The 48,630-nt window shown below is 72.3% G+C and carries 46 protein-coding genes and 3 pseudogenes; 26 read left to right on the top strand and 23 right to left on the bottom strand.

Annotation, left to right across the window (positions count from 1 at the left end; translation table 11 throughout):
- Positions 1-188 precede the first annotated feature (188 nt).
- From IG90_RS46770 to IG90_RS0135870, 3 genes are all read left to right on the top strand, one after another.
- The gene (locus tag IG90_RS46770) at positions 189-323 is read left to right on the top strand and encodes a hypothetical protein (protein ID WP_033894982.1); all 135 of its coding nucleotides are present in this window, start codon (positions 189-191) and stop codon (positions 321-323) included.
- Between the two features lie 13 nt (positions 324-336).
- Positions 337-1,101, top strand: coding sequence for a bestrophin-like domain (locus IG90_RS0135875; RefSeq protein WP_030594354.1), 765 nt, complete (start codon positions 337-339; stop codon positions 1,099-1,101).
- A gap of 174 nt (positions 1,102-1,275) precedes the next feature.
- Positions 1,276-1,839: a hypothetical protein gene (locus IG90_RS0135870; RefSeq protein ID WP_030594351.1), complete on the top strand. Its 564-nt coding sequence runs from the start codon at positions 1,276-1,278 to the stop codon at positions 1,837-1,839.
- 91 nt (positions 1,840-1,930) lie between these two features.
- Here the strand turns inward: IG90_RS0135870 and IG90_RS0135865 are convergent, their stop codons facing one another.
- Positions 1,931-2,413 (bottom strand): hypothetical protein, encoded by a 483-nt coding sequence (locus IG90_RS0135865; protein ID WP_030594349.1) that lies wholly within the window; start codon positions 2,411-2,413, stop codon positions 1,931-1,933.
- Positions 2,414-2,740: 327 nt separating this feature from the next.
- Here IG90_RS0135865 and IG90_RS0135860 point away from each other — a divergent pair, with 327 nt between their 5' ends.
- Positions 2,741-3,403: a class F sortase gene (locus IG90_RS0135860; protein WP_030594347.1), complete on the top strand. Its 663-nt coding sequence runs from the start codon at positions 2,741-2,743 to the stop codon at positions 3,401-3,403.
- A gap of 248 nt (positions 3,404-3,651) precedes the next feature.
- Here IG90_RS0135860 and IG90_RS0135855 read toward each other — a convergent pair whose 3' ends face one another.
- A complete protein-coding gene (locus IG90_RS0135855; RefSeq protein WP_030594344.1) occupies positions 3,652-4,500 on the bottom strand; it encodes a polysaccharide deacetylase family protein in 849 nt (282 codons plus the stop codon).
- Between the two features lie 152 nt (positions 4,501-4,652).
- On the opposite strand from IG90_RS0135855, the gene IG90_RS0135850 reads away from it, so the two are divergent.
- Positions 4,653-5,114 carry a universal stress protein gene (locus IG90_RS0135850; protein WP_030594342.1) on the top strand — a complete coding sequence of 154 codons (462 nt, stop codon included), beginning with the start codon at positions 4,653-4,655 and terminating at the stop codon, positions 5,112-5,114.
- Between the two features lie 7 nt (positions 5,115-5,121).
- Here the strand turns inward: IG90_RS0135850 and IG90_RS0135845 are convergent, their stop codons facing one another.
- Positions 5,122-6,318 carry a CapA family protein gene (locus IG90_RS0135845; RefSeq protein WP_030594339.1) on the bottom strand — a complete coding sequence of 399 codons (1,197 nt, stop codon included), beginning with the start codon at positions 6,316-6,318 and terminating at the stop codon, positions 5,122-5,124.
- A 267-nt stretch (positions 6,319-6,585) separates the two neighbouring features.
- Between IG90_RS0135845 and IG90_RS0135840 the strand changes: the two genes are divergently transcribed.
- Positions 6,586-7,158, top strand: coding sequence for a sigma-70 family RNA polymerase sigma factor (locus IG90_RS0135840; protein WP_030594336.1), 573 nt, complete (start codon positions 6,586-6,588; stop codon positions 7,156-7,158).
- Here the strand turns inward: IG90_RS0135840 and IG90_RS0135835 are convergent.
- Positions 7,092-7,289, bottom strand: a complete 198-nt coding sequence (locus tag IG90_RS0135835) for a zf-HC2 domain-containing protein (protein WP_030594333.1) — start codon at positions 7,287-7,289, stop codon at positions 7,092-7,094. The two genes, IG90_RS0135840 and IG90_RS0135835, sit on opposite strands and share 67 nt — an antisense overlap.
- A gap of 112 nt (positions 7,290-7,401) precedes the next feature.
- Between IG90_RS0135835 and IG90_RS0135830 the strand changes: the two genes are divergently transcribed.
- Positions 7,402-7,908 (top strand): hypothetical protein, encoded by a 507-nt coding sequence (locus IG90_RS0135830; protein WP_030594330.1) that lies wholly within the window; start codon positions 7,402-7,404, stop codon positions 7,906-7,908.
- 10 nt (positions 7,909-7,918) lie between these two features.
- Here the strand turns inward: IG90_RS0135830 and IG90_RS0135825 are convergent, their stop codons facing one another.
- The 4 genes from IG90_RS0135825 to IG90_RS0135810 all read right to left on the bottom strand — a co-directional run bounded on the left by IG90_RS0135825 (position 7,919) and on the right by IG90_RS0135810 (position 11,806).
- A complete protein-coding gene (locus IG90_RS0135825; protein WP_030594328.1) occupies positions 7,919-9,109 on the bottom strand; it encodes a sensor histidine kinase in 1,191 nt (396 codons plus the stop codon).
- Positions 9,106-10,608 carry a sodium/solute symporter gene (locus IG90_RS0135820; protein WP_030594327.1) on the bottom strand — a complete coding sequence of 501 codons (1,503 nt, stop codon included), beginning with the start codon at positions 10,606-10,608 and terminating at the stop codon, positions 9,106-9,108. Before IG90_RS0135820 ends, IG90_RS0135825 begins: the two co-directional genes overlap by 4 nt.
- Positions 10,605-10,967 (bottom strand): hypothetical protein, encoded by a 363-nt coding sequence (locus IG90_RS0135815; protein WP_051860396.1) that lies wholly within the window; start codon positions 10,965-10,967, stop codon positions 10,605-10,607. Before IG90_RS0135815 ends, IG90_RS0135820 begins: the two co-directional genes overlap by 4 nt.
- A gap of 86 nt (positions 10,968-11,053) precedes the next feature.
- Positions 11,054-11,806, bottom strand: coding sequence for a LytR/AlgR family response regulator transcription factor (locus tag IG90_RS0135810; protein WP_030594325.1), 753 nt, complete (start codon positions 11,804-11,806; stop codon positions 11,054-11,056).
- 71 nt (positions 11,807-11,877) lie between these two features.
- Here IG90_RS0135810 and IG90_RS0135805 point away from each other — a divergent pair, with 71 nt between their 5' ends.
- A complete protein-coding gene (locus IG90_RS0135805) occupies positions 11,878-12,513 on the top strand; it encodes a zf-HC2 domain-containing protein (protein WP_030594324.1) in 636 nt (211 codons plus the stop codon).
- 13 nt (positions 12,514-12,526) lie between these two features.
- On the opposite strand, the gene IG90_RS0135800 is transcribed toward IG90_RS0135805, so the two are convergent.
- The 4 genes from IG90_RS0135800 to IG90_RS0135785 form a co-directional block, all read right to left on the bottom strand.
- Entirely contained in the window at positions 12,527-13,387 is an 861-nt protein-coding gene (locus IG90_RS0135800; protein WP_030594323.1) for an Fpg/Nei family DNA glycosylase, read from the bottom strand.
- Between the two features lie 36 nt (positions 13,388-13,423).
- Positions 13,424-14,791, bottom strand: a complete 1,368-nt coding sequence (locus IG90_RS0135795) for a wax ester/triacylglycerol synthase family O-acyltransferase (protein ID WP_030594322.1) — start codon at positions 14,789-14,791, stop codon at positions 13,424-13,426.
- A gap of 151 nt (positions 14,792-14,942) precedes the next feature.
- Positions 14,943-17,006 (bottom strand): SpoIIE family protein phosphatase, encoded by a 2,064-nt coding sequence (locus IG90_RS0135790; RefSeq protein ID WP_030594320.1) that lies wholly within the window; start codon positions 17,004-17,006, stop codon positions 14,943-14,945.
- A 69-nt stretch (positions 17,007-17,075) separates the two neighbouring features.
- Positions 17,076-18,203 (bottom strand): DUF6777 domain-containing protein, encoded by a 1,128-nt coding sequence (locus tag IG90_RS0135785; RefSeq protein WP_030594316.1) that lies wholly within the window; start codon positions 18,201-18,203, stop codon positions 17,076-17,078.
- 169 nt (positions 18,204-18,372) lie between these two features.
- Here IG90_RS0135785 and IG90_RS0135780 point away from each other — a divergent pair, with 169 nt between their 5' ends.
- The 3 genes from IG90_RS0135780 to IG90_RS0135770 are packed head-to-tail and all read left to right on the top strand — an operon-like array spanning position 18,373 to position 21,237.
- Positions 18,373-19,251: a YndJ family protein gene (locus IG90_RS0135780; protein WP_030594311.1), complete on the top strand. Its 879-nt coding sequence runs from the start codon at positions 18,373-18,375 to the stop codon at positions 19,249-19,251.
- Positions 19,248-19,760, top strand: a complete 513-nt coding sequence (locus IG90_RS0135775; protein WP_030594308.1) for a DUF1990 domain-containing protein — start codon at positions 19,248-19,250, stop codon at positions 19,758-19,760. The genes IG90_RS0135780 and IG90_RS0135775 overlap by 4 nt, the downstream gene beginning before the upstream one ends.
- A gap of 22 nt (positions 19,761-19,782) precedes the next feature.
- Entirely contained in the window at positions 19,783-21,237 is a 1,455-nt protein-coding gene (locus IG90_RS0135770; protein ID WP_030594306.1) for a lipase maturation factor family protein, read from the top strand.
- A gap of 180 nt (positions 21,238-21,417) precedes the next feature.
- Here the strand turns inward: IG90_RS0135770 and IG90_RS44535 are convergent, their stop codons facing one another.
- Positions 21,418-21,594: a hypothetical protein gene (locus IG90_RS44535; RefSeq protein ID WP_157846382.1), complete on the bottom strand. Its 177-nt coding sequence runs from the start codon at positions 21,592-21,594 to the stop codon at positions 21,418-21,420.
- Positions 21,595-21,952: 358 nt separating this feature from the next.
- Positions 21,953-23,437 carry an SDR family NAD(P)-dependent oxidoreductase gene (locus tag IG90_RS0135760; protein ID WP_030594303.1) on the bottom strand — a complete coding sequence of 495 codons (1,485 nt, stop codon included), beginning with the start codon at positions 23,435-23,437 and terminating at the stop codon, positions 21,953-21,955.
- Positions 23,438-23,669: 232 nt separating this feature from the next.
- Here IG90_RS0135760 and IG90_RS0135755 point away from each other — a divergent pair, with 232 nt between their 5' ends.
- From IG90_RS0135755 to IG90_RS0135735, 5 genes are all read left to right on the top strand, one after another.
- Entirely contained in the window at positions 23,670-24,566 is an 897-nt protein-coding gene (locus IG90_RS0135755; RefSeq protein WP_030594300.1) for an RNA polymerase sigma factor SigF, read from the top strand.
- A 116-nt stretch (positions 24,567-24,682) separates the two neighbouring features.
- The gene (locus tag IG90_RS0135750) at positions 24,683-25,918 is read left to right on the top strand and encodes a PP2C family protein-serine/threonine phosphatase (protein ID WP_030594297.1); all 1,236 of its coding nucleotides are present in this window, start codon (positions 24,683-24,685) and stop codon (positions 25,916-25,918) included.
- Positions 25,908-27,554: a sensor histidine kinase gene (locus IG90_RS0135745; protein ID WP_030594294.1), complete on the top strand. Its 1,647-nt coding sequence runs from the start codon at positions 25,908-25,910 to the stop codon at positions 27,552-27,554. The genes IG90_RS0135750 and IG90_RS0135745 overlap by 11 nt, the downstream gene beginning before the upstream one ends.
- Positions 27,551-27,994 (top strand): response regulator, encoded by a 444-nt coding sequence (locus IG90_RS0135740; protein ID WP_030594291.1) that lies wholly within the window; start codon positions 27,551-27,553, stop codon positions 27,992-27,994. The genes IG90_RS0135745 and IG90_RS0135740 overlap by 4 nt, the downstream gene beginning before the upstream one ends.
- A gap of 96 nt (positions 27,995-28,090) precedes the next feature.
- On the top strand, positions 28,091-28,546 hold the full coding sequence (locus IG90_RS0135735; protein ID WP_030594287.1) for an ATP-binding protein: 456 nt from the start codon (positions 28,091-28,093) through the stop codon (positions 28,544-28,546).
- A gap of 30 nt (positions 28,547-28,576) precedes the next feature.
- Here IG90_RS0135735 and IG90_RS0135730 read toward each other — a convergent pair whose 3' ends face one another.
- On the bottom strand, positions 28,577-28,987 hold the full coding sequence (locus tag IG90_RS0135730; RefSeq protein ID WP_030594285.1) for a RidA family protein: 411 nt from the start codon (positions 28,985-28,987) through the stop codon (positions 28,577-28,579).
- Between the two features lie 143 nt (positions 28,988-29,130).
- Here IG90_RS0135730 and IG90_RS0135725 point away from each other — a divergent pair, with 143 nt between their 5' ends.
- On the top strand, positions 29,131-29,589 hold the full coding sequence (locus IG90_RS0135725; RefSeq protein ID WP_324604328.1) for a winged helix-turn-helix transcriptional regulator: 459 nt from the start codon (positions 29,131-29,133) through the stop codon (positions 29,587-29,589).
- Here IG90_RS0135725 and IG90_RS0135720 read toward each other — a convergent pair.
- Positions 29,511-30,686: a PP2C family protein-serine/threonine phosphatase gene (locus tag IG90_RS0135720; RefSeq protein ID WP_030594282.1), complete on the bottom strand. Its 1,176-nt coding sequence runs from the start codon at positions 30,684-30,686 to the stop codon at positions 29,511-29,513. The two genes, IG90_RS0135725 and IG90_RS0135720, sit on opposite strands and share 79 nt — an antisense overlap.
- Before the next feature lie 86 nt (positions 30,687-30,772).
- On the opposite strand from IG90_RS0135720, the gene IG90_RS0135715 reads away from it, so the two are divergent.
- Positions 30,773-31,288: a MarR family winged helix-turn-helix transcriptional regulator gene (locus IG90_RS0135715; RefSeq protein WP_030594280.1), complete on the top strand. Its 516-nt coding sequence runs from the start codon at positions 30,773-30,775 to the stop codon at positions 31,286-31,288.
- 221 nt (positions 31,289-31,509) lie between these two features.
- On the top strand, positions 31,510-31,872 hold the full coding sequence (locus IG90_RS0135710; protein WP_030594278.1) for an STAS domain-containing protein: 363 nt from the start codon (positions 31,510-31,512) through the stop codon (positions 31,870-31,872).
- Between the two features lie 33 nt (positions 31,873-31,905).
- Here the strand turns inward: IG90_RS0135710 and IG90_RS0135705 are convergent, their stop codons facing one another.
- The gene (locus tag IG90_RS0135705; protein ID WP_030594276.1) at positions 31,906-32,607 is read right to left on the bottom strand and encodes a (2Fe-2S)-binding protein; all 702 of its coding nucleotides are present in this window, start codon (positions 32,605-32,607) and stop codon (positions 31,906-31,908) included.
- Between the two features lie 245 nt (positions 32,608-32,852).
- On the opposite strand from IG90_RS0135705, the gene IG90_RS0135700 reads away from it, so the two are divergent.
- Complete coding sequence (locus tag IG90_RS0135700) at positions 32,853-34,010, top strand: DMT family transporter (protein WP_030594274.1); 1,158 nt, start codon at positions 32,853-32,855, stop codon at positions 34,008-34,010.
- Here the strand turns inward: IG90_RS0135700 and IG90_RS0135695 are convergent.
- The 3 genes from IG90_RS0135695 to IG90_RS0135685 all read right to left on the bottom strand — a co-directional run bounded on the left by IG90_RS0135695 (position 33,980) and on the right by IG90_RS0135685 (position 37,982).
- Positions 33,980-35,311 carry a transglycosylase family protein gene (locus tag IG90_RS0135695; RefSeq protein WP_030594272.1) on the bottom strand — a complete coding sequence of 444 codons (1,332 nt, stop codon included), beginning with the start codon at positions 35,309-35,311 and terminating at the stop codon, positions 33,980-33,982. The genes IG90_RS0135700 and IG90_RS0135695 overlap by 31 nt on opposite strands.
- A gap of 516 nt (positions 35,312-35,827) precedes the next feature.
- On the bottom strand, positions 35,828-36,598 hold the full coding sequence (locus IG90_RS0135690; RefSeq protein WP_030594270.1) for an isocitrate lyase/PEP mutase family protein: 771 nt from the start codon (positions 36,596-36,598) through the stop codon (positions 35,828-35,830).
- Between the two features lie 238 nt (positions 36,599-36,836).
- Entirely contained in the window at positions 36,837-37,982 is a 1,146-nt protein-coding gene (locus tag IG90_RS0135685; protein WP_030594268.1) for a S1 family peptidase, read from the bottom strand.
- Positions 37,983-38,257: 275 nt separating this feature from the next.
- Here IG90_RS0135685 and IG90_RS0135680 point away from each other — a divergent pair, with 275 nt between their 5' ends.
- A complete protein-coding gene (locus tag IG90_RS0135680; RefSeq protein ID WP_030594266.1) occupies positions 38,258-39,298 on the top strand; it encodes an SCO7460 family lipoprotein in 1,041 nt (346 codons plus the stop codon).
- 94 nt (positions 39,299-39,392) lie between these two features.
- Complete coding sequence (locus IG90_RS0135675; protein ID WP_030594264.1) at positions 39,393-39,965, top strand: GNAT family N-acetyltransferase; 573 nt, start codon at positions 39,393-39,395, stop codon at positions 39,963-39,965.
- 152 nt (positions 39,966-40,117) lie between these two features.
- Here IG90_RS0135675 and IG90_RS46425 read toward each other — a convergent pair.
- From IG90_RS46425 to IG90_RS46420, 3 genes and pseudogenes are all read right to left on the bottom strand, one after another.
- Positions 40,118-40,428 (bottom strand): annotated as a pseudogene (locus tag IG90_RS46425) (RNA polymerase subunit sigma-24); the annotation flags it as partial.
- A 64-nt stretch (positions 40,429-40,492) separates the two neighbouring features.
- Positions 40,493-42,070 (bottom strand): carboxylesterase/lipase family protein, encoded by a 1,578-nt coding sequence (locus IG90_RS0135670; protein WP_030594262.1) that lies wholly within the window; start codon positions 42,068-42,070, stop codon positions 40,493-40,495.
- A 98-nt stretch (positions 42,071-42,168) separates the two neighbouring features.
- Positions 42,169-43,959 (bottom strand): Mur ligase family protein, encoded by a 1,791-nt coding sequence (locus IG90_RS46420; RefSeq protein WP_051860395.1) that lies wholly within the window; start codon positions 43,957-43,959, stop codon positions 42,169-42,171.
- 171 nt (positions 43,960-44,130) lie between these two features.
- Between IG90_RS46420 and IG90_RS0135655 the strand changes: the two genes are divergently transcribed.
- The 4 genes and pseudogenes from IG90_RS0135655 (at position 44,131) to gndA (ending at position 48,535) form a co-directional block, all read left to right on the top strand.
- Positions 44,131-44,673, top strand: a complete 543-nt coding sequence (locus IG90_RS0135655; protein WP_030594259.1) for a DUF5709 domain-containing protein — start codon at positions 44,131-44,133, stop codon at positions 44,671-44,673.
- A 201-nt stretch (positions 44,674-44,874) separates the two neighbouring features.
- Positions 44,875-45,441: pseudogene (locus IG90_RS40130) on the top strand (NAD(P)-binding domain-containing protein); the annotation flags it as partial.
- 68 nt (positions 45,442-45,509) lie between these two features.
- Positions 45,510-46,655, top strand: coding sequence for a tyrosine-type recombinase/integrase (locus tag IG90_RS0135645; RefSeq protein WP_233436179.1), 1,146 nt, complete (start codon positions 45,510-45,512; stop codon positions 46,653-46,655).
- Positions 46,656-47,095: 440 nt separating this feature from the next.
- A pseudogene (gndA, locus tag IG90_RS40125) lies at positions 47,096-48,535 on the top strand (NADP-dependent phosphogluconate dehydrogenase).
- Positions 48,536-48,630: the final 95 nt, after the last annotated feature.

Raw genomic sequence — 48,630 nt, 5'->3', positions numbered from 1 at the left:
GCTCCGTTCCACCGACCCGGCACGGATCGCCGGGTACCGCGTCCTCGGCCGGCTCCGCGCCGGGGGCATGGGGGGGCCGGCCGCCGCCTCCCCCACCACCTCCGGCGCCGGCGCCGGCACCTCCACCGCCGAAGCCCCCGCCCTCACCGAAGCCCCCGGTGCGGACCGAGCCGCCGGAGCCCCGGGCCGTGGCCCTGCCGACGTACCGCAAACCGACCCGCAGACAGCCGCGGAGCGGGCCGTCGCTGGTGTCCCTGACACTGCTCATCACCGCCCCGGCGGTCTTCGCCATCGCCGTGCTGCGGCCGCGATCATCCCGCTGACCAGGAGAGACGCATGTCCGAGTGGCTCGTTCTGAGCATTGCCATGGCGTCCGCCTGCGCGGTCGTCCTCACCATCGCGGTCCTGAACAACCGGCGGATCGGGGATGACGACGACCCGTCCGAGACGCCCGACGTCATCGAGTACATGACGATGATGATCGGCGTGGTCTACGCGATCGTCCTGGGGCTCGCCATCGCCGGGGTCTGGGAGGGCCGCAGCGCCGCCCAGGAGTCCGTACGCATCGAGGCGCAGGCGCTGCACGAGGTGCAGGCCCGGGCCTCCGTCTACCCGGCCGAGGTCCGCGACCGCATCCGGGCGGGCGTCGACGCCTATGTCAGCCATGTCGTCCACGACGAGTGGAAGGTGATGTCCGAACGGAACACGCTCACCGAGCGCGGCACCCAGCTGCTGGACAAGGTACGGGCGGACGTCACCGGCTACGAGCCGAAGACCGACCACGAGGGGCAGGCCTACCAGCCGCTGGTCGACCAGGTGGCGGCGGCGGACGACGCCCGCAGCTCACGCGGGCAGAACGCCGGGGCGACGATGCCCGGGGTGGTCTGGTTCGGGCTGATCACCGGGGCGCTGGTGACCGTGGGGCTGATCTTCACCCTCCAGATCCGCAGAACGTTCCGCGAACTGCTCCTGGCGGGCCTGTTCAGCGCGTTGATCGCCTTCCTGCTCTTCCTGATCTGGGACTTCGACGCGCCCTTCGGCCGGGGCATCTCGGCCACCGCCGAACCGTTCCTCGACATGTTCCCGGGAGCCGCCCGCTGAGGCCCCGCTCCCCCGGCCGGTGGGCCGGTCGGGGGACCCGCGCTGACCCATTCGCCCGACCCCGATCGCGGGCTGGGGTGACCGCTCCTAGCGTGTCGGGCATCGAGGTGCATTTTTCCTGCTATGTGGAAATCGGTTCCGCAGCTGCCCCTCGGGGAACCCGGAGGATCCACCATGCGCGCGATACGTGTCGCACCGCTCGCCCTGCTCGGCGCCAGTGCCCTGACGCTGCTGGCCCCGTCCGCCGCCCACGCCGCGCCGGACGGGGCCAGCAGCACGTTCAATCCGACGATCAGCCCGTCGGTCATCGCACCGGGCGGCCGGGTCACCCTCGGCGCCGGCGGCTGCACGGGCGAGACGATCGTCACGTCGGGCATCTTCGACACCACCACCATCCCGAGCGGCAGCACCACGGCCACCGCCACCGTCGACACGGACGCCCGCCGGGGCGCCGTCTACGCGGTGACGTTCACCTGCGGCTCGACCGGCACCTCCCGGAACGTCAACCTCACCATCACCGGCGGCGCCACGAGCACCCCCACCCCGGCCCCGACACCCACCACGGTCCCGACCGCCAGCTCGACGGCCCTCGTGCCGGGCGGCGTGCGCGGCGGCCTCGGCGGAAGCTCCGGCACCACCGACCCGGTGGAGGTCGCCGCCGGAGCGGCCCTGGTGGTGGCAGCGGCCTCGGGCGCCCTCTACTTCGCGCGCCGTCGCTCCACCGACCGCCGCCACTGACCGCGAGCATGCGGCGCACGACAGTCGCCCCGGGTCCTGGTCCAGGACTCGGGGCGACGGGCGTATCGGGCCGGGCGGGAGGTTCGACGCCTTAGAACGCCGCATGGCTCGTCCGCCGACGCCGGACGAGGAAGACCGCGCCACCGACGGCCGCAGCGGCCACCAGACCGCCGCCGACCTGCATCTCCACGGAGCTCGGCCCCATCGAGCCGCCGAGCCCGCCCTGCGCGCCGTTGCCGGCGAGCACGGTGAACTTGTGCGTCGCGATCCGTTCGTTGTCATTGCACTTCACGGAGAGGTGGTACTGACCCGGCGTGGTGTTGTTCCGCACCCGGGCGTGGGCGTAGTTGGTGCCGTCGCCCGGCGAGAGGGTGGTCGTCGGGAACGCGTTCGACCAGACCTTGCCGCCGTGACCGCAGCCCTGCGCGGTGACCTTCAGCATGCCGCCCTGGTGGACGGACTGAGGGTTGACGGCGACGTTGACCGGACCGTTGGTGGCGACGGCCATGGGGGCCGCGAGCCCGACGGCCGCGAAAGCGGTCGCGGTGACCGCGAGAGCGCGTGAAGCACGCATCGTGTGAACCTCCAGCGGGAAGCGCCCCCGGGGGCTTCTCCCCCGGGCTGGATCGACGAGAACGCCTCCCATGACGAACACTCACCAGCGGAACGAAGGATCGCACTTCGGCGTTACTCCACCCCGGTGACGCGACACGCCGTACGAGAACCCTCGAACCTGACGGAGCCGCAGGTCACAGACCGTCAGAACTTTTATCTGCTCATTACTCCGATGGGCAGTCACCCAGCAGGGCTCCCCACCCCGCGGCCACCCGTTCGCCCCTCTCTGATCGCCGCCCGGCCGCAGCGCCCTTAGCGTTCACAGCGTCGCGACGAAGGGAGAATGATGGGCCGGGACTACGCTGGCGCCGAGCGGACCAGACGGGTGCCTTGGGGGGCGATCGCCCTGGTACTGCTCAGCGGCCTCGCCCTCATGCGCAACGGCACGGAGTTCGGGGAGGCGGGCCCGCCGCAGCCCGCCGCGGCCGCCTCACTGGACCTGGGCAAGGACACCGCGGGACCGCCGGTGGAGGGCGAGCCGGTGCAGCCGCTGCCGTACGCCCCGGCCTCGCGCGTGAAGATCTCGTCCATCGACGTGGACGCCCCCGTCATCGACGTCAACCTGGACGCCAACGGGTGGATCGACGCCCCGCCCGCCGAGGACAACAACCTCGCCGGCTGGTACCAGAACGGCATCGCCCCCGGCCAGCGGGGCACCGCCGTGGTCGTCGGCCATGTCGACAACACGTCCGGGCCCGCGGTCTTCTACGGCCTCGGCTCGCTCCAGAAGGGGCACCGCGTGGAGGTCGCCCGCTACGACGGCCGGGTCGGGATCTTCGAGGTGTACGGGGTGGAGGTCTTCTCCAAGAACGACTTCCCCGGTCCCCGGGTCTACGGCGACACCGGCCACGCGGAGCTGCGGGTCATCACCTGCGGCGGGGGCTACTCGAAGGCGGGCGGCTACGACGGCAACGTGGTGGTCTTCGCCCGGCTGGTCGACACCCGCTGACCGGACGCCCCCGCGCGGCTGTGCCCCCGGCGGTCCTTCGCGCCTCCATGGCCGCCGCGGGCACAGGTGTGCGCACGCGCTCTCAGAGCCTGTCGGGAGACCTCTGACCGGGCGGCCACGCCCTGGCACGCACGCTTCCGGCGTCGCCGAAACGCCCTGGCAGCTCCGCTACGAGGACCTCTCGGCGCCTGGGAACCGCACGCACCGGACCGCGTCCGCTCTCCGGTCGAAGACCACCCGACAGGCTCTCAGACGCGGTGCGGCACCGTGATGCGGTAGTCGGCCAGCAGGCGGGGCAGATACCGGCGCAGGGCCGCGACGCTCTGCGAGCGGTCGCCGCCCGCGTCGTGCGAGAGGACGACGACGCCGGGCGCCGCTCCGTCCAGCACCCGGCGAACGATCGTGCCGGTCCCCGGCGTCTTCCAGTCGAGCGTGTCCACGGTCCAGGCCATCGGCTCCATGCCCAACTCGGCTCCGATCTCGAAGGAGTTGCGGTTCCACGCGCCGTACGGGGCGCGGTACCACAGCGGCGGGACCCCGAGTGCGCGCTCCACCACCTCGCTGGTACGCCCGAGCTCGTCGCGGATCGCGGGGCGGGAGAGCTTCGGGATCAGCGGGTGGGACCAGGAGTGGTTGCCCACCACATGTCCGTCGTCGGCCATCTCGCGCAGCAGGTCCTGGTTGCCGTCGGCCATCTCGCCGCAGACGAAGAACATCGCCCGGACCCGGTGCTCGCGCAGGGTGGCCAGGATGTCCGGGGTGTAGAGCGGGTCGGGGCCGTCGTCGAAGCTGAGGACCATCGAGTGCCCGAGCTCGGGAAGGTGCTCGAAGGGCCGGGTCCGCACCGGCGGCCTGGCCGGTCCGAACCGGGGCGGGGTGGCCCCGGTCATCGGGTCGAGCCGGTACGGGGAGGGCCGGCCCCGGACGCTCGCCGGGGGCCCGGCGGCCGCGGCGGGCGGGGTGCCCGCGGCGCGAGCGGGGCGGCTGGGCGTCGATGCCGGATCGGCGGCGACCAGGTGCACGGCGGTGGCGGCTCCGAGGCCGAGGGCGCCCTTCAGCAGGGTGCGGCGCTCGGGTCCGGTGTGATCACTTCTCATGGCCAACTGCTCGCACGGCCGGACGTCCACTCCGGCCGCCGACACCGAGCGCTGACCGTTTTGCACCCGATCGACGCAGTATGTTCATCTTCCTCGGAGCTCGCCGACGGCCCCGGGCCTCCCCCGCGGCGCGGGCCGATAGCCTCGGAGCCGTGACAGAGCAGCAGCCTCATCGGTTCGAACGCGGTACGGACGGCCCCAAGGTGATCGTCGCGGGGCTCGACGGCACCGATTCGTCGATGCGCGCGGCGGCCTACGCCGCCGGACTCGCCCGTCGGCAGAACGCCATGCTGGCCCTGGTGTACGTCCAGCCGGTCATGACGGCGGGCGCCGCGCTGGGTGTGCCGGTGAGCGACGCCACGGGCGAGGTGGCGGAGGACCTGGCCGCCGAGATCCGCGCGGCGACCGAGCGCTTCAGTGACACGTGGGACATGCGGTGGGAGTTCCACACCTTCCGGGGCGACCCCTACAACGGCCTCGTGACGGCGGCCGACGAGCTGAAGGCGGACGCGGTGGTGGTCGGGGCCTCGGAGTCGGCCGGGCACCGCTTCATCGGTTCGGTGGCGGTACGCCTGGTGAAGGCGGGACGCTGGCCGGTCACCGTGGTGCCGTGAAGAGCGTTCACTTTCCCATGAGGAGCCCGTCGCCCTCCGCACCCCGGCCGAGGACGACGGTACGGATACGGTCGCGGACCTCGCGGAGGTGCTCGGCACCGTCGTCGATGGTGGTGTTGAGGTTGACGGCGCGTCCGGTGACGGTGTCGTACCACTGCGGGACGAACTCCGCCTTCTTCACGGTCCAGCGCTCACCGGGCTTCGCGGGCGGCGCGAAGGTGAAGCGGCCCATCGAGCTCTGGTTGCCGCGCGGGTCCTGGACCCCCTCATAGTTGATCATCGCTCCGGCGATCTGGTCGCCCATGCCGTAGACGACCCAGGTGCCGTTGACCTTCTCGTACGCCTGCGGCACATGCGCGTGGGTGCCGATGATCAGGTCGATGTCGGGGCGGCCCCCGTCGGCGGACGCGGTGAGGCGCCGGGCCAGCTCCAGCTGCTGCCCGTCCGGCTCGTCCTGCCATTCGGTGCCCCAGTGGGCGGACAGGACGACGACGTCGGCCCCGGCGCGCCGGGCCGCCCTGGCCTCCTCGATGATCTTCCGCTCGTCGGTCACGTCGACCGTCCAGGGCCGGTCGGCGGGCAGCGGGATGTCGTTGGTGCCGTAGGTGTACGCGAGGTGGGCGACCTTGGCCGCACCCTTCCCCGGCCCGGCGGGCAGGATCGTGGGCCGGGCGGCCTCGGCGGCGGTACGGGCGGAGCCGGCGTGCCGGATGCCCGCCCTGTCCAGTGCTCCCAGTGTCCGCCGGACGCCTTCGGCCCCGTCGTCGAGGGTGTGGTTGGAGGCGGTGGAGCAGGAGTCGAACCCGGTGGTGCGCAGAGCGGTGGCGACCTCGGGCGGCGACTTGAAGCTCGGGTAGCCGGTGTAGGGACCGCCCTCCTTCCCGTACACCGTCTCCATATGGCAGAACGCCAGGTCGGCGCCGGAGACGACCGGTGCGACACCGGCCAGCATCGGGGCGAAGTCGTAGCCCTGGCCGCCCGCGTCGGCGGCGGCCCGGTCGATCACGGAGGAGTGCGGCAGGACGTCGCCCGCGGCGAGAAGCGTGAACGGGCGGGGCCCGTCGGCGTCCTGGCCGCCCGCACCGCGGGCGGCGGGCGGTCCGCTCGGCACGGAGGCCGTGTACTGCTGCCCGGTGCAGCCGGTGGCCGCGGCGAGCAGGAGGGCGAGGGCGGCCACCGTGCCCGGTCGGATGCGCTGCGTCATCTGCTCGACTCCATGTTCGGATGATTGCGACCATCCGACTACACATACCTTCATATCGCATACGCAAGGAGCACTGCCGCATACCTAGCTGAACTGGTCGTACCGGCCGACCCCGACGGCCCTTCGACCGTTCACCGCACCATTCGCCGCACTGAGCGACCGCTCGTCGCACGCCTCGGCGAACCGCCTGTTCCCGCGCCGCCGAATGCGTTCGGATACGCCAGTCGGCAACGAGGCCGTCAGGGGCCTCGGCGGGAGAGGACGTTCATGAACACCACGACGACGACCGACGAGCGGACCCTCGCGGAGTTGCAGCGGGAACACGGCCCCGCCCTGTTCCACTTCCTCCTCGGCCTGACCTTCGGGGACCGGCAGCGGGCCGAGGACCTGGTGCAGGAGACCCTCGTACGCGCCTGGCAGCATCCCGAGGCCTTCGACGCCCCCTACGAATCGATGCGGCCCTGGCTGTTCACTGTCGGCCGCCGCCTCGCCATCGACGCGCGGCGCTCCCGTCAGGCCCGCCCCGTCGAGGTCAGCGACACGGTGCTGGAGAGCACCCCGGCCGCCCTGGACGCCGCGGACCGCGCCGTCCGCGCCCTGGACGTCCGCGAGGCGGTCCGCACCCTCAGCCCCGAGCACCGTGCGGTGCTGGTGCAGATCTACTTCCGCGGGCTGAGCGTCGGCGAGACGGCCGCGGTGCTCGGCATCCCCGCCGGGACCGTCAAGTCCCGGTCGTACTACGCCCTGCGGGTTCTTGCGCGGACCCTGCCCGGCTACTCCCGCAGGTCATCGGACCGGAGCAGCGCCAGCAGGGCGGAGGCCTCGGCCACCTCCACGTAGACCCGGGCGCAGTCGTCGCAGCCCCGGAGGTGGCGGGCGACCCGGCAGGTCTCCCCGTCGTCCAGGGCGTCCAGGACGTACGCGCCCAGCAGCAGGCGCACGTGCGGGTCGTCGCCGGGGTCGGCACTCATTCACAGCCTCGCATCTCCTGGGCGGTCCTCCCCTTCTGCCCACGCGGGGCGCCCGCCCCCGGTTCAATGCTGCGTGAAGCCCGGTACCGAGCAAGGAAAGAGGCGAGACGGGATGCGTCCCGAGGATACGGATGGGACCGGGCTCCAGGTACCGATGACCTGGCTGTCCACCGAGTACGTCGCCGACGAACTGCTACGGACCGGTGATCTGATGGAGCCGGAGACCCTGGAGTTCCGGGCGGGGCGCGACGCGCTCGCGCTGACGATGTTCCTGTGCGAACTCCCCGGGGACGCCCCCGCCCTCCGGCCCCTGCCCGGACCGCGGGTCGACGAGTTGCGGATACTCACGGCGTACGGCCGCACCTGGCGCACCTGGATCTGCGAGCGGCTGGCGCAGGCCGGGCGGTGCGCCGCGCCCGGCGACCCCGATCTGGCGTTGGCGCGGGCGGCCTGGCGCTGGCTGGAGGAGACCGAACTGCTCGCGGCGGACCTGGACGCGATCGGCCCCGCCCCCTGGGAGCCCGCGGCCGGCCCGGCGGAGGAGGGCGAGGTCCGGATCTGGACGCCGGCCTGGCAGTTGGGGCTGCCGCTGGGCCATCTGGCCGTCCACCTGTGCTGAACCCTCCCGTTCAGGAACCGTGGACCCCGGCACGGTACTTGGGCAGCCGCACCGTGATCTTCATGCCCGCCCCGACCCCGGTCTCGATGACGAGGCCGTAGTCGTCGCCGTAGACCTGGCGCAGCCGCTCGTCCACGTTGAGCAGACCGATGCCGGTGGAGGCGCCGCCCTCGCCGCGCAGGATCTGCCGCAGCCGTTCGGGGTCCATCCCCGTTCCGTCGTCCTCGATGACCACCTCGGCCTCCGAGCCGGCGTCCAGGGCGCTGATGGTGATCCGGCTGCGGGTGACCGCCCCTTCGAGCCCGTGCTTGACGGCGTTCTCCACCAGCGGCTGGAGGCACAGGAACGGCAGCGCGACCGGCAGCACCTCGGGGGCGACCTGGAGGGTCACGGCGAGGCGTTCGCCGAAGCGGGCGCGGACGAGGGCCAAGTACTGGTCGATGGAGTGCAGTTCGTCGGCCAGGGTGGTGAACTCCCCGTGCCGGCGGAACGAGTAGCGGGTGAAGTCGGCGAATTCCAGAAGCAGTTCGCGGGCCTGCTCGGGGTCGGTCCGGACGAACGAGGCGATGGCGGCGAGCGAGTTGAAGATGAAGTGCGGGGAGATCTGCGCCCGCAGGGCCTTGATCTCGGCCTCGATGAGCTGGGTGCGGGAGCGGTCCAGCTCGGCCAGTTCCAGCTGGACGCAGACCCAGCGCGCCACCTCCCCCGCGGCTCGGGCCAGCACCGCCGATTCGCGCGGGGCGTAGGCGACGAGTGCGCCCAGGACCCGGTTCTCGACGGTGAGCGGGACGGCGACGGCCCAGCGCAGCGGGCAGTCGAGGTCGGCGCAGCCGCTGTCGAAGGCGGTGCCGCGGCCGTTGTCCAGCAGCACCTTCAGGTGCTCCATCACGTCCTTGTCGTGGTGCTGCCCAGCGCCGTCCCAGACCAGCACCCGGTCCCGGTCGGTGAGGCAGAGGGCGTCGGTGCCGAGCAGGGAGCGCAGCCGGCGGGCGGCCCGCCGGGCGCTCTCCTCGGTGAGCCCGGCCCGCAGCGGCGGGGCGGCCAGCGACGCGGTGTGCAGGGTCTCGAACGTGGCGTGCTCGACGGGCGTGCCGACGTCGCTGGGGCGCAGCGGGCGGGCGGTGCGGCGGCCCAGCCAGAACCCGGTGCCGAACAGCAGCGCGACCAGCACGACGAGGACGGCGATCGCGGCCCCGGTCATCGTTCCCTCCCGGCGGCCCGGGCGGAGGTGAGGGCTTCGGGGAGGTGGAAGCGGGTCATGGCGGCGTTGGTGCCCGGGGGTATCCGCCCCGGCGTGGCGAGCGAGACGAGGATCATCGCCAGGAACCCCACGGGGACGGACCAGACGGCGGGCCAGGCGAGCAGGGCGTGCGGCCAGCCCGGCGGGCGTACGGCTCCGCTGACGGTGATGGCCACCGCGAGCAGGGCGGAGCCGCCGCCCAGCAGGAGCCCCGCGACGGCCCCGGGCGGGGTGAGCCGGCGCCACCAGATGCCGAGGACGAGCAGCGGGCAGAAGGAGGAGGCCGAGACGGCGAAGGCCATGCCCACCGCGTCGGCCACGGGCACCCGGCTCACCAGCAGGGAACCGGCGAGCGGCACGGCGATGGCGAGGACGGTGGCGAGCCGGAAGTGGCGTACCCCGCGCGAGGGCAGGACGTCCTGGGTGATGACGCCGGCGACGGCCATGGTGAGCCCGGAGGCGGTGGAGAGGAACGCGGCGAAGGCCCCGCCGGCGATCAGCGCCCCGAGGAGGTCCCCGCCGAGTCCGCCGATGACGCGGGCGGGCAGCAACAGGACGGCGGCGTCCGCGTCTCCCCCGTACCGCAGTTCGGGGGTGTAGAGCCGGCCCAGCGCGCCGTAGACCGGCGGCAGCAGGTAGAAGAGGCCGACGAGTGCGAGGACGGCGACGGTGGTGCGGCGGGCGTCGCGGCCGTTGGGGCTGGTGTAGAAGCGGACGACGACGTGGGGCAGGCCCATGGTGCCGAGGAAGGTCGCCACGATCAGCCCGTACGTCGCGTACAGCGGGTGGTCGGCGCGGAAGACGGCGAGCTGGTCGTCGAAGCTGACGCGCGGGCGGCCGTCGCCCTGCCACGCCAGGACCAGGAAGAGGGCGGGGACGAGGAGGGCGGTGAGCTTCAGCCAGTACTGGAAGACCTGGACGAAGGTGATGGAGCGCATGCCGCCTGCGGCGACGGCGGCGGTCACGACGGTGGCGACGAGGACGTCGCCGAGCCAGCCGGGGGCGCCGGTGAGGATCTTGAGGGTGAGTCCGGCGCCCTGGAGCTGCGGTACGAGGTAGAGCCAGCCCGCGCCGACGACGAGGGCGCTGACCAGGCGGCGGACCCGCCGCGATTCGAGCCGTCCTTCGGCGAAGTCCGGCAGGGTGTACGCCCCCGAGCGGCGCAGCGGCGCGGCGACGAAGATCAGGAGCACCAGATAGCCGGCGGTGTAGCCGACCGGATACCAGAGCATGTCGGGGCCGTGGACGAGGACGAGCCCGGCGACGCCGAGGAAGGAGGCGGCGGAGAGGTACTCGCCGCTGATCGCGGCGGCGTTGAGGCGGGGCCGTACGGTGCGGGAGGCGACGTAGAAGTCGGAGGTCGTCCGGGAGATGCGCAGGCCGAAGCCGCCGACGAGGACGGTGGCGAGGACGACGAGGGCGACGGCCACCCAGGACGCCATGTGGTCGGGGGTGCTCACGGGGCGGGGCGGCCCTCCACCAGCCGGGCGAAGTCGCGTTCGTTGCGCTCGGCCCGGCGGACGTACCACCAGCCGGCCAGGGTGAGTGGCGGGTAGGTGGCGAAGCCGAGCAGCGCCCAGACGAGGGCGGAGCTGTTCAGCGCGGCGAAGAGGAGCGGCAGGGTGCCCGCGACGAGGGCGAGCACGCCGAAGACGGTGAGCCCGGCGCGCAGCTGTCCGCGCATCAGCGAGCGCACATAGGCGCCGCCGAGGGCGGTCTGCTCGTCGATCTCCGACTGGGTGCGGTAGCGGGGCAGCGGGCGCACCCGCCGCGGCTCCCCCGTGACCACTTCGCGCCGGGGGGTTGGCTCTGCGGACATGGGCTCGGAGTGTAGGCGTCGGCGGGTGATGCTGGGAAGGGACAACCGAAGGACGCAGCAGGTCAGCGGCGGCCCGGCGCCTTCTCTCAGCGGCCTCCCTGGCGCATCAGGAGGTCGCGCAGGGCGCGGGTGTGGCGGCGGCTGACGGCGAGTTCGGCCTCCCCGATGCGCACGCTCATGCTGCCCGCGTCCAGTCGCAGTTCGTCGATGCGGCCCAGTGCCACGAGGTGGCGGCGGTGGATCCGGACGAAACCGCGGGAGCGCCAGCGCTCCTCCAGGGTGGTGAGCGGAATGCGGACGAGATGGCTGCCGGTGGCGGTGTGCAGGCGCGCGTAGTCACCCTGCGCCTCGGCGTAGGCGATCTCGTCGATGGGGATGAAGCGGATGACGCCGCCGAGCTCGACCGGGATCTGGTCCCCCGCGCTGTCGTGGACGGGTGAGGTCCGGTCCCCCACCTGTTCGGCGACCCGGCGGACGGCTTCGGCGAGGCGTTCGCGGCGGACCGGTTTGAGCACGTAGTCGACGGCCTTGAGGTCGAAGGCGTGGACGGCGAAGCCCTCGTGCGCGGTGACGAAGACGATGAGCGGGGGCGCGGCGAACCCGGCGAGGAGCTGGGCGACGTCGAGGCCGGTGAGTCCGGCCATGTGGATGTCGAGGAAGACCACGTCGATCGCGGACGGGTCGTCGGGCCCGGCGTCCACCGCGCCCCCGATGCGGCGCAGTGCCTCGGTCGCGCCGGTGGCGCCCTCGGCGCTGCGGACACGGGGGTCGGCGCGCAGGAGGTAGAGGAGTTCCTCCAGGGCGGGTTGTTCGTCGTCGACGGCGAGTACGCGCAGCATGAGGCCGGAGTTTAGGGGGTGTGGGAGCCGATGGCTTGAGTGATGTGCGGCTTGTTCCCGTACCGCAGTACATGCAGACGACCGAACCCCACATCCGTGTGGGGGCCTATGCCCTGGGTGTGCTCGGGAACACCGACGCCTTCCGGTTCGAGGAGCATCTGGCGGACTGTCCCGGCTGCCGTGGGCGGGCTCGGGAGTTCGCCGGGGTGAGGGCGGGGCTGGCGGTGGCGGGGCCTCCGGTGGCGCCGGGGCCCGGTCTCGCGGAACGGCTGACGGCCGTGGTGGTGGCAGGGCGGCGCAGGGCGGGGCGGCGGCGGCTCGCGCTGGTGGCGGCCGCGGTCGTGCTGGCGGCGGGCGGCACCGCGCTGGTGGCAGGGTCCTCGGGCGGTCCGGCGGACGGGGCGGGTGTGCGGAGGTGGTCCGGGAGCGACGGGGCGTCGGGAGTGGCCGCGGTGGTGACGGCGGCGGGGCACGAATGGGGGTCGGCGGTGGCGCTGGAGGTGGCGCGGGTTCCGGTGGAGGGGGTGTGCGCGCTGGTCGCGGTGGGCCGGGACGGCAGTGAGGAGACGGTGGGCAGCTGGTCGGCCGGGGGCGCTGGGGGTGGTCCGGTGGAGGTGTCGGGCGGGGCGGCGCTGCGGCCGGAGGGCATCGACCACTTCGAGGTGCGGACGGCGGACGGGCGGCGGCTGGTGACGGTGACGCGGTGAACCTGGGGTGCGGTCACTTCAGGAACTTCGAGAGCCTCCGGTCGGCCAGCGGTTTGCCGCCGGTCTGGCAGGTGGGGCAGTACTGCAGCGAGGAGTCGCTGAAGGAGACCTCCAGGACGGTGTCCCCGCAGACCGGGCAGGCCTCTCCGGTACGCCCGTGGACCCGCATCCCGCTCTTCTTCTCGGCTTTGAGCTGCCCCGCCTCCATCCCGCCGGCGCGGGCCACGGCGTCCTTCAGCGTGGTGCGCAGCGCGTCGTACAGACGGGTCACGTCGTCCTCACCGAGGTCGGCGGTCCGTTTGAACGGGGACATCTTCGCGACGTGCAGGATCTCGTCGCTGTAGGCGTTGCCGATGCCCGCGATGAGCGACTGGTCGCGCAGCGCGCCCTTGATCTGACGGCGCTCCCCGGCGAGCAGAGCGGCGAACGCGTCCCGGTCGAAGCCGTCGGCGAGGGGGTCCGGGCCGAGGCGGGCGATCCCGGGGACGTCCATGGGGTCGTGGACGAGGTGGACGGAGAGGCGCTTCTTGGTGCCCATCTCGGTCAGGTCGAAGCCGTCGCGGTCCGCGGTCACCAGGCGCAGGGCGAGGGGCCCCTTGCCGGGGCGGGGCGGGGCGGCCGGGAAGGAGTCCTTCCAGCGGAGCCAGCCGGCCCGTGCCAGGTGGGTGCAGAGATGGAGCCCGCCCGCCTCGATGTCGAGGAACTTCCCGTACCGGGCGATCGAGGTGACCGTGGCGCCTTCGAGGGCGGTCAGCGGCGGGTCGTACGTCTTCAGGACGCTGATCGCCAGCGGGAGGACGCGGGCGATCTCCTTGCCGACCAGGTGGTCGCCGAGGAAGGCCCGCAGGGCTTCGACTTCGGGCAGTTCGGGCATGGTGCCAGCCTGCCGCAGCCGGTGGGCGGCCGCCTGTCAGGGCACCGGTGTGCGGTCCGTGCCGGTGATGACGGCGTACAGCTCGGTGAACTCCTCCTCGACGGACGCGGCGAGCCGGTCGAGGTCGGGCAGCGCCTTGCCGTCGGCCACCAGACCCACGTGCACCCGCCCTCCGTAGGTGGAGAGGGCGACCGCCAGGGACTGGCCCCTGGCCAGCGGTGCCATGGGGTAGAGGGCGGTCAGCGGGCAGCCCCCCAGCGACAGCGCGGAGCGCGGCAGCGGCACGCTGGTGACCAGCACGTCGAACAGCATGCGGGCGGCGCCGGCCGCCAACGGCGCGCCGAACCGATGCGCCAGCGGCGGTAGTTGGTCGGCGAGGACGGCGACGGCTCCGGCGCCCTTAAGGGGGCCGGCCGCTTTGTTGCGGTCCATCGCGCTCCGGACCGCCCGGAGCCGCTCGCGCGGGTCGGCCACGGTGACCGGCAGGCCGAGCAGATAGGCGGAGAGCCGGTTGCCGGTGGCGGTGGCGCCGCCGGGCCGGCGCCGGGAGACGGGGACCAGGGCGCGCGGGTCGGCGACGGGCAGCGGCTCGCCGCGCTCGGCCATCCAGCGGCGCAGGGCCCCGGCGACGACGGCGAGGAGGATGTCGTTGGCGGTGCCGCCCTCGGCCCGCCGGATCCGCTGGAGGTCCCCGGCGTCGAGGTCGGCGGTGGCCAGGCGCCGGGTGCCGCTGGAGGGTGCGGTGAAGGCGGTCGCGCCGCGCAGGTCGAGGCGGCCGGCGCGGACGACGGAGGCCCCCACGCCGAGCGCCCGGCCGACCTCGCCGATCCGCCCCAGCGCCATGCCCGCCATCTCGCGGGGGTCGGGCAGCCAGGAGCGTGGCGGGACGGCGGGGCGGCCCCGGGCGGCGGTGCGGGCGCTGGTGACGGCGGCGATCTCGTCGAAGATCCCGGCGCCGATGGCGACCGCCCGCATCCCGTCGGCCAGCGCGTGGTGCAGCTTGACCAGGACGGCGAAGGGCCCGCCGCCCGTACCGCCGACGAGGTACATCCGCCAGGGCGGCAGCCCCCGCCCGAGCGGTCGCTCCATCAGTTCGCCGGCCAGCCGGGTGGCCTCCGCCGTGAAGTCGCCGCCGTCCACGACGACGTAGCTGACGTGCCGGTGCACGTCGAAGTCCTTGTCCACCGTCCAGGCCTTGCCGCCGACCGGCAGCAGGACGTCCCGTACGCGCATGCGCAGCCGGGGGATGGCGGCGGCGCGGGTCCCGAGCAGGTCGAGGATCCGCTCCGGACCGGTGCCCGGCGCCGGGGCGAAGACGGCGAGCGCGCCCAGGTGCATCGGATGGGCGTCCGATTCGAGGTGCCAGAAAGCAAGATCGAGCGGGGCGAGAAGCTCGGTACCCAACGGGGACCTCATGTCGTCGAGGGCGGCAGGGCCGGGGTGCGGCCGGTGCCCGCAGTCAATCCCTGCGGACGGTCACGGTCAAGCACATACGTGTTACGTACTGTTACGCCACCCGGGCCGGGTCCGCGGAGCCCGGACCGGCGGGCCGGGGTCATAGCGCCGGGATGAGGAACTCGCACCACACGCATTTGCCGCTGCCCCGGGACTCCACGCCCCAGACGTCGGACAGCCGGTCGACCAGCATGAGGCCGCGCCCGGACACTCCGGACACCCCCGCGTCGCGGCGCCGGGGCAGGGCGCTGGAGCGGTCCTCGACATCGACGCGGAGGCGTCGCTCGGTTCCGGCGAGCACCCGGATCGTCACGACGGCGCCGCCGTCGGTGTGCATGAGCGCGTTGGTGATCAGTTCGTCGGCCGCGAGCTCGATCTCGTCGGCCCGGTCCTTCGCCCCCCAGGTCCGGACCGCGGCCCGGATCATGTGCCGGGACGAACTCAGCGCCTCGGGGTCGTTCTGGGCGACGTGCTGCTGGAGCCGGCCGCCCGGCTGCGGGGCGTGCGCGGCCCGGCGGCGCAGCAGCAGGACCGCGACATCGTCCTGGCCGCCGCGCACGTCGACGGCGTCGCAGAGCTGGTCGGCCAGTGTCTGCAGGTCGTGGGGGCCGTTGGTGACGAGTGTGGTGAGCAGCTGCATGCCTTCGTCGAGGTCGGAGCCCGGCAGCTCGACGAGGCCGTCGGTGAACAGGATCATCGTCTGGCCGGGGTCCAGCTCGACCGTGCCGACCGGGTACTCCAGCTGGCCGAACTCCGCAGAGAGGCCCAGCGGCAGGCCGCCCTCGGACGGCATCCTGCGGCAGCTCCCGTCCACGTCCCGGACCAGCGGGTCGACGTGTCCGGCGCGGACCACCTGGACGACGCCGGTGGTGAGGTCGACCTCGGCGTAGGTGCAGGTGGCGAAGCGGTCGGTGTCCAGTTCGTGGAGGAAGACGGAGGCGCGCGCCATGACCGTGGCGGGGCTGTGCCCCTCGGCGGCGTACGCGCGCAGGACGATCCTGAGCTGTCCCATGACGGCGGCGGCGTGGGTGTCATGCCCCTGGACGTCCCCGATGACGGCGCCGACCCGGCCGCCGGGCAGGGGGATCAGGTCGTACCAGTCGCCGCCGATGTCGCGGCCGAGGCGGGCCGAGCGGTAGCGGACGGCGACCTGCGCCCCGGGCACGGCCGGGATCCTGCGCGGCAGCATCGCCTGCTGGAGCCCCTCGGCGAGGTCGTGGTCCTGCTCGTAGAGCATCGCGCGCTGGAGGCTCTGGGCGATCGAGGTGCCGAGCGCCATCAGCAGATTGCGTTCGTCGGCGGTGAAGCCCGCCTTGTCCCGGTAGAGGAGGCCGAGTGCGCCGATCGGGCGGGCCTGGGCGATCAGCGGCATGTAGGCGGCGGAGGTGATCCCGAGGTGGCTGATGCCGGGCCACAGGATCGGGTACGAGGCGGCGAAGTCGTCGGCGGACTCGATGAAGCGCGGGGCCAGCGTGCGGACCACTTCGCTCATCGGGTACTGCTCGTCCACCCGGGTGTACTGGGTGCCGGGGACGTACGAGCCTTCGGGGCCGTCGGCCACGAGGTGGATGCGGCCGGACTCCAGCAGGCCCATGACGAGGCTGGTGGCTCCGAGGTGGGCGAGGCCCTGGGAGTTCTTGAGGACGGCGATGACGTCCTTGACGGTACGGGCGTGGGCCAGCGCGGCGGTGGTGCCCTCGACCAGGCTGGTGCGCCGGCGGCGCTCCTCGTCCAGCTCGCGCCGGGCGGTGGAGTCGGCCAGTTCCTGGGTGGCGTCGCGGACGATCCCGATGATGCGGCGCGGGCGGCCGGTGCCGTCGCGGCGGACGAAGCCCTGGGTGTGGGTCCAGCGCAGGGTTCCGTCGCGCCGCTGGATGCGGAAGTACGCGCCGTAGTTGGTGCGGCCGCTCTTGAGGGCGTGCGAGACCATCCCGTCCAGGCGCTGGGCCTCGTCCGTCGGCACGCGCGGCGCCAGCGTGGCCGGCCGGTCGTCGTACTCTTCCGCGGTCAGGTCGAACACGTCGAGGGCGGTCCGGTCCATGTGCATGAGGCCCGTGTCGAGGTCCCAGTCGAAGCTGCCCATACGGTTCAGGGCGAGGCTGAGGTCCGGGTGGGCGGGCCAGTCGTCGGGGAGTGACAGGGCACCCGCTACCCGATCATCCATGTGGGACACTCTGCCATTGTTCGTCCGATTCTTCTTGTCCGATTCCGCGACCGATCCGTACGGGCCGGGTCAGCCGGCGAACACGTCACCGATGCCCGCTTCCATGGGCTCGTCCAGCTCGTCCGGCTGGGCCGGCTCCACCGGCCCGTCGGGTACCGCGGGCTCGTCCGGCTCGGCGGGGAAGACCTGGGTCGGCTCCGGCGCGACGTCCGGGCCGCCCTCGTCCTCGTACTCCCACGGCTCCTCGGGCGGTGTGTCGCCGAAGTCGTCGGACGGCTCCGCGGGCCCGGGGTCCGTCGGCCCTTCCGGCTCGGAGGGGGCCGGGTCGGACGGCGGGGGGTCCGGGGGCGCGGACTCGGTGGGGCGGCCCGGCGACGGGAAGAGCAGGTCGGCGTCGGGCGCGAAGGGCGGCGGGTCGTCGGGGGTGCGGTCGCGGCCGCCGCTGTCACCCATGACCCGTTCGATCCAGGTGTCGTCGTCGGCGTCCACGATGATCAGGCTGGTGGCCGCCTTGACGCCGGGCTCGACGGCCACGATGCGCGCGGGGTCGTAGCCGGGCCAGCGCTCACCGCGGTGGGCCACCTTCCCGTCGGCGACCACGGGCGGGCCCAGCGGGTTTCCGCAGGCGCAGCGGACGCGGGGCATGCCCCGGCTGTCGACCAGGACGGCGGTGCCCGTCTGGAGCACGGCCTGGAAGGCGGTGGCCGAGCCGGCGCTGTAGCCGTGATTGGTGACCTGGGCGTCTGCGCGCAGGACGACCGGGGTGAGGGACCTCAGGTAGCCCGGGATCTGCACGGCCTCGATGCCGGCCGCGTCGGCGAAGGCGCGCGCCTTGTCCTCGCCGTCGGTCAGCAGGGTGGTCTGCCGCTCGACGTCGCAGGCGGCGACCGACCGGGTGCCGCCGTAGAGCCCCGGAACGGCGCCGGAGACCGGATGGACCGTCCGGGTGGCGGAGGTCGGTTCGGCGTCCGGTGCGCCGGTGGGGGACGCGGAGGCCGTCGCCCGCGCCGTGGACGCGGTGAACGGTCCGGGGCCGGGGGACGCGAGCGACTGGAGGAGGACGTCCTTGGCGTCCGCGGTGCCCGTGGTGCCCTTCGCCGTACGGTCGCCACCGCCACCACAGCCGGCGACGGCGAACAGCACCCCGGCGGACAGCGCGGCGAGCGCGGTACGCCGGGAACGTCTGGGTGAGCGCACAGAGCTCTCCTGCCTGTCCCTGTGGAACGGAGTGGGTGTCACCATCTGTGCCGCACCGAGCACGGGCCCGCAAGCGGACGGCCCACCGCCACCCCCGTCTTGAACGCGTTCAATAAACCCTCTACTCTCTCCCCCAAGACTTGAACACGTTCAAAGCAGAGGGGGAGGCGTGTCCGCACTCGTCAACGCCATCGTGATGCTGGGCATGGTCGTCGTCGTGCCCGTGGGGCTGCGACTGACCGAGCTGCGGGAGCTGGACCGGATCCGCCGGCTCTGGCCGCTCTTCTCCGTACCGGGCGCGATCGCCCTCTGGCTGCCGCGTGGTGCCACGGCCGCGGCGCTCGCCTGCTGCTACGCACTGGGCGCCGTCCTGCTCGCCCTGCACGCACCGCGCCGGGCGGCCCGCGGCCGGGACCTCGACCCCGCCGGGATCGCCTTGCTCACCGCGCTGGTCACCCCGGCCGTCGCCGCGATCGCCCTGGTCGCCGAGCGCGCCGGACACGAACTGTTCGGGTTCGACCTCGGCATCCTCGCGCTCACCGTGCCGCACTTCCACTTCGCCGGATTCGCCGCCGCCCTGATCGCCGGTCTGGTCTGCCGGGTCGCCGACGGCCCGGCGGGCCGCTTCGCCGCACTGAGCGTGCCGCTGGGCACCCTCCTCGTCCTCGCCGGCTATTTCGTCGGCGACTGGGCCGAGCTGGTCGGGGCCGTCGTCCTCACCGCCGGAATGTGGACGGTCGGCCTGCTCACCCGGCGCATGGGGCACGCCGACGGCCGGGACCGGACGACGCGGCTCCTGCTGCTCACCTCCGCCGCCGTCCTGGTGGCGACGATGCTGCTCGCGCTGAGCTGGGCGCTCGGCGAGGCGACCGGGCTGCCCCACCCCACGCTGACCTGGATGGCCGCCACCCATGGCCTCGGCAATGCGCTGGGTTTCGCGCTCTGCTCACTGCTGGCCTGGCGGCGCATCCGCACCCAGGAGCCCATCCGCACCGAGGCACCCATCCGTACCGAAGCACCCCAGCGCACCGGAGGCAGGACCGCATGAGCACCCTCACCTACCCGGAGGTCGGCGCGACCCGCCTGGGCCCGCTCCCCCGGGGCTACCACCACCTCCACCACCGCACCCGGATCGGCCGGGGCGAGGCCGACTTCGCGGCCGCAGGCGCGGCGGTGACCGAATGGCGGATGCACCGCGCCTCGGGCGCACGGGTGGAGGCCCCGGCCCGGCGCGCGGAGCCCGGCGGCAGCGTCCGGGTCTCCCTGGGTCTCGGGCCGCTGCGCTTCACGGCCCCCTGCGAGGTGATCTGGACGGCGTACGGGGAGGACGGCCGCACCGGCTTCGGCTACGGCACCCTGGCCGGGCATCCGGAGCGCGGCGAGGAGTGCTTCGTGGTGGACCTCACGGACGACGGCACCGTGTGGTTCACGGTGCTGGCGTTCTCGCGCCCCGCCTCCTGGTACGCCCGGCTCGCCGGACCGCTGGTGCCGCCCGTGCAGCTCTGGTACGCGCGCAGGCTCGGCCGCACGCTGCGCCGTATCGTCGCCGCCGGCTGACTCCTGGCCGATACTGGCAGGGATGGAATGGTTCACCGCGGACGGCTACTGGCTGAGCCGGCTGATCTTCCAGCGGGCTCTGGCCGTGGTCTATCTGGTCGCCTTCCTCTCCGCCGCGCTCCAGTTCCGGGCGCTGATCGGCGAGCGCGGCATGCTGCCCGTCCCCGAGCTGCTGCGGCGCACGCCCTGGCGGGCCGCTCCGGGCCTCTTCCGGCTCCACTACTCGGACCGCTTCTTCGCCTCCGTCGCCTGGAGCGGCTGCGCCGCCTCCGTGGCCCTGATCGCCGGTCTCGACGGTCTGCTGCCGCTGTGGGGCGGCATGCTGCTCTGGGCGCTGCCATGGGTGCTGTATCTGTCGATCGTCCAGGTGGGACAGGTCTGGTACGGATTCGGCTGGGAGTCGCTGCTGCTGGAGACGGGGTTCCTGGCGGTCTTCCTCGGCAACGGGGACACGGCCGCGCCGGTGCTGGTCCTGTGGCTGCTGCGGTGGCTGCTGTTCCGGGTGGAGTTCGGCGCGGGGCTGATCAAGATGCGCGGGGACGCGTGCTGGCGCGAGCTGACGTGCCTGGACTTCCACCACGAGACGCAGCCGATGCCGGGGCCGCTGAGCTGGTTCTTCCACCATCTGCCCAGGCCCGTGCACCGGGTGGAGGTCGCCGCCAACCATGTCACCCAGCTGCTGGTGCCCTTCCTGCTGTTCACCCCGCAGCCGGTGGCGAGCGTGGCCGCCGGCCTGATGGTCCTCACCCAGCTCTGGCTGGTCCTGTCGGGGAACTTCGCCTGGCTGAACTGGCTCACCATCGCGCTGGCGCTCTCCGCGATCGACTGGACTCCGCTGGCCGGTCCGCCACCGGCCCAGGTCGCGCCACCCCTCTGGTTCGAGGTGGTCGTCATCGCGGTCACCGCCCTGGTGCTGGTGCTCAGCTACCGCCCGGCGCGCAATCTGCTCTCACGGCGGCAGGCGATGAACCGGTCCTACGACCCCCTGCACCTGGTCAACACCTATGGGGCGTTCGGCTCGATCAGCCGGATGCGGCTGGAGGTCGTGGTGGAGGGCAGCGCCGATCCCGTCGCGCACGAGGGCACCGGGTGGCGGGAGTACGGCTTCCGCGGCAAGCCGGGCGATCCGCGCCGGCTGCCGCGCCTGTTCGCCCCGTACCATCTGCGGCTCGACTGGATGATGTGGTTCGCGGCGCTCTCCCCGGCGTACGCGCGCTCCTGGTTCGGGCCGTTCACCGAGCGGCTGCTGGAGGGCGACCGGGACACGCTCCGGCTGCTCGGTCACAACCCGTTCCCCGACGGGCCGCCCCGGCACGTTCGCGCCCGGGTGTTCCGTTACCGGTTCACCGGGCTCCGGGAGCTGCGGGCCACCGGCCGCTGGTGGCACCGCACCTACGTCCGGGAATTCCTGCGGCCCGTCTCCCGGCCGCTGCCGCCGGAGCGGGAGGGCGGGGGGACGGGCCGCGGGACGCGATAGTGCCGTGGCAGGCGACGTCTGCCCGTCAAGGAGTGGCGTCCGGTGCGTGCTCCCGGTGTGCCGGCCGGAAGCCCTCGTACTGGACGTACTCGGGATTCCGGCCGGTGCGGCGAGCGTGCGTGCCGGGCGTCGCGACGGGGCGAACGTCGCCTGTCACGGCACTGGAAGAGATCTCAGGGGTCAGTCGATGCCGGGGAGGATGTGCGGCTCGGCGAGGTCGTCCTCGTATCCGGCGAGCCGGATCGGGGCGGCCCTGGCCCAGACCTCGATGTTCCGCAGCTTCTCGGGGCGGCCGGGCCGTCCCGCGTTCCGTTCGGCGGGGCGCATTTCGCGCTTGGTCAGTTCCGGTGTCGTCACCGCGCACTCCTTCGTGTCGCGCCGCCCGGGGCGTCGCCGCCGCTCCGGCAGTTGTGCCGGGGCGCGACCGCCCGCGCGGGGCAGGGTTTGGGATATGTCGGTCGCGGTGGCGCCGGTTGGGGGCGGGACGGCGGCCGGGTTACCGGCCGTGTCCCAGGACGGTCGAGGAACCTTCGTGGGCTCCTCGATGGCGTCCGTTCGCCTCAGCGTAACCAAATGAGCGCCACCGCGCTCGATAGAACGTGTGCGGTACGTCACTTTCGGCCACCGGGTACGCACAAAACCCGGCCCAGGGAACATCCTGGGCCGGGTTTCGGGCCGCCGCGCGGAGACCGACGGGCCGGTTGAGCCGTTCGGGTTACCAGTTCGCGGGGGCGTAGTCCTTGAGGAAGCAGCCGTAGAGCGCCTCGCCGCCCTCACCGCGCACGATCGGGTCGTAGACCCGGGCCGCGCCGTCGACCAGGTCGAGGGGCGCGTGGAAGCCCTCCTCGGCGAGCCGCATCTTGTCGGGGTGCGGGCGCTCGTCCGTGATCCAGCCGGTGTCCACGGCCGTCATCAGGATGCCGTCCTTCTCGAACATCTCCTGGGCGCTGGTGCGCGTCAGCATGTTGAGCGCGGCCTTGGCCATGTTGGTGTGCGGGTGGCCCGCACCCTTGTAGCCGCGGCTGAAGACGCCCTCCATCGCCGAGACGTTGACGACGTACGCGTGCTTCGCGGCGGTGGCGGCCATCGCCGGGCGCAGCCGGCTGATCAGGATGAACGGCGCGGTGGAGTTGCAGAGCTGGACTTCGAGGAGCTCGATCGGCTCGACCTCCTCGACCGTCTGGATCCAGCTGTTGCTGTCGTGCAGGTCCGGGACGAGGCCGCCCGCGTCGATCGCGGTGCCGGCGGCGATCCGGGCCGGCGAGGCGGAGCCGGTGACCAGGGCGAGGTCGGTGACCTCCTGGGCGCTCAGGCCCTCCTTGCGGGCGGCGGGCAGCGCGGCCACCCGGTCGACCGTGCCGCTGCCGAAGGTGCCGATGACCTCGGCGACGGGCAGCTCACCGGCGGGCAGCGGGGCCGACTCGGCGTTGACCAGCTCGCTGTACGCCCCCGCGGAGCGGCGCACGGTCTGGGCGGCGTTGTTGATCAGGATGTCGAGCGGCCCCTCGGCGGCGACCGAGTCGGCCAGCGCGACGACCTGGGCCGGGTCACGGAGATCGATGCCGACGATCTTCAGCCGGTGGATCCACTCGTCGCTGTCCTCCATGGCCTTGAAGCGACGGATCGCGTCGTTGGGGAAGCGGGTGGTGATGGTGGTGTGCGCCCCGTCGCGCAGCAGCCGCAGCGCGATGTACATGCCGATCTTCGCCCGGCCGCCGGTGAGCAGCGCCCGGCGTCCGGTCAGGTCGGTACGGGCGTCGCGGCGGGAGCGGTTCTCCTTGGCGCACGGCTGGCAGAGCTGGTGGTAGAACGCGTCGACCTCGACGTACCGCGTCTTGCAGATGTAGCAGGACCGCGGCCGCTGGAGGATGCCGGCGATCTCGGCCTGGGCGGAGGAGGAGGGCAGCACGCCCTGCGTCTCGTCGTCGATCCGCTCGGCCGAGCCGGTCGCCGTGGCCTCGGTGACGGCCCGGTCGTGGGCGGTCTTCGCGGCGCGGCGCTCCTGGCGGCGGCGCTGCTTCACCGTGCGGTAGATCCCGGCGGTGGCCCGGCGGACGGCGATGGCGTCCGGGTGGTCCACCTCGATCTTGTCGAGTTCGTCGAGCACGCTCAGGCAGACGGCCAGCCGCTCCGGGTCGATACCGGGACCGAACTCCTCGATTCCGGGAGCGAGCTCCGGGCCGTCCTCTGTCACCGTCATTGCCGTTCCTCTGTCATCTTCTCGCCGCGGATCGTGGATCACCGCAGGCCGAAACACCCCGCCCAAGTTTGCCATGCGCGGGCCACTGCTCCGTTCGAGCGGTGTACGAGCGGCCTGCCGGTGGAGGCGGCTCGGGTGAGGCCGCGGAAAAGAAACGGAACCAGGACGCATGACTTCGCGGGGACGGGGCAAGCGACCGTCCGACACATTGGGCAGCAGGGAGGGTGACACCATGACGGCGATGTCAGTGCGAGCCACCGGGACGAAGGCGCCGCTGAGCGACGACCGGGCCGGTGCGCGGACGGCGGACGTCACCGGAGAACTGCCCTGGGTCGAGGACGCAGGAAAGATCGCTCCGCAGGACGCCCGGGCCCTGTCGAAGATCTTCTTCGACAAGCTCCAGGTCCTGGAGGAGGGCACCCACGAGCACCAGTACGCGCGCAACACCCTGATCGAGATGAACCTCTCCCTGGTGCGCTTCGCCGCGTCCCGGTTCCGCAACCGCGGCGGCGACGACACCGAGGACATCATCCAGGTCGGCACGATCGGTCTGATCAAGGCGATCGACCGGTTCGACCTGTCCCGCGAGGTGGAGTTCGCCACCTTCGCGGTGCCCTACATCGTCGGGGAGATCAAGCGGTTCTTCCGCGACACCACCTGGTCGGTGCATGTGCCGCGGCGGCTCCAGGAGCTGCGGGTGGACCTCGCCAAGGCGAAGGAACAGCTCTCCGCCGAGCTCGACCGCGACCCCACCGTCAAGGAGCTGGCCGCCCACCTCGACCTCCCCGAGGAGGAGATCATCGAGGGGCTCGTGGCCGCCAACGGCTACTCCGCCGGTTCGCTCGACACCCCCTCCGCGGACAGCGACTCCGGCCAGGAGCAGCGGGCGTACGCCGATGTCCTCGGCGAGACGGATCCGGCCATGGAGACCGTCGAGAACCTGCACACCCTGGCTCCGCTGCTGGAGCAGCTCGACGACCGGGAGCGCCGGATCGTGCAGATGCGGTTCGGGGCGGAGATGACGCAGTCGCAGATCGGCGAGGAGCTGGGCGTGTCCCAGATGCACGTGTCGCGGCTGCTCAGCAGGATCGTCCAGCAGCTGCGCAAGGGGATGAGCGTCGAGGCGTGATCCCGCGTGGCCCGTCGCTCGCCTATGCTTCCTGACGGTCAGGCCGGATCAACCGCGCCGTCGCACGAGGGGGTGGAGGGTTGACCGAGTCGCCCGTGGGCACATCACCGAGTCCTGTGGGCATCTCCGGAATACCCTGCCAGCAGGTCGGGCCCGCACAGCCCGCCGAGGCACCGCTGTGGAATCTGAACGCGTCGATCCTGCTCGTGGAGGACGACGCGGGGGACGCCCTGCTCGTCGAGGAGATGCTCACCGACAGCGAGCTGGACTCCGCCCTCACCTGGTGCAAGACCCTGGCCGAGGCGCGCGCCTTCCTGCACGCGTCCACCACCCCGGTGTGCGTGCTCCTCGATCTGCACCTCCCCGACGTTCACGGCCTGGACGCCGTGCGCCAGATACTGGAGTCCGACAGCGAGGCCGCGATCGTCGTCCTCACCGGTCTGCAGGAGTCCGGCACCGGGCTCCGCGCGGTCGCCGGAGGCGCCCAGGACTACCTGGTCAAGGGGCTCCTGGACCCCGAGGTGCTGGCGCGCGCGATCCGCTACGCCCTGCAGCGCAAGGAAGTGGAACGCGCCGCCGCCGCACTGCGCGCCAACCGGCTGACCGCCCAGGAGAACGCCCGGCTGGAGCGAGGGCTCCTGCCCGTCCCACTGTTGCGGAACGACCGCTTCCGGGCGCGCGCCCGTTATGAGCCGGGGCGGGTCCACGGGCTGCTGAGCGGTGATTTCTACGACGTCGTGCAGACCTCGGACGGCACGGTGCACGCGGTGATCGGTGATGTCTCCGGGCACGGCGCCGCCGAGGCCGCGCTCGGCGTGTGTCTGCGGGTGGCCTGGCGTACCGCCGTGCTGTGCGGTACGTCCCAACCCGAGCAGATAGCCCTGCTGGAGGAGATCCTGGTCGCCGAGCGCTCGGACACGCATGTGTTCGCCACCGTCACCTCGCTGGCGTTCCCACCCGAGCAGCGGCACGCCCAGGTCCTGCGGGCCGGTCACCCCGGCCTGCTGCTGCGTCAGGGCACGGACGTGACCTGGGTGGAGCCCGAGGGCGGTATGGCGCTCGGGCTGCTGCCCGGGACCGGCCGGTGGCCGACGGTCGACATCCCGCTGACGCCCGGTGCGGGTCTGGTGCTCTTCACGGACGGGCTCTTCGAGGGGCGCGACGGACCGGACAGCCGCCTCGGGGAGGAAGGGCTGCTCGCGATGGCGCAGGCCAACGGGCATCTGCCGGCCCGCGCCTTCGTCGACGCCCTGGTGGCGGGAGCCGCCGAGGGGGCCGCGCCCTACGGCGGACTCGCGGACGACGTGGCTGTACTGCATCTGGGCTGGGGAGCGGAATCCGATGAGCGATAGCGCGACGAGCGGCGACACGACGAGGGAACCGGCGCCCAGCGGCTTCGCCGCACGCCTGTCGGTGCAGAACTGGGTCCATCTCATACTCGGCGGATTCATCGTGGTGGTCTGTGGCTGCCTGGTGATCGGGGGGCTCGTGATGTCCCGCATCTCCGACCGCACGACCGATCTCGTGGACCGTATCCAGCCCGCCAGATCGGCGTCCTTCCAGCTCCAGAACGCCCTGCTCGACCAGGAGACCGGGATCAGGGGATTCGCGCTGACCGGCGACGACTCCTTCCTCGAACCCTACGAGGCGGGGAAGGCGGCCGAGCAGGAGCGCATCGCGCAGGTACGGCGCCTGGTGGGCCCGGGCAACCGGTACGCCGACGACCTCGACACCATCGCCGCCGCCGCGCAGCAGTGGCGGCAGAGCAAGGCCGAGCCGCTGATGCGGACGGTCCGGGAGGCGGGGCCGAGCGAGGCCGCCACCGGGGCGCAGCTGCAGCGCAGCAAGGCGGACTTCGACCAGCTGCGGCAGGCGTACGACGACCAGCAGGGGCATCTCGCCGAAGCCCGAGACCAGGCGCGGGCCGACCTGGACTCGGCCCGCACCACCCGCGACCGGGTGCTGATCGCGCTGGTCACCGTCTTCGTGCTGACCGTGATGGCGCTGAGCCTGCTGCTCCACCGGGTGGTGGGCGTGCCGCTGAACCGGCTGCGCGGCGCGTCGGACCGCGTCAGGTCGGGGGCCTTCGGGACGCGGATCGAGATCAAGGGCCCTTCCGACGTGCAGGCCGTGGCCTGGGCGGTGGAGGACATGCGGCGGCGGCTGGCCGACGAACTGGCCGAGGCTCAGGACCGCGAGGCCCTGCTCGCGGAGCAGACGGAGGAACTGCGCCGCTCCAATTCGGAGCTGGAGCAGTTCGCGTACGTCGCCTCGCACGACCTCCAGGAACCGCTGCGCAAGGTCGCCTCCTTCTGCCAGCTGCTGGAGAAGCGGTACGGCGAGGAGCTCGACGAGCGGGGCAGGCAGTACATCGCCTTCGCGGTGGACGGCGCCAAACGGATGCAGGTCCTCATCAACGACCTGCTGACGTTCTCGCGCGTGGGACGGGTGCAGGAGAGCTGGAAGCCGGTCGATCTGGACCAGGCCCTGGACCGCGCCCTGGCCAATCTGAACCTCGCGGTCGAGGAGTCGGGGACGGTGATCGAACGGCCGGAGTCCCTGCCCGAACTGCTCGGGGACGCGACCGCGCTCACCATGGTCTGGCAGAACCTCGTCGGCAACGCGGTGAAGTTCCGCCGGGAGGGCGTCCCGCCCCGGATCTCGCTCGACTGCGTACGCGAGGGCGAGGACTGGCACCTGACCGTGTCGGACAACGGGATCGGGATCGCGCCCGAGTTCGCGGACAAGGTGTTCGTCATCTTCCAGCGGCTGCACGCCCGTGACGCGTACGAGGGCACGGGCATCGGCCTCGCGCTTTGCCGGAAGATCGTCGAGTTCCACGGTGGCCGGATCTGGCTGGAGCCGGATCCGGGCGAAGGCACCCTCATCCACTTCACCCTGCCCGTGGCGCCCGAGGCGCCCACGCACACCACGGCGGAGCTGCTCGCTCCCGCCCTGCTCACCAGCCAGCCGGGAGATCCTTCGTGAACACCCATGTCCAGCCCATCGAGGTCCTGCTCGTCGAGGACGATCCCGGTGACGAGCTGATGACCCGTGAGGCCTTCGAGGACAACAAGATCCGCAACACCCTGCACGTCGTGCGCGACGGGCAGGAGGCGCTGGACTTCCTCTACCGGCGCGGCGAGTACACCGAGGCCCCCCGCCCCGACCTGGTGCTGCTGGACCTGAACCTGCCCAAGTACGACGGCCGGCAGGTGCTGGAGCAGATCAAGGGCGACCCCGAGCTCTCCCTCATCCCGGTGGTCGTGCTCACCACGTCCTCGGCCGAGGAGGACATCCTGCGCAGCTACAAGCTGCACGCCAACGCGTACGTGACGAAGCCGGTGGATCTTGATCAGTTCATCGCGGCGGTGCGCCAGATCGACGAGTTCTTCGTGACCGTGGTGCGGCTGCCCGGACGTGCGTAGGATCGGTCCGGGTCTCCTGGAGTGGGATCCTTCGCCAGGGGTAGACGAATGGCGGAAAAGGTCTCCGACCTCACTGCGGCGCCCTGGCTGGAGCACATGAACGAACAGGTCACCTCCCCACCGGAAGAGCCGGCACCGGGGCCGGCTTCCGCAGAGGTACTGCTCAGCGCCGAGGTATTCGACGGCGAGCCGGGCTGCATCGCGCTGGCCCGCGCGCTCGCCGACCGTTTCCTGACGCGGCTCGCGGTGGAGTGCCTCGCCCCGATCGGCGAACACACGCGCAGCGACCTGATGCTGGCCGTGAGCGAGCTGGTCACCAACGCCGACCGCTACAGCCACGGCCCCTATCTCCTGGAGCTGGAGGGCACCGCTCAGCTCATCAGCGTCACGGTGTACGACAGCAGCACCGCGATGCCCGTGCTGTACGCCCCCGACCCGTCCCGCCTCGGCGGTCACGGCATGGAGATCGTCGTGGCCCTGTGCGACCGGCTCACGGCCGAGCGGGTGCCGGTGGGCAAGCGGATCCGGGCGGAGTTCCAGCTCAGCATCTGAGCCCGGCCGGCACTCCCCCGGCCGGGCGCCTCAGGCGTCGAGCACGGCGGTGGCCTCGACCTCCACCAGGTGTTCGGGGACGTCCAGGGCCGCGACGCCCACCAGCGTGCCGGGCGGTAGGGGGGTGGTCCCCAGCCGTGCGGCGGCCCGGGCCACACCCTCCAGGAACAGGGGCATCTTCTCGGGTGTCCAGTCCACGACGTACACGGTCAGCTTCGCCAGGTCCTCGAAGGTGCCGCCGACCGCGGCGAGGGCCGTGCCGATGTTGACGTAACACTGCTCGACCTGCGCGGCGAGGTCGCCCGCGCCGACCGTGGCGCCCTCCGCGTCCCAGGCGACCTGTCCGGCGATGAAGACCAGCTTCGATCCGGTCGCGACCGACACCTGCTTGTAGGCGCCGATCTCCGGCAGTCCGCTCGGGTTCACCAGGGTGATGGCCATACCGCCCGCCTCCTCGTCCCGGGGGCCTTGCCCCCTCTTCTCCACCGGACCGGCCGATTGCCGGTCACTTGTGGTTACTGGAGAACCGTAGGAGAGTGGCCGCTGACATGGAAGAACGCACTTTTCGGTGACGGGGGAACCTGATGGTGACCAAGCAGTTCAGCGGCTCGCCCGAGGACGCGGATCTGCGGCGCGCGGACTCGCTGGCGCGGGAGATCTTCTCCGACGTCGCCAACAAGTGGGCGCTCCTGATCATCGAGGCCCTGGGCGAGGGCACCCTCCGCTTCACCGGGCTACGCGGCGAGGTCGAGGGCATCAGCCACAAGATGCTCACCCAGAACCTGCGGATGCTGGAGCGCTACGGACTCGTCGAGCGGCGTGTGCACCCCACCGTGCCCCCACGGGTCGAGTACACCCTCACCGAGCCGGGGCAGGGCCTGCGCCGGACGGTCCATGCGATGTGCGACTGGACCCATGAGCACATCGGGCACATCGAGGCCTCCCGCCGCGCGTTCGACGCGCCTCAGGGTGTGTCCTCCTGCCGGCCGAACCAGTCCAGGCACAGCACCAGCGCGTCGTCGGGCGTCTCCGTACCCCGGTAATCCGCCAGTTCGCCGAGCATCGCGCGCGGGACGGTGGCGGCCGGAAGGAGCCGCGTCGACTGGATGGCGCGGGCCAGCGCGCGTTCGCCGTACACCTCGCCGAGCGGGGACACCGCGTCGTAGACGCCGTCGCTGAGCAGCAGCAGCCGGTCGCCGGGCTCCACGTGGAACTCCTGGACCGTGTAATGCGACTCCTCGAACATGCCGAGCGGGAGCTGCGCCTCCAGCTCCACGCGGCGGACCGTGCGACCGCGCTGGATCCACAGCTGGGGGGAGCCCGCGTCGACGACGCCGACGCGCCCGGTCGCCAGCTCGAAGCGGAGCAGGAGGGTGGAGACGTGGGAGGCGCCGCGGTGCTGGTCGTAGAGGGCCTGGTCGGCGAGGGCCGCCTGGTCCGCGATGCCGATGCCGGCCCGGCGGGCGTTGCGCAGGGCGTTGACGGCGAGATTGGTGAGCAGGGAGGCCTGTATGCCCTCGCCCATGCCGTTGGTGACCGCGACGGTCAGCTCGTCGCCGTCGGCGGCCCAGTCGAAGTTGTCGCCGTGGATGGCGTACGCGGGCTCCAGCTGGGCGCCGATCGCGAACTCGGCGGCGGTGCAGGCGCGGGCGGGCAGCAGCTGCCACTGCATCTCGGCGGCGAGGGTGAGGCGGGTGGTGCGCCGGGCGCGCTGGTAGAGGTCGGTGTCCCGTTCGGCGACCAGGATCTCGTGGCCCAGCAGGTCGGCCATGTGGGTCAGCTCACCGACCAGCTCCGGGGTGGACAGGGCCTGGGGCAGCCGGACGGTGAGGATGCCGAGCCGTTCGCCCCGTACGGTCACGGGCAGGTGGTGGTCGACGGCGTCGTCGTGCCGGACCTGCTGTTCGCGGGGCTCCTGGCTGCCGAACGCCCTGCCCTCGGGACTGTTGTGGAGGGACAGCGGCTCCGTCTCGTCGTCGGGCCGGTCCAGGGATTTGAGGACCCGCAGACTGTAGTCGGCGAGATGGAGCTCCACCGCGAGGGCCCCGTAGACGCTGCGGAGCTCGGTGCGCAGGGTGGCCAGCAGGGCGTGCGGCGCGGCGGCCCGTACGGCGGCCTCGATGTCCGTTCGTCTGTTCACGGTCTCTCGCGCAATCTTCGTCCTGCGACGTGGTAGGGGCCGGGGCCGGGCTGACAAGCAGGCCTGACGGGTGACACAGTGGCCGAATGCCCCACCGAGGATTTCGCCCGAGCAGTCGCGAACAGGCGTCCGCCGACGCCGTCGCCGCCTCGGAGCTGCTGGAGGTGCTGTGGGGCCGGGGGCAGGAATCCGCCGCTTCGAGAACCGTATCGCCCTCCCAGCTTCGGGCTCTGCTCGTGATCGAGAAGCAGGAAGGCACCAATCTGCGGGCGCTGGGCGAAGCCCTGGGCTCGCGTGCTCCCTCCGTCAGCAGGCTCTGCGACCGGATGGAGGCGATGGGGCTCGTCCAGCGGGCGCCCAGCCCGACCAGCCGGCGCGAGGTTGAACTGCGGCTGAGTCTGCGCGGCCGAGCCCTGCTCGAAGAGTACCGGGCCCTGCGCGCCGGCGAACTGAACGCCGTGCTGGAGCGGATGGATCCCGCCGCCCTCGCCGCGCTCGCCGAGGGCCTCGCGGCCTTCCACGCCGCCGCTTCGGAGCGCCTTTCCCCACAAAGGGGTACGGCCGCCTCCCCACTCCACGATGATGTCGCGGACAGCGCCTAGCTTCATCCAGCCCCTGCTTCCGCATCCATCGGTCGACCGTTTCCGACGGCCGCCCGAGCAACCGTCGGGGATCAGATTGTTACCCGATGGAGAATGTTGTCAAATGGCAACTGTTACTTCTATCGTTACCCCGTCCCCCGCCGCGACCAGGGACGGAACCATGCCGGCCCGTCCGGCAGAACGGCTCTCCGCCCCCTTAACGACCGCCCGAGGTGCCTTCCGTGCTTTCATCGCCCAACGAAGACAGAGCCGTCAGAATCTCCACCCGGCAGGAGCGGAGCGCTCTGGTTCTCACCGTGTCGGGTGACCTCGATATCGACAGCGTCGCTCCACTGGGCCTCGCCCTGACCGCGGCGGCCGACGACGACTCCGGCCCGGTCGTCGTGGACCTCTCAGGCGTCGGCTTCGCGGACTCGACGACGGTGAACGTGCTCCTCCAGGGGCACACCGCGCTGGGCGACCGGCTGCGGCTGGCCGCCCCGTCCCCGTTCATGCGGCGCCTGATCGACGTGATCGGCCTCGGCAGCGCCCTGCCCGTCCTGCCGACCGTGGACGACGCCATCGACGCCGTACTGCCTTCCTGACGGTCCGACGGTCCCGGACCGGTGGCGGGGCGCCTACCGCCCCGCCACCGGTCCGGGCGCCCGGTCGAACACGCAGTCCCCGCACAGCCCGCCGCCCGGGCAGCGCCAGTACAGACAGCAACTGCGCCGCCGGAACGCCGCACCGTGCGGGGACCCGGTGCCGCGCAGCGCCTCGTCGTCGAAGAGCTCGGCCGCCAGCGCTCGGGCCCGTGCGGCCACGTCCGGCCGGTCGTGGGCGCGCGCGAAGGCGACGAGTTCGCGTACGGCTCCGGCGAGCGCGGAACCCGCGTTGCCCCACAGCAGCTGCGGGGAGATGTTCCCGTCGCGCCGGAACGCATCGGCCAGCGGGACCAGATGCCCGTACTTGACCTCCTCACGGATCCGGGCGGCCGTGCCGGGCAGCTCCGCCGTCCCCGCGAGCCACAGGTCGTCCGGCGAGGTGGACAGCGGGTCCCAGTGGAGGGCGCCGGGCGTCAGGTCGGGGATCCGCCCGAAGAGCGCGGCCGGGCCCAGGGCGAGGGACCAGAGCCGGGCGGCCAGCCCGAGATGGGCGATGGAGGCGGCGACCCTGCGCTCGGGGGCCGCGAGGCGGGCGGCGACCTTGTCGACACGCGCGGCGAGCGGACCGCTCTCCCCCGCGTACAACCGCTCCAGCGGCCGGTGCCCGCCGCCCGGCACCGGGGTGGTCCGCAGGGCGAAGAATCCTCCGACGGACGCCTGTAGCACCAGGTCCATGCCCTGCTCCCCCTCGGTTCCCGGGTCCGCTTCCGGGCCGCTCCCATGACCGGCCGCAGGGACACCGGCCGTGTCGTCCTCGCGGCTCACCGTATCCGCCGGGCGGTAACTTCTGACGGCTGGGGGCAGCAGGACTACCGTCGGGAGGAGGACGTCGGTCCGCCGGGCGTACTACTGGGGCAGTACGCCGAAGTGCAGTCTCAAGGACGACGACGTGGGGCCCCGGACGGGACATCGTGGTGTACATGAGCTCCCTTGCGTTGTCCGTGCTGCTGTCACTGATCTCCGCGGTCGCCTACGCGGCCGGGGCGATCATCCAGGAGCGCGTGGCCGCGACCGGTGACAACTCCACGCGTGCCCTGGTGCGCAACGGCGTGTGGTGGGTCGCCGTCCTCCTCAACGGGACCGGTGCGGTCCTGCACGTGGTGGCGCTCGCGTACGGTCCGCTCAGCCTGGTCCAGCCGCTGGGCGCGCTGACGATCGTCTTCGCCCTGCCGATGGCGGCCCTGTTCGTCGGGCGGAGGGCGGGGGCGACGGCCTGGCGCGGCGCGCTGATGGCGACGGCCGGGCTCGGCGGACTGCTGGCGCTCACGGGGAACGCCGAGCCGCACACCCTGAACGGCCCCGAGCAGTTCCTGCTGGCCTCGGTGACGTTCGGGGCCGTCGGCGCGCTCGTCGTGCTCGCCCGTACGCTGCGCCGGCCGGTCCTGCGCAGCATCGTTCTGGCCACGGGCGCGGGTGCGGCGTTCGGCATGGCCTCGGTGTTCACCAAGACGGTGGCCGTGGAGTGGACCTCCGGTTCGCTGCGCTCGGGCGCACCGCCGCTGCTGGTGATCGCCGGGCTCGCGGCGGCGGGCCTGTTCCTGTCCCAGGCCGCCTACCGGGGCGCGGGACTCACGGCTCCGCTCGCTACGGTGACGGTGGTCAACCCGGTGGTGGCCGCAGCGATCGGCATCACCCTGTTCGGCGAGACCTTCCGGCTCGGCGTCCCGGGCACGGTCCTGGCCCTCTCCTGCGGTGCCGTGGCCGCCGGCGGTCTGATCATGCTGACACGGGAGCGGCTGAGCACGGAGCACGCCCAGGAGCCGCTGACGGACCCTGAGGCGGCAGACCCCGGCGGGCAGCGCCCGGCCCCGGCCGCCGGTCCGGGGGGCGGGGTCCGTGTCGCGGAGGGGCGGGAGGACGGACGTCCCTCGCCGTCACCGGTCGTGCCGGAACCCGCGTCGGGGCGGCTGCCCGTGGCGCACACCTCGTCGCCCCTGCCGCCGGGACACGCGGTGCCGCAGGTGGAGTTCGGTGCGCCGGGCCCGCTTACGGAGCAGCGGCGGCGCGGCGGGTCCACTATGCGGCGCTCCCGCGCCGAGCGGACCGTTCAGACCCTGACGCCGCCCGCGCGGAGGTAGGCGAGCGGGTCGACGTCCGACCCGTAGCCGGGGCCCGTGCGGACCTCGAAGTGCAGGTGCGGGCCCGTGCTGTTGCCCGTGGAGCCGGAGCGGGCGATGCGCTGCCCGCCGGAGACCGACTGCCCCGCGCGCACATGGAGCGCGGAGAGGTGGGCGTACTGGCTGTACTTGCCGTCGTTGTGCCGGATGACGACCTCGTAGCCGTACGCTCCGGCCCAGCCGGCCGAGACGACGCTTCCCGGGGCCACCGACTTCACCGCTGTACCGGTGGGCACGGGGAAGTCCACCCCGGTGTGATATCCGCTGGACCAGGAGCCGGCCTGCCGGTAGGGGGTGCCGGTGCCGGCGGCCACCGGAGCGCTGAAACCGGAGTGCTTCACGGCCCGCTCCGGAGCGGGCTGCTCCTTCTTGGGAGCGGCCTTCTGGGGTGCTTCCTGTTTCGGCGCTTCCTTCTTGGGTGCTTCCTTCTTGGGTGCTTGCTCTTCCGGTGCCTGCTGTTTCGGGGCTTCCCGCTGGGGGGCTTCCTTCTTCGGCGCGGCCGACGGTGGCTTCGGGGCGGCCTTCACGGCGGGCTTTCCGGGGCTCGTCCGGTCCCCCGCCTTCGGCGCCCGGCTCTGGTCGAGGCTCAGCCGCTGTCCGGGGAAGATCAGGTCCGGGTCGCTCCCGACGACGGTGCGGTTGGCCGCGTAGAGGCCCTGCCAGCCGCCCCGCACCCCCTGGGCGGACGCGATCCCGGAGAGGGAGTCACCGCTCGCGACGGTGTACGAGTCGCGCTTGCCCGGCACATGGGTGGGCGTCGCCGCGGCGGGACGGGTCTGCGGCTGTCTGGGGGGCGCGCTCTGCGGAGCCGTGGCCTGGACCGGCCGGTTTCCCGCGCTCTGCGCGACGGTCCCCGCCTCCGGGTCGGTCCCGGGCGCGTCCCCGCCGCGGGTGAGTCCCGCCCGTACGGAACAGGTGGGCCAGGCGCCGGGGCCCTGGCCGTCCAGCACCTTCTCGGCGATGGCGATCTGCTGGTCCCGGGTGGCGAGGTCGGCGCGCGGCGCGTACTGCGTGCCGCCGAAGGCCGCCCAGGTGGACCCGCTGAACTGCAGCCCGCCGTAATAGCCGTTGCCCGTGTTGACGGCCCAATCGCCGCTGGACTCGCAGGCGGCGACCTTCTCCCAGACGTCGGCCGGCGCGGCCCCCGCCGAGGCCGCGGTGATGAGCGGGAGCGCGATGCCCGCGCCGCCCGCCGTCACCGTGAGCGAGGCACGGTTGATCCGGCTGGGCTGATACCTGCGGTGCCGTCCGGTCGCGGCCATACTTGCTCCCCCACTGGCTTTGGGACATCTCGCAAGGGGCAACGTAGGTCCCGTCCGTGACTGATCACAAGCAAAACGTGATACTCGGCCGCGCCAGGACGATCCGTGGCCGGAATCCGATCCCCGGCGATCCGACCCGGGCCGCATCCGGCCGAAGCCGCGAACTCCCTCGCGCCGGGCGGCACGGGACGATAACCCGGAGACGGCTCGGGACACGAGCGGCTGACACACGGCCCCGGGCACGCCGCACGGACGGCCGGCGCGCGGGCAGGACACACCGCACGGACGGCCGACCACGCGACGCGGCGCCGTACGGTCAGGAGTGGCGGCCGCCGGTACGCGGAGCTGGTCCGGGCGCACGCGGATCGGAGCGCCCGCCGAGGCCGCCTGGCCTCGCTCCCCCGCTGTCCCGCTCCTGCCGGCCGCCCTCCGGCCGCGGCGAATCCCACGCCGCGGCCGGAGGGCATTCCTGTCGCCGTGCGGGCTGCCGGGGCGGTTGCTGGACCACCCTGAGCCTTATGCGCCCTGCGGTGCCCATGGCCTGAGCATGTCCTTCATCGCGTCCGTCAGCGCGAACTGCAGCAGCGGGCCGTAGGTGATCCGGCCGACGCCGAGACGGCGGAAGCGCTCAAGATCGTGCTTGACGGGATGGGCGGTGGAGTTCACGGGAATGCCGACGGATCCGGTCACCGCCGCGAGCAGCTCGTCGTCGTCCTGGATACGCACCGGGTAGACACTGTCGGCGCCGGCCTGCTCCAGGGCCCGTAGCCGCTCGATCGCCTCGTCGAGGACGTCGGAGGCGTTCTCCGCGTGCAGGAAGAGGTCGGTGCGCCCGTTGACCCAGACCGGGACCCCCGCGTCGTCGGCCGCCGCGCGCAGACCGGCGACGTAGCTCGCGTGCTCCTGCGTGCTGCGCACGCGTCCGCCCTCCGAGTGGACGGTGTCCTCGATGTTGAGACCGACACCGCCGGCCTCGATGAGACCGGCGACGAGATCCGCGGGCTTCTGTCCGTAGCCGGCCTCCAGGTCCACGGAGACGGGAACGTCGACCGCCGCGATGATCGGCCTGACGGCGGCGAGCACCTCCTCGAAGGACTGCCCCTCCTGGTCGTCGGCCCCCCGGGAGTCGGCCAGCGGATGACTGCCGACCGTCAGCGCGGGGAACCCGGCACCGGCCGCCGTCCGCGCGGACCAGGCGTCCCAGACGGTCGGCAGCACCAGCGGCCTGTACTCGGCGTGCAGCTTCTTGAGGCGTTGAGCGCGCTCAACGGTGGTACGAAAGTCCACACATGCCTTCACCCGGCCGACGGCAGCCAGCCACCGCGCACACATGCCTTCACCCGGCCGACGGCAGCCAGCCACCGCGCACACATGCCTTCACCCGGCCGACGGCAGCCGACCACCGCGCACACATGCCTTCACCCGGCCGACGGCAGCCGACCGTCCGGGACCGCTCGCGACCCGGGCCCTCACCCGTCGGCGGGAGCCGCCCCGCCGGGGAGGACGGCGGGACGGCTCCCCCTGATCACGCGGTGTGCAGGGTCAGCCCGTACCGGTTGAGGATCTCGTTGACCGGCTGGTACCAGGTCTCCCCGCCGCCGGAGCAGTTGCCCCAGCCGCCGGAGGTGACGCCCTGGGCCTGGTCGCCGCTGATGAACGAGCCGCCGGAGTCGCCGCCCTCGGCGCAGACGCTCGTCTTGGTCATCTGGTGCACGGCGCCCTGGCTGTAGTTGACCGTCTCGTTCTTGGCGAGGACCTTGCCGCAGTGCCAGTGCGTGGTGGAGCCGGAGCGGCAGATCGAGGCGCCGATCGGGGCCTCGTTCGAGCCGCGGACGAGCTGGTCGGACACGGTGCCCCAGCCGATGACGACCGGCACGGTCCACCAGCCGTTGGCCACGTTCACCCAGGCGTAGTCGTTGCCGGGGAAGGACGAGCCCTGGAAGTTGCCGATGGCCGAGCCGTCCCAGCCGCGCACCGACTGGCCCGCGCCGCCGCAGTGCCCGGCGGTGACGAAGCCGCCGTGGACGGAGAAGCCGATCGAGCAGCGGACGTTGCCCGTGTAGTACGGGTCGCCTCCGACCGTTCCGGCGGCAAAGGTCTGCGGCGCCTCGGCGGTCGTCGCCACGGTCACGGGGCCGGCCTCGCGAGCCTTGGCGACGAAGGACCGGACATCGTTGTCACGCTGCTCGGAGGCGACGACGTTCACGACGACGCTGCTGGTCGCCGGGTCGACGTGCCAGCTGCTCACACCGGCCGGTGCGGTCAGCTCGTCGATGCGGGCCTTCGCGGCGTCGAGCCGCGCGGCCGAGTGCTCGACGAGCCGGGTCTCGGCTCCGGCGGCCCGGACGGCCCCGGCCTTCTCGGCGTTCGTGACGGCGACGACCAGCTTGCCGGCCTTCGCGTCGAACCAGGAGCCGCCGTAGGCGGAGCCCGCGGCGCGCCGCACCTTCGGCTCCAGGGCGGTGGCCGCCCTCTCGTCGGCGAGCCGAGCGCGGGCCTGGCCCTCGCTGAGGCCGAGGTCGCGCTGCATCGCGGTGAGCAGGGCGGCGGAGGCGGGGGCCTGCGCGGAGTCGGTGGGGGCGGCGGAGGCGGACGAGGGGCCGGCGGCGGCCCAGGCACCGAGGAGCAGGAGTGCGGACAGACCGGTCCGCAGCACGGTTGCGTGTCTCAAGGGAGTGACCCTTCCTGTTGTTCCAGCGACGTGGGGGTGGAACGGGAGGCGTCCGGGAGCGCATGCCGATCGTGCCGCTTGAGAGCGCTCTCAGATCCGCCGTCCCGGACTGTAGCGGAGTTCAATAGTCAGGTCCATGCCAATGACGGCGATGGGTCGGGAAGGGGTGTGCGAGGACGCCGCGCACCGGGTTGAGTAGGCGTACTCATCCGGCCCGCAGACGCTGGTCCTACTGTCACAGGAACAGGGGACGGGACCAGGTGGAGGAGCCGATCATGACCGGATCACGCCGCAGGCAGTGGAGAGCCGCGCTGACCGGCGCGCTGGCGGGTTCGCTGGTCGTGCTGCTGGGCGCGTGCGGAGTGGTCGACACCGAGGACGACCGCCGGGCGGCGGAGGAACTGGCCGAGAAACACTTCCCGGGTCAGCTCAAGGCGCTCGGGGCACGCACGCTCTTCCCTGGCTCCGGTGGCTCGGAGGTCACGTTCGCGGTGACCGACGACCGCGACGCCGTGGTCCGGCTCCGTATCGACACGGACAGGGCGGACCAGGGCCTGTGCGACCGCAAGGACTGCGCCGGTGCACTGGCCGAAGCAGTGAAGCGCGGACGGCAGCAGGCCGAGGACTTCCGTACGCTGAAGGGCGCCTTCGACGCCTGCGGTTACGAGGTCATCGCCCTGGGCACGACCGGCACCCCGCCCTACGTGGTCGCCGAGCTGACGAACGCCACCGTGACGAAGGTGCTCGGTGAGGTCGGGGAGTGCGTCCAGCGCTGGGTCTCGGCGAGCGGGGCCGCCGGCACGTTGGCGAAGGCCCAGGGCTCGTACGTGAACGTGGTCTCCCCCGCCGTCGCGGACCGCCGGGACCGGGGCAAGGACTCCTGGCCCACGGTGATGCGGCTGACCCGGTCGGACCTCCTGGCCTCACTCACCAAGCAGGCTTATTTCTCGGCGAGTTACGAGATCGAGGCGGGCCGGGTCGACACGAACGGCAGCGCCCGGGTCGTCCGCCCGCTCCGGGAGAGACAGAAGTTCGGCGACACCGTGCAGAACGCGGTGAAGGAGCAACTGCGCGCCACCTACCCCCGGGTGGTCATGAGCACCTACCAGTGGATCTGGCGGCTGGAGCCGGGCCGCGTCGACCGGCAGACCGGTTACGTCCTGTTCTGCCCCGAGCCGGAGGCGCGCGGGCGGTGCGTCAACAGCGACGACGCGGCCCTGGTGACCACGGACGAGCACGGAAATCCGGTGGGGAGGATCCGGCTCGTGCACGACGTGCGCGAGGGCACCGGGGCGTTGCGGCTGCCGCCCTACTGAACTTCCGCGCTCCGTCCCCTGCCCCCGAGCGCGGGCACGCCCCCGGACGGGTCCCCAGCAGGTGTCACCGGGCCCGTCGTGGCATCGTGGGGCCATGACCATCGCCGTCCGCCCGGCCTCGGCCTTCGATGATGTCCGTACCCTGGTCGGTCCGAAGTCGCCCGGGGCCAATGTCTGCTGGTGCCTGAGCTACCGGATTCCGTCCAAGCTCAACAAGGAGCTCCGCGGGCCGGCCCGCGGTGAGTACGTCGCCGGGCTGTGCCGTGCGGAACCCCCGCCGGGGGTGCTCGCCTACGACGGCGACGAGCCGGTCGGCTGGGCGGCCGTGGCACCGCGCTCGGACACCTCCTTCGCGCGCAGCCGGAAGATCCCGTACGTGGACGGCCTGCCGGTCTGGTCGCTGTGGTGCATCCGCGTACGTCCCGGTCATCGCGGGAAGGGGATCTCGCACGCCCTGATCGCCGGTGCGGTCGAGTTCGCCCGTGCGCACGGCGCGCCGGCGATCGAGGCGTACCCGATCGACAGCGGTGGGGCCGAGGTCGACATGACGATGGCGTACGCCGGGATCCGGAAGAACTTCGAGCGCGCCGGCTTCACCCATGCCGCTGACACCACCTCGGTGCTGGCCGGTCGTCCCCGGGTGCTGATGCGGCTCGACCTGCGCTGACAGGGCGGATGGACCAGCCCGGCGCCGCAACGGCCCGCCGGGGCGGCGGTCAGTGATCGAAACCGGTCGGTGGTCGAAGGCGGTCGGCGGTGGAAGGCGGTCAGCGGTCGCGGGACGTCCCGGACCTCTTCGCCGGCGCCCCTGCACGCCGTCCACGGCCGCAGCTTCTCCGGATCGCGGACCGCCCGGATCCGGGCGACGCGCCCCTCGGCGACATCGAACGAGGCCGCGGTCACGACGGCACCGCCGCGCCGGGCCCCCAGGCCGGGCACACCGTTCACGGACCGCTCCACGAGTTCGAGCTCCGGGGCGGCGGTCGGCGATGGCGACCATGTACGGGGCGATGCGCGCGCCTCCTTCGAGCGGGCGCGGTCCGCGCGTCCCCCGTCGCCGGAGCCGGGGCGGCCGGCACCCGCCGCCGGGCGGAAGCCGCGAGCTGCTTGCAGTCGGCCGAGGGCGCCCGCGGCCGGCTTCGCCCGGACGAGGGAAGCCCGGCCGCCTGCGGTCCCCCTGCCGGACGGTGGCGCTCATGGCGCCAGCAGGGGCAGGCCTGCGGTACGCCAGAGATCACGGAACCCGCCCTCCGCGTCGCGCCCGGGGCCGTCCTCGTCCGCCGTACGCCAGACCCGTACCGTCGCCGCGCTTCCGGCAGGTCCGTCGAGGGGGCCCCAGCCCGGGTCACCGTGGGCGGCGAACTCGGCCCAAGCGCGGGTCATGCGCCCGGACAGCTCCTGGTCGGCCGGCCCGGGCGGGCCGCCGACGAGGAAGTGGACGCTCTCCTCGTGGAGGTTGCCGAAGGCGAACGGGATGTCCGCGCAGTGCCAGGCGCGCACCCGGTGCCCCGCACGGTCCCGGCGGCGGTCGAAGCGGGCGAGGAAGGCCCGGCCGCCCGCCAGGGCGTGGGCCTCGGCGAGGCGGGTGCTGTACTCGGCGAACAGGAGGCCGGAGTGGAGGGACAGATGGACATCGGGAACCGACGCGTCCGGCAGCCGCTCGCGGTGACCCTCGACGAGCGAGGCCGGAAGCCCGAAGTCAGCCGCGAACGCGGCCAGTTGCTCCTCCGTCGTGATCTTCGCGCTGCTGCCGACCGCGTCCAGCAGCCAGTACTCCTCCGTGGCGTGGCAGACCAGCAGCTCCACCGCGCCGCCCGCTCCGGCCGCCAGTGCCTCCAGCGGGTCGGCGGTCAGCAGAACGCCGTCGGCGACCGGTCCGTAGATCGCCGGGTCGTAGTGGCGCTGCCCCGAGCCGGGGTCCTGTGCATACCGCTCACAGACCTGGTCCCCGGCGGCCACGAGGGCTTCGGGCGGGGCGGCGAGCAGCCCGGCGCGGGTGGCGGGCACCCCGGCCGCCGCGGCGACCTCGGCGGTGGTGCGGGCCGCCTGCTCCACCGTGGCGAAGGCGTTGACGGCGCTGTGCAGGACGGCGCGGCGGAACAGGCCGCGCGCCCGGTCGGCCACCGTCAGGCAGGCCGCGGAGGTGGCGCCCGACGACTGCCCGGCGAGGGTGACCCGGTCGGGGGATCCGCCGAACGCGGAGATGTTGTCGCGGACCCATTCCAGTGCGGCGATCTGATCGAGCAGACCCCGGTTGTCGGGGAAGGGTGCGGCATCACCGTCGGCGTCGGGGAGGAGTGCGGCGTCGAGGGCGGGCTCCGTGCTGCCTTCGGTGTCGGGCACGTGGCCGAACCCCTCGAAGCCGAGGCGGCTGTTGAGGGTGACGACGACGAGCCCCCGGCCCGCGAGTGCGGTGCCGTCGAAGTCGGGCTGGGCCGAGGAGCCGAAGACGTACGCACCGCCGTGGATCCAGACCAGCACGGGCAGGTCGCCCGGCCCGTCGGCGGGCGTCCAGATGTTCAGGGTGAGGATGTCCTCGTCACCGGGCGACCAGACCGGCGCGCCCGGGAGTTCGGCCGACTGGGGGGCGATCGGTCCGAAGGCGGTGCAGTCGCGCACCCCGTCCCAGGGTTCCGCCGGCCGCGGCTCCCGGAACCGGCGGGCGCCGAACGGCGGGGCCGCGTACGGGAGTCCGCGTACGGTGACGATGGAGCGGTCCCGGGCGGTGCGCCGCCCCCGTACCATCCCGGCCTTCGTCGTGAAGACGTCCACGGCTCCCGCTCCCCCGCTCCTGCCCCGTCCGGCTCTCGGCGCGGCCGGGCCATCGTCCCAGCTCGGCGGCGGCTCGCACCAGCGGATTGAATGCCGGGCTACGCGCCGATCAGCTCGCGCACGGTGGCCATGTCGCTGAACGGCAGCAGTTCGCCACGGACGGCCTGGTGCGGCTCGCTGCCCTTGCCCGCGATGAGCACGATGTCGGACGGACCCGCCTCCGCCAGCGCGGCGGCGATGGCCAGGCGGCGGTCGGTGATCCGCTCGAACGGCGTCCCGGTCGACGCGATGCCCGGGGCGATCTGGTCGAGGATGGCCTCGGGGTCCTCGTAGCGGGGGTTGTCGGAGGTGAGGACGCACAGGTCGGAGTGGGCGCCCGCGATGGCGCCCATCTCGGCGCGCTTGGTGGTGTCGCGGTCGCCGCCGCAGCCGAAGACGGTGATGACCCGGCCCCGGGCGAAGCCCCGGACCGTGGTGAGGACTTTGCTGAGGGAGTCCGGCGAGTGGGCGTAGTCCACGATCACCGAGGTGCCGTCGGGGGTGTGGAGGCGCTCGAAGCGGCCGGGTATCTGCGGCATCCGCTCCAGCGCGTCGACCAGCCCGGCCAGACCGTGGCCGAGGAGGTGGCAGGCGGCCACCGTGGCCAGCGCGTTGGAGACCGAGAACCGGCCCGGCGAGGGGATCGCCGCCGGGTACTTGCGGCCGTCGTGGTGCAGGGTGAACCGGGTGCCGGAGGCGTCCACGGTGAGATCGCTCGCCCGGTAGTCCGCGTCGCCGTCCAGCGCGTACGTGGTCACCGCGTCGGGCATCAGCTCCCGGATCCCGGCGCCCACCGGGTCGTCGGCGTTGACGACGGCGCGCCGGCACAGCCCCTGGAAGAGGCGGAGTTTGGCGTCCCGGTAGTTCTCCATGGTGCCGTGGTCGTCGAGGTGGTCCTGGGTGAGGTTGGAGACCAGTTCCCCCGCCGGGTTCTCGAAGGCGAACGCGGTCGCCTTGCCGTCGTAGGCGCAGCGGCCCGTCCTGTCGACTCCGGCCGAGGTGGCCGTCGCCACGCTGCCGGTGATGCCGGACTTGGTGGTGAACGGCTTCGCCGCCCCGGTGGTGACCTTCTCCTTCGACGGCTGGGCGTAGCTGCCGTAGACCCACAGGCGGGCGTTCTCCCGGGCCGCTTCGGCGGCGCTGCGGGCGCCGGTCTCCCCCCGGGAGCCCGCGGAGGCGAGCGGGGTGTCCTCCTGGGTGCCGTTGCCGTCGTCGTCGGACCGGCACCACTTCTCCTTGAGGATCGCCGGGGCCGAGAATCCGACGAGCGGCCTCTCCTCGGGGTCGCTGTCGTCGGCGACGTAACTCACCCAGCCGGCCGACTTGGGCGCCCACTGGACCGGTACGTCGAAGGCGATGCCCCGCTTGGGGTTGACCACGGTCTTCCAGCCGGGCACGAGGGGCGCGGTCGTGTCCTCGGCTCCGCCCCGGGGCTCTCCCGGGGACGCCGGCGGCGGGACGGTGTCCGCCCCGGTGGGTCCCGCGTCCGGCTTCCCGTCGTTGCCTTCGCCGCCGAGCACCAGGAATCCGGTGATCCCGGCGGCGAGTACGACCGCGGTGGCCGCGACGACGGCGATGACCGCGTTCCGGCGGCTGCCGCCGGGTGGGGGCGGCGCGGGGTGCGGGGGCCGTCCGGAGGGAACGGTCCGCGTGCTCCAGGGGGCGGGCTGCCCGGGCTCGGTCGGGGCGTTCCACGGGGCGGGGCCGGCTCCGGCGTAGGGCTGCTGTCCGCCCGGCTGCTGCTGCGGCGGCCACCCGTACGGCTGTCGCTGCCCCTGGTTCTGCCCGTGTGGCGGCCGCGGTCCCTGCTGGTGGTGATCGCCCCCGGGCGACTGCTGTCCGTTCCCCATGAGAGGTCACCCTATGCCGGGCCGTGACCTGCGTACGGACCGGTGCACACCGCCCGCGCCCGGTACCGGGAACCGATCTTCCCTTTGCGGGCGGAGCAGGACGGGAGTGGAATTGCGTACAGGGGACAGAAGAACTCGTCACTCCCGCAGGACCGGAAGGAAGGACGCGCCATGAGCGACACCGACTGGGGGGACGACGTCTACCAGCCCCAGGAACCCGAGGCTTCCGATCCCGGCGAACAGCTCGGCGCCGAGGACACCCTGATGGATCCCTCCGGCACCGGCGACCCCCTGGACGAGGGGTACTCGCCGCCGGACCGCCCGTGGGTGGTCGACGGCCTCGGCACCACGGCCGGCGAGCGGCACGCCGGAGAGCCCCTCGGAACCCGGCTGACCAGGGAAGTGCCCGAGCCGGACGGCTCCGCCGGTGACGGCGTGGGCGATCTGGTGGACGGCGACGGCGAGCTCTGGGACGACGAGGTCGGTGTCGCCCGTGCCGGACGGCTGACCCAGCAGGCCGACGGGCGCGTCCCGGCCACGCTCACCGCCAGCGACGTGGGCATCGACGGCGCGGCGGCGTCGGCCGAGGAGGCCGCGATGCACGTGATCCCCGAAGCGGGGGACGACGACGCGCTGCTGGAGGCCGGGCCTTCGCCCAGCGCCCCCGGGTCCGGCCCCGCCACCGGCGGCACGGCCGCCCCGCCGTCGCGCTGAGAGGCCGCCGGCGAGCGCCCACCCCTGAACGCTGCCGTCCCCGAGCCCGTACTCCCCTGAACCCGGCCGTATTAGAGCCCGCCTCCCCCGAACGCGGCCGTCCCCGGGCCCGACTCCCCCGGACCAAGCACACCGCAGCCACCACACCCGCACCGCACTCGCCGGACCCACCGACGTACTCGGATCCCCAGGAGCACACAGATGAGCGGCACTGCTCAGATCGGCGTCACCGGACTCGCGGTCATGGGCCGCAACCTGGCCCGCAACTTCGCCCGCAACGGCTTCGCCGTCGCCGTGCACAACCGCACCACGTCCCGGACGGAAGCCCTGGTCGAGGAGTTCGGCGACGAGGGCACGTTCGTCGCCGCGCACACGCCCGAGGAGTTCGTCGCCGCGCTGGAGCGCCCCCGGCGTCTGGTGATCATGGTGAAGGCGGGGGACCCCACGGACGCGGTGATCCAGGAGTTCACGCCGCTGCTGGAGGAGGGCGACGTCGTCATCGACGGCGGGAACGCCCACTTCGAGGACACCCGCCGCCGTGAGAAGGAGCTGCGCGAGCGCGGGATCCACTTCGTCGGGGTGGGGATCTCCGGCGGCGAGGAGGGCGCGCTGAACGGGCCGAGCATCATGCCGGGCGGCTCGGCGGAGTCCTACGCGTCGCTGGGCCCGATGCTGGAGAGGATCGCCGCGCAGGCGAAGGACGGCACGCCGTGCACCGCTCACATCGGTCCCGACGGCGCCGGGCACTTCGTGAAGATGGTCCACAACGTCGCGTAGTTTGGCGAAGCCGCAGTTCAGGGCCATGCTCACGGGTTCCCGGTCAGCAAAACCCCAGCATGAGTCAGGAAACGCGCACCATGGCAACCCCCCTCGTACGTGGCATGGGCAGCTTCTTCAAGAACTGCCGCTGCACTCGCCAGAACCGCTGCCCGCACCCGTATGCGCTCAGGTACCGGGACGTCTCCGGTCGGCAGCGCGAAGAAACCGGGTATATCACCCAGCAGGACGCGATAGACCGACTGACCAGCCTCTACCACGAGAAGCGGCACACGCCCGAACGGCAAGCCGCAGCCCAGCGGGAAGTCGGTCGCCATAGGTTCGGGGCGTACGCGGCCTCGTGGCTCACCCGGCAACGCCACTACACCCCGGGCAGCGTACGCACGGTGAACCAGGTTCTGAAGAGCCAGATATTTCCCGTCCTCGAGTCTCGGCGCGTCAACACCTTCACGACGACGGTGGTCGAGGACTTCATCATGTCGATGGAGGAACGATCTGTCGGGCTGGCCGCGCAGCAGAACGCTTTCGACACCCTCAAGAAGATCCTGCTGGATGCCCATCGCCGCGGAGGGATATTCACGGACCCGTTCGTCGGCGTCATCTCACCCGAATACATCCCGCGCAAGATCGCCATCCCCACGCTGGACGAGATCCACGCTCTCAAGGAGCACGGCAGCGACGAACTGCGCGTCGTGATCGATCTCATGCACGGTTGCGGACTGCGCAACGGCGAGGCCTACGCCGCGAACATGGACCGACTCGTGGCAGATGACGTCTACCGCGTCACCGAACAAATAGACGGCCGCACGCGGCAGCCGGCGCGCCTCAAGCATCGGAAGCCGGGCGAGTTTCGCGAATGCCCCCTTCCGCCGACAGTGCGCGAGTCCGTCCTCGGCTACGCGCAGGCTGCCGGGATCGGGGCCAACGGCTACCTGATCCGGGGCCAGCGGTCCGCGCACTGGGGACACTCGACCATGCAGTACCAGTGGTGGTTGGCGAGGAAGAATGCCGGAATCACCCGGAAGCTCAACCCATACTCTCTGCGCCACTTCTTCGCGTCGAACTGCCTCTCCAAGGGGGTGCCGATCACCGACGTCGCGGAGTGGATGGGCCACAGCAACATCAACATGACCTTCAAGATCTACCGGCATCTGATGCCTGCCTCGGTGGGCCGCGCGGCCCGACTGCTCAACGAAGGACTCTGAGGGACGGGCATGACGAAGGGCCGGGCATCTGCCCGGCCCTTCACATCGTCTTCTGCTGCTGCGCCCAGCGGTCGAGGTCAGCCATGCAGAACTTCAGCTTTCCCCCGAAGTAGTACCTGGGGATCCCGTGCCGTCGGGACTCTTCGATACATCCATCGTTCTGTCATGTCGAGGTAGATCGCGGCATCCGCGACTCCAACATAGCGACGCTCCACGTCATGCCTCCTTCAGTACGACCAGCCCGAGGAACGGTCTACACGTCATCTACGGCCGCACCAACCCCACGTGTAGGTGAGAGGCGGACGAGGGTGTCCGGGGAACTCCCCGACACCAAGGCGACCCAAAGGCCGTAAACGGCTGAGCGTCGTAGGCTCGAATCCCGTATCAGCACGAAGGTCCGTCAATGCACCAAACACGGCACAACCCAAGGCAGGGTCATCATGAGCAACACAGCCCAGATCGGTGTCACCGGACTCGCAGTGATGGGCCGCAACCTGGCCCGCAACTTCGCCCGCAACGGGTACACCGTGGCCCTCCACAACCGCACCACGGCGAAGACTCTCGCCCTCGTCGAGGAGTTCGGCGACGAGGGGGACTTCGTCGCCACCGAGTCCGTCGAGGACTTCGTCGCGGCATTGGAGCGCCCTCGGCGCTTGGTGGTCATGGTGAAGGCCGGCGACCCGACGGACGCGGTGATCGCGGAGTTTGCCCCACTCCTCGAACCCGGCGACATGATCATCGATGGCGGCAACGCCCACTTCGCCGACACCCGCCGCCGCGAGAAGGATCTGCGCGACCAGGGCATCCACTTCGTCGGCACAGGCGTCTCCGGTGGCGAGGAGGGCGCCCTCAATGGGCCCAGCATCATGCCTGGCGGCAGCAAGGAGTCCTACGCCTCCCTGGGCCCGATGCTGGAGAAGATCTCCGCGAAGGCCAAGGGCGGCGACCCCTGCGTCACCCACATCGGCCCCGACGGAGCAGGCCACTTCGTCAAAATGGTACATAACGGGATCGAATATGCCGATATGTAGCTGATCGGCGAGGCGTACCAGCTGCTCCGCGACGTGGCCGGCTACTCCCCCGCGCAGATCGCGGACATCTTCCGCACGTGGAACACCGGGCGTCTGGACTCCTACCTCATCGAGATCACCACAGATGTGCTCTCGCACGTCGACGCGGCGACCGGCAAGCCCTTCGTGGACGTCGCGCTCGACCGGGCGGAGCAGAAGGGCACCGGCCGCTGGACAGTACAGATCGCCCTCGACCTGGGCGTACCCGCCTCCGGCATCGCCGAGGCCGTCTTCGCCCGCTCGGTCTCCGGTCACGCCGACCTCCGCGACGCCTCACGCCACCTCGCCGGACCGACCGCCCCCAAGCTCGGCGAGGACGAGGCGGCAGCCTTCGCCGACCAGGTCGAGCAGGCCCTGTACGCCTCGAAGATCGTCGCCTACACCCAGGGCTTCCACGAGATCGCGGCCGGCAGCGACCAGTACGACTGGAACATCGACCTCGGCAAGGTCGCCTCCATCTGGCGCGGCGGCTGCATCATCCGCGCCGCATTCCTCGACAGGATCACCCACGCCTACGAGGCACAGCCCCAGTTGCCCAGCCTCCTCTCCGACAAGAGCTTCGCCAACGAGATCGCCGCCGCGCAGGACGACTGGCGCACCGTGACCTCCACCGCCGTCACCCAAGGCGTCCCCACCCCCGCCTTCGCCGCCACCCTCGCCTACTACGACTCCCTGCGCGCCACACGCCTCCCCGCCGCCCTCACCCAGGGCCAACGCGACTACTTCGGCGCACACACCTACCACCGAACCGACCGCGAAGGCACCTTCCACACCCTCTGGGGCAGCGACAAGACCGAAACCGAGAGCTAGCCTCCGTGTTTCGGTTCGGGGCGGCTGAGCTGGGTGAACGCCCGTGCCGGAGGTCGTGGGGCTGCTGTTGGATGGTGGGCATGCCGCAGGCCCGG

Source organism: Streptomyces anulatus, assembly GCF_000721175.1.
Lineage (GTDB): Bacteria > Actinomycetota > Actinomycetes > Streptomycetales > Streptomycetaceae > Streptomyces > Streptomyces anulatus_C.
Note: the sequence above shows the minus strand (reverse complement) of the source record. Positions and strands in the feature narration are given on the sequence as shown.

Bases quoted from the DNA above. Each gene is read 5' to 3' on its own strand.
- IG90_RS0135875 (WP_030594354.1), top strand. From the start codon at position 337: ATGTCCGAGTGGCTCGTTCTGAGCATTGCCATGGCGTCCGCCTGCGCG.
- IG90_RS0135870 (WP_030594351.1), top strand. From the start codon at position 1,276: ATGCGCGCGATACGTGTCGCACCGCTCGCCCTGCTCGGCGCCAGTGCC.
- IG90_RS0135865 (WP_030594349.1), bottom strand. From the start codon at position 2,413: ATGCGTGCTTCACGCGCTCTCGCGGTCACCGCGACCGCTTTCGCGGCC.
- IG90_RS0135860 (WP_030594347.1), top strand. From the start codon at position 2,741: ATGGGCCGGGACTACGCTGGCGCCGAGCGGACCAGACGGGTGCCTTGG.
- IG90_RS0135855 (WP_030594344.1), bottom strand. From the start codon at position 4,500: ATGAGAAGTGATCACACCGGACCCGAGCGCCGCACCCTGCTGAAGGGC.
- IG90_RS0135845 (WP_030594339.1), bottom strand. From the start codon at position 6,318: ATGACGCAGCGCATCCGACCGGGCACGGTGGCCGCCCTCGCCCTCCTG.
- IG90_RS0135840 (WP_030594336.1), top strand. From the start codon at position 6,586: ATGAACACCACGACGACGACCGACGAGCGGACCCTCGCGGAGTTGCAG.
- IG90_RS0135835 (WP_030594333.1), bottom strand. From the start codon at position 7,289: ATGAGTGCCGACCCCGGCGACGACCCGCACGTGCGCCTGCTGCTGGGC.
- IG90_RS0135830 (WP_030594330.1), top strand. From the start codon at position 7,402: ATGCGTCCCGAGGATACGGATGGGACCGGGCTCCAGGTACCGATGACC.
- IG90_RS0135825 (WP_030594328.1), bottom strand. From the start codon at position 9,109: ATGACCGGGGCCGCGATCGCCGTCCTCGTCGTGCTGGTCGCGCTGCTG.
- IG90_RS0135815 (WP_051860396.1), bottom strand. From the start codon at position 10,967: ATGTCCGCAGAGCCAACCCCCCGGCGCGAAGTGGTCACGGGGGAGCCG.
- IG90_RS0135810 (WP_030594325.1), bottom strand. From the start codon at position 11,806: ATGCTGCGCGTACTCGCCGTCGACGACGAACAACCCGCCCTGGAGGAA.
- IG90_RS0135805 (WP_030594324.1), top strand. From the start codon at position 11,878: ATGCAGACGACCGAACCCCACATCCGTGTGGGGGCCTATGCCCTGGGT.
- IG90_RS0135800 (WP_030594323.1), bottom strand. From the start codon at position 13,387: ATGCCCGAACTGCCCGAAGTCGAAGCCCTGCGGGCCTTCCTCGGCGAC.
- IG90_RS0135790 (WP_030594320.1), bottom strand. From the start codon at position 17,006: ATGGATGATCGGGTAGCGGGTGCCCTGTCACTCCCCGACGACTGGCCC.
- IG90_RS0135775 (WP_030594308.1), top strand. From the start codon at position 19,248: ATGAGCACCCTCACCTACCCGGAGGTCGGCGCGACCCGCCTGGGCCCG.
- IG90_RS0135770 (WP_030594306.1), top strand. From the start codon at position 19,783: ATGGAATGGTTCACCGCGGACGGCTACTGGCTGAGCCGGCTGATCTTC.
- IG90_RS0135760 (WP_030594303.1), bottom strand. From the start codon at position 23,437: ATGACGGTGACAGAGGACGGCCCGGAGCTCGCTCCCGGAATCGAGGAG.
- IG90_RS0135755 (WP_030594300.1), top strand. From the start codon at position 23,670: ATGACGGCGATGTCAGTGCGAGCCACCGGGACGAAGGCGCCGCTGAGC.
- IG90_RS0135745 (WP_030594294.1), top strand. From the start codon at position 25,908: ATGAGCGATAGCGCGACGAGCGGCGACACGACGAGGGAACCGGCGCCC.
- IG90_RS0135735 (WP_030594287.1), top strand. From the start codon at position 28,091: ATGAACGAACAGGTCACCTCCCCACCGGAAGAGCCGGCACCGGGGCCG.
- IG90_RS0135730 (WP_030594285.1), bottom strand. From the start codon at position 28,987: ATGGCCATCACCCTGGTGAACCCGAGCGGACTGCCGGAGATCGGCGCC.
- IG90_RS0135725 (WP_324604328.1), top strand. From the start codon at position 29,131: ATGGTGACCAAGCAGTTCAGCGGCTCGCCCGAGGACGCGGATCTGCGG.
- IG90_RS0135715 (WP_030594280.1), top strand. From the start codon at position 30,773: ATGCCCCACCGAGGATTTCGCCCGAGCAGTCGCGAACAGGCGTCCGCC.
- IG90_RS0135705 (WP_030594276.1), bottom strand. From the start codon at position 32,607: ATGGACCTGGTGCTACAGGCGTCCGTCGGAGGATTCTTCGCCCTGCGG.
- IG90_RS0135700 (WP_030594274.1), top strand. From the start codon at position 32,853: ATGAGCTCCCTTGCGTTGTCCGTGCTGCTGTCACTGATCTCCGCGGTC.
- IG90_RS0135695 (WP_030594272.1), bottom strand. From the start codon at position 35,311: ATGGCCGCGACCGGACGGCACCGCAGGTATCAGCCCAGCCGGATCAAC.
- IG90_RS0135680 (WP_030594266.1), top strand. From the start codon at position 38,258: ATGACCGGATCACGCCGCAGGCAGTGGAGAGCCGCGCTGACCGGCGCG.
- IG90_RS0135675 (WP_030594264.1), top strand. From the start codon at position 39,393: ATGACCATCGCCGTCCGCCCGGCCTCGGCCTTCGATGATGTCCGTACC.
- IG90_RS46420 (WP_051860395.1), bottom strand. From the start codon at position 43,959: ATGGGGAACGGACAGCAGTCGCCCGGGGGCGATCACCACCAGCAGGGA.
- IG90_RS0135655 (WP_030594259.1), top strand. From the start codon at position 44,131: ATGAGCGACACCGACTGGGGGGACGACGTCTACCAGCCCCAGGAACCC.
- IG90_RS0135645 (WP_233436179.1), top strand. From the start codon at position 45,510: ATGAGTCAGGAAACGCGCACCATGGCAACCCCCCTCGTACGTGGCATG.